Annotated in this window: 38 protein-coding genes (1 of these 38 running past the window's edge); 21 read left to right on the forward strand and 17 right to left on the reverse strand. The window is 68.3% G+C overall.

Going from position 1 to position 42,854, the window contains the following annotated elements:
• The 3 genes from ACWDNU_RS04100 to ACWDNU_RS04110 all read left to right on the forward strand — a co-directional run.
• Positions 1–259 carry the 3' portion of a bestrophin-like domain gene (locus tag ACWDNU_RS04100; RefSeq protein WP_449667681.1) on the forward strand. It extends 503 nt beyond the left edge of the window, so the window shows 259 of its 762 coding nt (coding positions 504–762); its start codon lies off the left edge, out of view; its stop codon occupies positions 257–259.
• A 3-nt stretch (positions 260–262) separates the two neighbouring features.
• Positions 263–1,540, forward strand: a complete 1,278-nt coding sequence (locus ACWDNU_RS04105; protein ID WP_449667682.1) for a DUF6923 family protein — start codon at positions 263–265, stop codon at positions 1,538–1,540.
• Positions 1,541–1,630: 90 nt separating this feature from the next.
• Positions 1,631–3,196 carry an esterase-like activity of phytase family protein gene (locus ACWDNU_RS04110; RefSeq protein WP_449667683.1) on the forward strand — a complete coding sequence of 522 codons (1,566 nt, stop codon included), beginning with the start codon at positions 1,631–1,633 and terminating at the stop codon, positions 3,194–3,196.
• Between the two features lie 6 nt (positions 3,197–3,202).
• Here the strand turns inward: ACWDNU_RS04110 and ACWDNU_RS04115 are convergent, their stop codons facing one another.
• Both ACWDNU_RS04115 and ACWDNU_RS04120 read right to left on the reverse strand, forming a co-directional pair.
• Positions 3,203–4,216: an autoinducer 2 ABC transporter substrate-binding protein gene (locus ACWDNU_RS04115; RefSeq protein WP_449667684.1), complete on the reverse strand. Its 1,014-nt coding sequence runs from the start codon at positions 4,214–4,216 to the stop codon at positions 3,203–3,205.
• 98 nt (positions 4,217–4,314) lie between these two features.
• On the reverse strand, positions 4,315–5,619 hold the full coding sequence (locus tag ACWDNU_RS04120) for an alpha/beta hydrolase (RefSeq protein WP_449667685.1): 1,305 nt from the start codon (positions 5,617–5,619) through the stop codon (positions 4,315–4,317).
• A gap of 256 nt (positions 5,620–5,875) precedes the next feature.
• Here ACWDNU_RS04120 and ACWDNU_RS04125 point away from each other — a divergent pair, with 256 nt between their 5' ends.
• Positions 5,876–6,334, forward strand: coding sequence for a DUF4396 domain-containing protein (locus ACWDNU_RS04125; protein ID WP_344269565.1), 459 nt, complete (start codon positions 5,876–5,878; stop codon positions 6,332–6,334).
• Positions 6,335–6,337: 3 nt separating this feature from the next.
• Here the strand turns inward: ACWDNU_RS04125 and ACWDNU_RS04130 are convergent, their stop codons facing one another.
• The 3 genes from ACWDNU_RS04130 to ACWDNU_RS04140 all read right to left on the reverse strand — a co-directional run bounded on the left by ACWDNU_RS04130 (position 6,338) and on the right by ACWDNU_RS04140 (position 11,583).
• Positions 6,338–7,126, reverse strand: coding sequence for a hypothetical protein (locus ACWDNU_RS04130; RefSeq protein WP_449667686.1), 789 nt, complete (start codon positions 7,124–7,126; stop codon positions 6,338–6,340).
• 52 nt (positions 7,127–7,178) lie between these two features.
• Entirely contained in the window at positions 7,179–10,055 is a 2,877-nt protein-coding gene (locus ACWDNU_RS04135; RefSeq protein WP_370939797.1) for an AfsR/SARP family transcriptional regulator, read from the reverse strand.
• Between the two features lie 610 nt (positions 10,056–10,665).
• The gene (locus tag ACWDNU_RS04140; protein WP_449667687.1) at positions 10,666–11,583 is read right to left on the reverse strand and encodes a DUF5829 family protein; all 918 of its coding nucleotides are present in this window, start codon (positions 11,581–11,583) and stop codon (positions 10,666–10,668) included.
• Positions 11,584–11,794: 211 nt separating this feature from the next.
• On the opposite strand from ACWDNU_RS04140, the gene ACWDNU_RS04145 reads away from it, so the two are divergent.
• Positions 11,795–12,634 (forward strand): GH25 family lysozyme, encoded by an 840-nt coding sequence (locus ACWDNU_RS04145; RefSeq protein WP_449667688.1) that lies wholly within the window; start codon positions 11,795–11,797, stop codon positions 12,632–12,634.
• Positions 12,635–12,677: 43 nt separating this feature from the next.
• Here ACWDNU_RS04145 and ACWDNU_RS04150 read toward each other — a convergent pair whose 3' ends face one another.
• Positions 12,678–13,544, reverse strand: coding sequence for a LysR family transcriptional regulator (locus ACWDNU_RS04150; RefSeq protein WP_449667689.1), 867 nt, complete (start codon positions 13,542–13,544; stop codon positions 12,678–12,680).
• 98 nt (positions 13,545–13,642) lie between these two features.
• Between ACWDNU_RS04150 and ACWDNU_RS04155 the strand changes: the two genes are divergently transcribed.
• Positions 13,643–14,002, forward strand: coding sequence for a DUF488 domain-containing protein (locus ACWDNU_RS04155; RefSeq protein ID WP_449667690.1), 360 nt, complete (start codon positions 13,643–13,645; stop codon positions 14,000–14,002).
• Here ACWDNU_RS04155 and ACWDNU_RS04160 read toward each other — a convergent pair.
• Complete coding sequence (locus ACWDNU_RS04160) at positions 13,999–14,334, reverse strand: winged helix-turn-helix transcriptional regulator (RefSeq protein ID WP_449667691.1); 336 nt, start codon at positions 14,332–14,334, stop codon at positions 13,999–14,001. The two genes, ACWDNU_RS04155 and ACWDNU_RS04160, sit on opposite strands and share 4 nt — an antisense overlap.
• 80 nt (positions 14,335–14,414) lie before the next feature.
• Here ACWDNU_RS04160 and ACWDNU_RS04165 point away from each other — a divergent pair, with 80 nt between their 5' ends.
• The gene (locus ACWDNU_RS04165) at positions 14,415–15,179 is read left to right on the forward strand and encodes a globin domain-containing protein (RefSeq protein ID WP_449667692.1); all 765 of its coding nucleotides are present in this window, start codon (positions 14,415–14,417) and stop codon (positions 15,177–15,179) included.
• 7 nt (positions 15,180–15,186) lie between these two features.
• Here ACWDNU_RS04165 and ACWDNU_RS04170 read toward each other — a convergent pair whose 3' ends face one another.
• Genes ACWDNU_RS04170 through pstC form a run of 4 tightly spaced genes read right to left on the reverse strand, consistent with a single transcriptional unit; the run spans position 15,187 to position 19,669 of the window.
• The gene (locus ACWDNU_RS04170; protein WP_449667693.1) at positions 15,187–16,746 is read right to left on the reverse strand and encodes a substrate-binding domain-containing protein; all 1,560 of its coding nucleotides are present in this window, start codon (positions 16,744–16,746) and stop codon (positions 15,187–15,189) included.
• A gap of 15 nt (positions 16,747–16,761) precedes the next feature.
• Entirely contained in the window at positions 16,762–17,553 is a 792-nt protein-coding gene (locus ACWDNU_RS04175) for a phosphate ABC transporter ATP-binding protein (protein ID WP_449667717.1), read from the reverse strand.
• 32 nt (positions 17,554–17,585) lie between these two features.
• Positions 17,586–18,692 carry a phosphate ABC transporter permease PstA gene (pstA, locus tag ACWDNU_RS04180; RefSeq protein ID WP_449667694.1) on the reverse strand — a complete coding sequence of 369 codons (1,107 nt, stop codon included), beginning with the start codon at positions 18,690–18,692 and terminating at the stop codon, positions 17,586–17,588.
• The gene (pstC, locus tag ACWDNU_RS04185; RefSeq protein WP_449667695.1) at positions 18,689–19,669 is read right to left on the reverse strand and encodes a phosphate ABC transporter permease subunit PstC; all 981 of its coding nucleotides are present in this window, start codon (positions 19,667–19,669) and stop codon (positions 18,689–18,691) included. The genes pstA and pstC overlap by 4 nt, the downstream gene beginning before the upstream one ends.
• Positions 19,670–19,803: 134 nt before the next feature.
• Between pstC and ACWDNU_RS04190 the strand changes: the two genes are divergently transcribed.
• Positions 19,804–22,092, forward strand: coding sequence for a hypothetical protein (locus tag ACWDNU_RS04190; RefSeq protein ID WP_449667696.1), 2,289 nt, complete (start codon positions 19,804–19,806; stop codon positions 22,090–22,092).
• On the forward strand, positions 22,089–22,967 hold the full coding sequence (locus tag ACWDNU_RS04195) for a sortase (protein ID WP_370936022.1): 879 nt from the start codon (positions 22,089–22,091) through the stop codon (positions 22,965–22,967). The genes ACWDNU_RS04190 and ACWDNU_RS04195 overlap by 4 nt, the downstream gene beginning before the upstream one ends.
• Positions 22,968–23,739: 772 nt before the next feature.
• On the opposite strand, the gene ACWDNU_RS04200 is transcribed toward ACWDNU_RS04195, so the two are convergent.
• Both ACWDNU_RS04200 and ACWDNU_RS04205 read right to left on the reverse strand, forming a co-directional pair.
• On the reverse strand, positions 23,740–24,822 hold the full coding sequence (locus tag ACWDNU_RS04200) for a substrate-binding domain-containing protein (RefSeq protein WP_370936023.1): 1,083 nt from the start codon (positions 24,820–24,822) through the stop codon (positions 23,740–23,742).
• 136 nt (positions 24,823–24,958) lie between these two features.
• Positions 24,959–25,357, reverse strand: a complete 399-nt coding sequence (locus tag ACWDNU_RS04205) for a YegP family protein (protein ID WP_344285132.1) — start codon at positions 25,355–25,357, stop codon at positions 24,959–24,961.
• A gap of 463 nt (positions 25,358–25,820) precedes the next feature.
• On the opposite strand from ACWDNU_RS04205, the gene ACWDNU_RS04210 reads away from it, so the two are divergent.
• Positions 25,821–26,732: a LysR family transcriptional regulator gene (locus ACWDNU_RS04210; RefSeq protein WP_449667697.1), complete on the forward strand. Its 912-nt coding sequence runs from the start codon at positions 25,821–25,823 to the stop codon at positions 26,730–26,732.
• Here the strand turns inward: ACWDNU_RS04210 and ACWDNU_RS04215 are convergent.
• Complete coding sequence (locus ACWDNU_RS04215; protein WP_370936025.1) at positions 26,705–27,235, reverse strand: flavin reductase family protein; 531 nt, start codon at positions 27,233–27,235, stop codon at positions 26,705–26,707. The genes ACWDNU_RS04210 and ACWDNU_RS04215 overlap by 28 nt on opposite strands.
• A 130-nt stretch (positions 27,236–27,365) precedes the next feature.
• On the opposite strand from ACWDNU_RS04215, the gene ACWDNU_RS04220 reads away from it, so the two are divergent.
• The 6 genes from ACWDNU_RS04220 to ACWDNU_RS04245 all read left to right on the forward strand — a co-directional run bounded on the left by ACWDNU_RS04220 (position 27,366) and on the right by ACWDNU_RS04245 (position 34,112).
• The gene (locus ACWDNU_RS04220; RefSeq protein WP_449667698.1) at positions 27,366–28,220 is read left to right on the forward strand and encodes an alpha/beta fold hydrolase; all 855 of its coding nucleotides are present in this window, start codon (positions 27,366–27,368) and stop codon (positions 28,218–28,220) included.
• Entirely contained in the window at positions 28,217–29,863 is a 1,647-nt protein-coding gene (locus ACWDNU_RS04225; RefSeq protein ID WP_449667699.1) for an FAD-binding protein, read from the forward strand. Before ACWDNU_RS04220 ends, ACWDNU_RS04225 begins: the two co-directional genes overlap by 4 nt.
• On the forward strand, positions 29,860–30,861 hold the full coding sequence (locus tag ACWDNU_RS04230) for a 2Fe-2S iron-sulfur cluster-binding protein (protein WP_449667700.1): 1,002 nt from the start codon (positions 29,860–29,862) through the stop codon (positions 30,859–30,861). Before ACWDNU_RS04225 ends, ACWDNU_RS04230 begins: the two co-directional genes overlap by 4 nt.
• 62 nt (positions 30,862–30,923) lie before the next feature.
• A complete protein-coding gene (locus tag ACWDNU_RS04235) occupies positions 30,924–31,646 on the forward strand; it encodes an SDR family NAD(P)-dependent oxidoreductase (protein ID WP_449667701.1) in 723 nt (240 codons plus the stop codon).
• 136 nt (positions 31,647–31,782) lie between these two features.
• Positions 31,783–33,267 carry an MFS transporter gene (locus ACWDNU_RS04240; RefSeq protein ID WP_449667702.1) on the forward strand — a complete coding sequence of 495 codons (1,485 nt, stop codon included), beginning with the start codon at positions 31,783–31,785 and terminating at the stop codon, positions 33,265–33,267.
• A gap of 20 nt (positions 33,268–33,287) precedes the next feature.
• Positions 33,288–34,112 carry an alpha/beta fold hydrolase gene (locus tag ACWDNU_RS04245; RefSeq protein ID WP_449667703.1) on the forward strand — a complete coding sequence of 275 codons (825 nt, stop codon included), beginning with the start codon at positions 33,288–33,290 and terminating at the stop codon, positions 34,110–34,112.
• Positions 34,113–34,197: 85 nt separating this feature from the next.
• Here ACWDNU_RS04245 and ACWDNU_RS04250 read toward each other — a convergent pair whose 3' ends face one another.
• The 3 genes from ACWDNU_RS04250 to ACWDNU_RS04260 form a co-directional block, all read right to left on the reverse strand.
• A complete protein-coding gene (locus ACWDNU_RS04250) occupies positions 34,198–34,989 on the reverse strand; it encodes an SDR family NAD(P)-dependent oxidoreductase (RefSeq protein WP_449667704.1) in 792 nt (263 codons plus the stop codon).
• A 247-nt stretch (positions 34,990–35,236) separates the two neighbouring features.
• The gene (locus tag ACWDNU_RS04255) at positions 35,237–36,385 is read right to left on the reverse strand and encodes a Rieske 2Fe-2S domain-containing protein (protein ID WP_449667705.1); all 1,149 of its coding nucleotides are present in this window, start codon (positions 36,383–36,385) and stop codon (positions 35,237–35,239) included.
• A 105-nt stretch (positions 36,386–36,490) separates the two neighbouring features.
• The gene (locus ACWDNU_RS04260; RefSeq protein WP_449667706.1) at positions 36,491–37,315 is read right to left on the reverse strand and encodes an IclR family transcriptional regulator; all 825 of its coding nucleotides are present in this window, start codon (positions 37,313–37,315) and stop codon (positions 36,491–36,493) included.
• Between the two features lie 159 nt (positions 37,316–37,474).
• On the opposite strand from ACWDNU_RS04260, the gene ACWDNU_RS04265 reads away from it, so the two are divergent.
• The 5 genes from ACWDNU_RS04265 (at position 37,475) to ACWDNU_RS04285 (ending at position 42,749) form a co-directional block, all read left to right on the forward strand.
• Positions 37,475–38,323 (forward strand): LLM class F420-dependent oxidoreductase, encoded by an 849-nt coding sequence (locus tag ACWDNU_RS04265; protein WP_449667707.1) that lies wholly within the window; start codon positions 37,475–37,477, stop codon positions 38,321–38,323.
• A gap of 1 nt (position 38,324) precedes the next feature.
• Positions 38,325–38,810, forward strand: a complete 486-nt coding sequence (locus ACWDNU_RS04270; protein ID WP_449667708.1) for a nuclear transport factor 2 family protein — start codon at positions 38,325–38,327, stop codon at positions 38,808–38,810.
• Between the two features lie 91 nt (positions 38,811–38,901).
• Positions 38,902–40,512 carry a class I adenylate-forming enzyme family protein gene (locus tag ACWDNU_RS04275; RefSeq protein ID WP_449667709.1) on the forward strand — a complete coding sequence of 537 codons (1,611 nt, stop codon included), beginning with the start codon at positions 38,902–38,904 and terminating at the stop codon, positions 40,510–40,512.
• A gap of 100 nt (positions 40,513–40,612) precedes the next feature.
• Positions 40,613–41,797 (forward strand): acyl-CoA dehydrogenase family protein, encoded by a 1,185-nt coding sequence (locus ACWDNU_RS04280; protein ID WP_449667710.1) that lies wholly within the window; start codon positions 40,613–40,615, stop codon positions 41,795–41,797.
• 28 nt (positions 41,798–41,825) lie between these two features.
• Positions 41,826–42,749: a VOC family protein gene (locus ACWDNU_RS04285; protein ID WP_449667711.1), complete on the forward strand. Its 924-nt coding sequence runs from the start codon at positions 41,826–41,828 to the stop codon at positions 42,747–42,749.
• The last annotated feature ends 105 nt before the right edge of the window (positions 42,750–42,854 follow it).

Here is a 42,854-nt window from a genome sequence, read left to right on the forward strand (position 1 = left end):
GACTCGCATCACCGGCGCGGAAACCGACGGCGTCGGCTCGGTGATGTGGTTCGCGCTCATCCTCGGCAGCGTGATCTCGATCCTGCTGCCGAACCTCTTCGGCGGCACCCGGATGGCCGCGCACCTGGTGATCGTGTCGACGCTGGCCGGCACGATCGTCCTGCTGCTCTATGCGATCTACCAGCTGCAGAACCCTTACGCCGGCGGCGCGAACGTGCATCCGGACGCGTTCACCACGGCGATCTCGCGGCTCGGCTGACCGGTGCGAGGTTCCCGGTACCTGACTGTGGTGGCCGCCGCGGCCGCGGTCGCCGGGCTGCTCGTCGCGTCCGGTTGGCTGGCTCCCGCGCGGCAGCGCGCGGCCGCGACGTCCTGCCGAGTACTGCAGGTCGAAAGCCGCGACGGGTGGTCGTCCGACATCGTGCGGTTGACGTTGCCCTCCGGCGCGCGGCATCTGTTGCACCACAGTCCTTTCGCGCTGAACGCCATCGCTTACTCGGCGGCGCAGGACGTGACGTACGGCGTCGCCGACGGACGCTTCCACGACGGCTCGCACGCGGTGCGGATCGACTCCGACGGCGAGCTGACCGACCTCGGTCCGGTCGGCCGCGACACGCACCACGGCGTCTGGAGCTGGGTGACCGGCGCGACGGCCGGGGCGATGTCCGGCAATTCCTGGTACGTGAAGCGGGCAACCAGTCTGTACACAGTGGACGTTGACCCGCACAGCTCCGGTTATCTCACCGCGACCGGGCCGGTGCTGCTGCATCCGTGGTGGCTCGCCTCGGGGGTCGACGATTTCGCGTACAACCCGGAGGACGGTCTGCTGTACGGGGTTTCCTCCGCCGCGGAGGGCGCGGTGGTCACGGTGAATCCAGTGAGCGGAAAGGTCGCGAAGGTGCCGGGGGAGCGGTTCCCGGACGCGACTTACGGTTCGGTCGTGTTCGGGCCGGACCACAAGCTTTACGCTACGGCGAACTGGATCGACGGGCGGAGCGTCACGTACCGGATGGACGGCGGTTCCGCGGTCGAGGTGAGCACTGGGCCGCCGTTGGTGCTTTCCGACGGGGCCGGGTGTTTGGCCGAGCCACCCCCGCCGCCTCCGCCACCACCGCCTCCGCCGACGACGTCATCCTCGGCACCGCCGCCGTCCTCGCCTTCTCCCACACCGTCCCCGACGCCGTCGTCCTCGCCTTCCCCGACACCGTCGACCTCGGCGAGCCCCACGCCGTCTTCAATTCCGCCGACGCCACCGTCAACCCCGCCCTCCCCGGAACCGACTCAGCCGATTCCGATCGCACCAACCCCGGCCCCGACGCACCCCCCGCAACCGCCGGACGCGATCATCCAGCCCATCCCGATGCCGCAACCCCCGGCACCCTCGCGCGCCGCTCCGGTGAAGGCCATCCAAAAACCGCCCGAGAAACGCGCGGCGAAAGCGCGCGCCAACGTCAAGAAACAGCGTCGCTGGGGTGTCACGGCGGTCCTGCTGATCGTCGGAGGAGGTGCAGTAGCGGCTCGAGCACGGCGCGCTCGTTAACGCGGCGGTCGTCTCGATGACGGACGTTGTCCAACTCGGCCGTCAAGACTTCCCCGGGCGTCGAAATGACGCCAGAGGAGGAGAAAGCCGATGAAACGCGTGAAGATCGGGCTGGTCGCCGGGGCGCTGGTGCTGCCGCTGGCCGCCGCGGGCCCGGCCGAGGCCAAAGGCCGCCCGGACGACCATTACCGGGTGCGGGCCGGGCACACGCTGCAGGTGCGCGGCGACGCCCAGCGCGACGGTGCGGTCGTGCGGCACACCGACCCCGGGCACGGCGCACTGGTCATCGGCCCGGACGGAGCGTTCCGCTACACGCCCGCCGCCGGGTTCACCGGGCGCGACACGTTCACCTACACCGTCAGCGACGCGGTCCGGCTGTACCCGACGGATTTGCCGCCGCTCGGCACGATCGGCGGCGTCAAGATCACCGGCGGCGGTTACGGTTCCGCGCTCACGCCGGTGCCGGGTTCGCGCGACGAGTTCTACGGGCTGACCGACCGCGGCCCGAACGTCGACGCGCCGGACGGGTCCAAAGTGGAGCCGATCCCGTCGTTCGCGCCCGCCATCGGCAAGTTCCGGCTCAAGGGCGGGAAAGCCGTGCTGGAGCGGAACATTCCGCTGCGCGCGGCCGACGGTTCGCCGTACAACGGCCAGGTCAACACCCTCGCGAACACCGGCGAGACCATCGTCGACCTCAATGGCGCGAAACTGCCCGCGTCGCCGAACGGCTACGACTCCGAAGGCCTGGTCGCGCAGCGCGACGGGACGTTCTGGGTGTCCGACGAGTACGGCCCGTTCGTCACGCACTTCCGCGCCGACGGCCGCGCGATCGAGCGGCTCTCGCCGTTCGACGGTTCGCTGCCGAAGGAACTGAAGAACCGCGTGCCGAACAAGGGCATGGAAGGGCTCGCGCTCACCCCGGACGGGCGGACGCTCGTCGGCGTCATGCAGTCCGCGCTGCAGCAGCCGGATCTCACGAAGAAGCCCAGCAAGGTTCCCGCGCTGCGGATCGTGACGGTCGATCTGAAGACCCGCGAGACGCACGAGTACGCGTACCTGCTCGACAACCCGGATGAGACCGGCACCGCGGTCTCCGAGATCACCGCGCTGTCGGCGACCCGGTTCCTCGTGGACGAGCGCGACGGCAAGGCCGAGCCCGGCGCGTACAAGAAGCTGTTCGAGATCGACCTGAGCAAAGCGACTGACCTCGGCCCCGCGGCGAAGGTGCCGGGCGCGACCTACGACGCGGCCAAGGGCGGACTGCTCGTGGACGGCGGCAAGAGCATCGAGGCGTACGTCGGCAAGGCGACCACTGCCGAGGCTGCTGACGCTCTCAAGAAGGTCGGTGTGACGCCGGTGGCGAAGAAGCTGTTTCTCGACGTCGGCGGTCTGGTGACTGGGCTTGATCCGAGCGGTGGGTTCTTCGGCCACGACAAGGTGGAAGGCGTCGCGACGACCGATGGCGGCCGCACCGTGGTGATCAGCAATGACAGCGACTTTGGCATCGATGGCGTGGCGAATTCGGCCGCTCCGTACACGCTGCACGCCAAGACGCAGCCGAACGGTCGGCAGGACGACGGCGAGTATCTGCAGGTGGACATGATGAAGCTGCCTGCGCGGACGCGCACGCTGACGGTGACCGTCGACGTGCGCTGATGGGCGTCAGTACTTGAACTGATCCACGTTGTTCTGCGTGATCAGCAGGGGATCGCCGAGCAGGACCGTCCGGGTGGCCGCGTCGTAGCGCACCGCGGGAAGCTCTGGGCTCACGTTGTTGCGGGGCCGGAGCGGGGTGCCGGTCGCGAGTTGCTCGGCGGTCCAGGCGGTGAGGTAGCCGAGGGATTCGACGTTCCACAGCACCGTCATGGAGCAGGAACCGTCGACGAGGTACGGCTTCATCGTCTGCGGCGTGCCGGTGCCGACGGTGAACACCTGGCCGATCTTCTGCTGATCACGCACCGCTCGCGCGATGCCCGGCGTCGCCGTCGTGCACTGGCCGATCATGCCGGTGAGCTTCGGATGCCGGTTGAGGATGTCCTTCGCCAGCTTCGTGGCGGTGGTGGTGTCCTCGTCGGCGTACACCGTCTCGACCAGCTTCGCTCGCGGATAGTGTTGTGCCGCATAGGCTTTCTCGGCTTCGATCCACGAGTTGAGGTTCGCCGCGGCCCGCCCGCACGAGACGATCGCGTACTCGCCGGTGCCGCCGGTTTTCTTCATCAGCGAGTCGACCAGCGCCGAGCCGATGCCCTCGGCCGTCGTCTGGTTCACGAAAACCTCGCGCTGCGAATCGGCGGCGTCGGTGTCCGTGGTGAGCACGTGGATGCCCTTCGCCCGCGCCTCGGCGATGGTCGGGGCCAGCTCCGCCGGATCGTTCGGGGCCACCGCGATGACGTCGACGCGTTCGGCGATGAGCTGCCGCAGGATCGCCGTCTGCGCCTCCGGGTCGACCGTCGCCGGTGCGCGGGTGAACCACTTCGCGCCGAGCCGTTCGGAGGCCAGCATGCCGCCGGCGTTCATCGCGTCGAAGTACGGGATCCCGCCGATTTTCGGCACGAAGGCGATTTTCGCCGGCTCCGGAGCCGAGTCCGACAGCACCGGCGTGCAACTGGCCGCCACCACCGCCGCGGTCGCCACCAGCGCCGCACCCAGCACGAGCGTTTTGGTCCGCCCTCGCATCCCCCACCGTTCCCCGGCAACTCGACCTGGGAGCCGAAGGTAGGGCCAGTGGCCACAGGGGGTCAACCGAACGCGGTCAAACGGTTACGCAAACGAGTTCAACCGCCGGATGGCGCAGCCTCCTCTCCGCCCGCCGGACACGTCCCGTCCGCGGGCAGTTCACCGGTCAGCAGATAGCGCGCGGCCTTGTCGTCGACGCACGGGTTGCGCTCGTTGAGGTAGGCGGCGTGGTTGCCGCCGCCGTCGACGAGCAGGCTCGAACCGCGCAGCACCCGGTGCATCCGCTGCGCGCCGACCAACGGTGTCGCGGCGTCGTCTTTCCCTTGCAGCAGCAGGATCGGCGGCATCGGAGCGGAGCCGATCCGGACCTCCGGCGACGGCGGGACCCGCCAGAACGCGCACGGGGCGCTGTACCAGCTGTTGAGCCAGGCGAACAGCGGCGCGGCGGTGGCCGACTTCGCGGTGTCCGCGTGCCAGGTCGCCCAGTTGCGCGGCCAGCCCGCGTCGGCGCAGTTGTAGGCGAGCTGGCCAGGGTCGACCGCGTACTGGGCCTGTCCGGCAGCGACGTTCAGCCCGGTCGAATCCCCGCCGCGATGGCTCGCGACCGCCTGCATCAGCGACGGCCAGGCCCAGTCGCCGTACATCGCGGACGACAGCAGATCGTCCAATTCGGACACTCCGGTTTTGTCATTAGCCGGTTGTGCCGCGAGTTTCTCGCGCAGTTCGTTCCACGAGGCCTTCACGGCGGACAGGCTGGTGCCAAGGTGATACGTGCTATCGCGCTCCGCGGTCCACGCGAACAGTTGCTCGGCCCGCGCTTGCAACGCCGTGTTCTGCTGGAATTGCGTTTGATACGTGGTGACCGTCGGGTCGACGACGCTGTCCAGGATCATCCGGCCGGTGTGCGCCGGAAACAGCGTCGCGTACGTGGCGCCGAGCTTGGTGCCGTAGGAATAACCGAGATAGTCGATCTTGTCCTTGCCGAGCGCCACGCGGATCCGGTCCAGGTCGCGCGCCGCGTTCTCGGTGGTGAGGTGCGGCAGCAGGTCTTTCCCGTTCTCCGCGCACTGCGCCGCGATCTGCTTGGCCAGGTCTTCGCGCCCGCGCTCTTGCGGAAGGCCGGCCGGTTGGTAGGGCGACGCTGGATGCGGCGCGAGTTTCGAGGTGTCGCCACAGGAAACTGGTGTGCTCGCACCGATTCCGCGCGGATCGAAGCTGAACACCGCGTACTGCTGAGCGACGTCCTGCGGCAGCTGGCTGAACACGAGCTTCTCGGTGCCGAGTCCGGACGCGCCCGGGCCGCCGGGGTTCACCAGGAGGAAGTGCGGCGAGCTGAGACTGCCCATGCCCGAGACGGTGAGGGTGATCTGCTTCCCGTCCGGGTTCGCGTAGTCGAGCGGCACCTGAAGGCTCGCGCACGACACCTGCCGGGGCGTCCCGGCTGGGCATTCGCCCCACTTGAGCGCGGACGACCGCGCGCTGGCTGGAGCGCTGAGGAAGCTTCCGAGGAGAAAAACGAGGACAAGGGCTGCGGCGCACCGGCGCGCCGAGTTGATCACCACACTTCCGGTTATACCGATTCGCCGGACGCGCCGGGCGACAGTCATCACATCGGGCGACCTTGCGCCGTTGATACCCCGCAGGGGTATAGTCGGCCGCATGAACGAGCACCAGCACGGAGCGTCTTGGTCCACCGCCGCCCAGGCGACGCTGCACTGCCTCACCGGGTGTGCCATCGGCGAAGTGCTCGGCATGGTCCTCGGCACCGCGTTCGGCCTGCACAACGCGGCCACCGTGGTGCTGTCCATCGTGCTGGCGTTCGTCTTCGGCTACGCCCTCACCATGCGCGGCGTGCTCAAGTCGGGGCTCGCGCTCGGGGCCGCCTTCAAGGTCGCGCTCGCCGCCGACACGGTGTCGATCGCGGTCATGGAGGTCATCGACAACACGGTCGTCGTGGCGATCCCGGGCGCGATGGACGCGGGGCTGTCGAGCGGATTGTTCTGGCTGTCGCTGGCCTTGTCGCTCGCGATCGCTTTCGTGGTCACGGTTCCGGTCAACAAGTGGATGATCGGCCGCGGTCGTGGGCATGCCGTCGTGCATGCCCACCACCAGCACTGAGGTTCAGCAGGACGGCACCGGCGAATCGGCTCGGAGATAGGCCTCGGACACATAATGTCCGGGGCCTATCCGGTTCCAGCGGGTAGTTCCGTCCACCGCTTCGCCGCGCACGGAACACTCGATCGGCACCTGTGCGGAATCGGCGGCCAATCCGGCCGGCGGCGCATCGTTGTCCGCCGACGTGCGCACGACCAGCGGAGCTCCGCCGGTCACCACGCCGGTGGCGGGAGCACTGCCCGTCCAAAGGAAAGTGACGTCCACGTAGCTGCTGCCCTTGAGTCCGAGGCCGTCCCAGAACGTGCCGTCGGCCAGGTCGAGACCGGCTGGGTTGCGGACGGTGCGGCCGTGTTCGTCCTTGCCTCCGTTGAAACCGTCTTGGTACGCCGCTTGAGCTTCCGGTACGCCTTGGGGGAGCGAATCGAACTGCGCGCGATGCTCGGCGGTGTTCCAGTAGTCGTCGTGCTCGTTCCACGGCCCGACATCCCACACCGGCGCGTACTCGCAGCGCGCGCCGTCGGTGCGGCACACCTTGACGGTGAAGGTCCCTCTTCCCTTGGAGGACACCGTTTTCGTCGACGGGAGCGCCACGAAGTGGTCCCGTTCGGTGATCCGGTGCCCGCTCGAGGTGGTGCCGCCGACGAGCCCTTCGCGGGTCGCGTAGAGGCGGTAGGTCAGCGGTCTTTCCAGGACTCTCCTGCCGTGCTTGGGTTTGGCCGAGACGGGCGCCGGAGTCGACAAAGCGATAACTGCCACCGCGAGAAGGACGTGACCAGCCGCTTTCCTGGTTTTCATCAGCGCATCGTGGCCCGGCGCGCGGGATTGGCCGCGCAACCGGGCCCGCGCGTCAGGCGGACACGATCCGGTGTGGCCCGGTCTTGCGCGGCTGGTCGTCGACCGGGACGTCGGCGGACAGCTCCCGGCGGATGGCCCGGGCGCGCTCGGCGTAGCTGCGGGACCGTTCGGGCTGGCTGAGCGCGGAGTGGAGTTCGCCGAGAAGCTGGGACACGTGGGCTTCGGAACGGCGGTCTCCGTTGCGGCGGTGCACGCTCAGCGAGTTCACCAGCAGCAGTTGTGCGTGCGCGAGATCGCCGCTGTACAGGCAGAGTTCGCCCAGGTTCTGGTTCGCGTAGCCGACGCAGTGGTCGTCGCCGAGATCGGTGAACACGGCGATGGCGCGCGTGACGTGTTCGCGGGCTTCGGCGAGGTTGCCCTCGCGCTGGTGCAGGAGCCCGAGTCGTTGCAACGCATGGGCTTCGCGGTGCCTATCGCCGATTACGCAGGACAGCTCCAGCGCGTCGGTGTACCAGCGGCGGGCCGTCGCGTAGCACTTGCGCGCGACCCAGATCGAGCCGATCGCGATCCGGATCACCGCTTCGCCGTGCGGATCGCCCGCCTCGCCGAACAGCCGCAGCGCTTCGTGACAGGGTTCGAGCGCACGGTCGGTTTGGCCCTGCATCCGCAACACGGTGCCGAGGCCGGCGTGCGCCTCGCCGAGGCCTTGCTGGTCGCCGATGCGCTGGTACAGCTCGCGTGCGGCTTCGAAGGCGACCATCGCGTCCGCGTCGTTGTCTTGGTACAGCAGGACTTGGCCGAGGTTGCGCTGGACGACTGCCTCGCCGCGGAGCGCGCCTGCCCGGCGTGCCGCTTCCAGTGCGATCAGATGGGTGGCGTGCCAGTCGTCTTGGTGGCCGCGGAGGTCGAAATACGGGGTGAGGGCGACGGTGAGCCGCCAGGTCAGGTCGTCAAAACCGCGTTCGGCGGCCAGCCCGACGGCGGCGACGCAGGTGGCGCGTTCGGCGGCGAACCAGGCGGCGGGATCGGTCAACAGGCGGTCTGCTTCCGGGGGCAGGGCAGGGTCGGTTTCGTCGTGGTACTGGCCGAAGAAGTGGATCGGCATTCGTTCGGCGGCTTCTACTGCGAGCGCTAGGTATCCCTCGAGGACGCGGCCGACCGCGGCTCGGGTTTCGTCGGGTTCGGCCAGCTCGGCGGCGTACACGCGCAGGAGGTCGTGCAGGCGGTAGCGCGGTTGGCCCGCGATGTCGGTGGCGACGAGTTCGACCAGGTGGGCGTCGACGAGCACGTCGAGGACGTCGTCGGCGGACGGGCGGCCCAGGACTGCGGCGACTGCCCAGGCTGGGAATTGCACCGGACCCAGCGCGCCTAACCGGCGGAAGGCCGCGGCGGCGGACATGGGCAGGAGGTCGTAGCTCAGGGTCACGCTCGCGCGGACGGCCAGGTCGCCGACGCGCAGCTCGTCCAGGCGGCGGTGTTCGTCGTGGAGGCGGTCGGCGAGGATGCGCAGGGACCAGGTCGGGCGGTGGGTGAGCTTGGCTCCGGCCACGCGGATCGCCAGCGGCAGATGTCCGCATTGGCGCAGGATCGCTGCGGCGTCTTCGGGTTCGGCGGCTACTCGTTCGTGGCCGACGATGCCTTCCAGCAGACGGGCGGCTTCCGGTTCGGGCAGCAGGTCGACGTCCACGGGGACCGCGCCGGGCAGATCTGGCAGGCGGATTCGGCTGGTGACCAGTACGGCGCACGCGCCCGCGCCGGGGAGCAGCGGGCGCACTTGGGCGGCGCTGCCCGCGTCGTCGAGGACGATGCACATCCGGCGGCCGGCAAGCTGGGAACGCAGGAGTGCGGCGCGTTCCGCCAGATCTCGGGGGAGACCGGAGTCTGGGATGCCCAGGGCGCGCAGGAGTTCGGCTAGGACGCTCATGGGCGAGCGCGGGGAGGACGAGGTTCCAGCCAGGTCCACATGCAATTGTCCGTCGGGGAAAACGGTGCGGACTGCGTGCGCTACCCGTATAGCGATTGAGGATTTGCCGATTCCTGGTGCGCCGGACAGGACGACGATCGTGGGGCGTTCCGCTTCGGCGTGTTGGCGGAGTTTGGCGACCAGGTGCTGGGTTACTTCGCGGCGGCCGGTGAAATCGGGCAGGTCCAGCGGTAATTGGCAGATCGGCGGGACTTTGGCGCACGGGACTTCGAGGGTGGTGCGGAGTTCGCGGAGTGCTGCGCCGGGGCTCGCGGACAGTTCGTCGGCGAGGGTTTGTTCGACTAACTCGTACGCTTCCGCGGCTTCGGTGGAGCGGCCTGCGTCTCGGAGTGCGGTGATCAGGTGGTGCCAGAGTTCTTCGCGCAATGGGTGTTCGGTGACTAAGGCGCGGAGTTCGGCGATGACTTCGTTGTGGCGGCCCAGGGCTAGGCGGGCGCGCAGACGTTGTTCTTGTACTGCCAGGCGTAGTTCGTCCAGGCGGGCGACTGTCGGGCCCCAGGTTGGGTCGTGGGGGAGGCCTTCCAGTACTTCGCCGCGCCATAGGGCGTGGGCTTCGTCTAGGAGGGTTAGGGCGGTTTCTGGGTTGTCTTGGGTTTCCCAGGCTTGCGTGGCTAGGCGGGTGAAGACGAGGTGGTCCAGTTCGTCTTCCTGGACGGTCAGGAGATAGCCGGAGGCTCGGCTCGTGATGCGGTCGGCCAGGTCCGGGGAGGTTTCGGCCAGGCGTCTGCGGAGGGAGTGGACGTAGGTGCGGATGTTGGCGGCTGCGGAGCGCGGGGCGGTGGTCGGCCACAGGACTTCGACCAGGGCTTCTGTGGATACGACGATGTTCGGCTGGAGGGCCAGTGCGGCCAGCAGCAAGCGGGGCTTCGGGCCGCCCAGAGGTACGGCCCTGCCCTCGGCGATGACCTCCAGCGGCCCCAGGATCCGGAAGGTCAGCGAAATCAATTTACCCGCCTTGGCGGCAAGGTCCCCATGGTCGGCATGCTAGGAGCGTTTGGGCCGGTTAGCTAGATCCACTTGGGGAGGAATACCCCATAAGGGGTGATATCGAGGGGGGATGTCACCTGGTGTTTCCTCTGGGGTGAATTGTTTTCATGTGTTGGGGGTTGGGGGCGGCTCGTCGCCTGGCGGCGACATTGCGCCCTGGCGTGCGTGGGGCACCCCGAAGCTTGAGTGTGCTGACGGTCTGGGGGTGCTTGTCAAGGCGGGAAAGATGCCTTGACAAGCACCCCCAGACCGCAGGGACGCTTTATATCGGGGTGCGGGGGAGGGGCTGGGTGCCTCGACCGTTGGGTGCGGCGGCTGCGGTTGGGTGGTGGGGCGCGTGGCTGGGTGCCTCGATCGTTGGGTGCTTCGGCTGCGGTTCGCGAGTGGGCCGGGGCTAGCGCCCCAATGTGGCGTTGGGTGCGTCAGATGCACCGAACGCCGCATTGGGTGCGCGGGATGCACCGAATGTGGCGTTGGGGCGCGTCCTGGCGGGGGCGGGCGGTCTGTGAAGGGCTCCTTGAGGGAATTAGATCCCCGCAAGGAGCCCTTCACGACACTGGCGTGGGGGTCAGTTGCGGATGTTGAAGGTCCAGCGAGCATGTGCGCCGGGGCCGACCACGAGCGTGGAATGGCCCAGTTGCTCAACGTGCCTTGTTCCGGTGGGGCAGTTCAGAGCCAGGTCGATTTGCCGCAGGCCGACCTGGTCCGCGGTTACCGTTTCGAAGTGGATGGTGGTCATGCCATCCGTGGCGAGGGCGCCGGTGGGGAGCGAGCGGACCGTCATTCCTCCGGCGCGCAGCAGCGGCAGGGTGTTGCTGAGGTCGCGGGCCGTGATGCCTAGGCGGATGTCGGTGACGTCGCGCATCTGGTGGTTGCGGTAGTCGTCAGGCAGGTAGCGGTTGCGGCTGATGTCGCCGGGGTATTGCGCTGGGCCGGTGTTGCTGCGCGGGTCGGTGAAGTACTCCGCGCGGTATTCCATGCCCCACGCGCCGAAGGTGTCGTACTGGTCGGTGGTGAAGACTCCGTTGAACCACGGGACTGGCTTGCCGTCGCCGAAGTCGCGGGTTTGCAGGAATTCCAACGGGTTCGCGATGCCTGCGTCGTGGAGACGCTGGACCACTGTGGACAGCTGGCCGGTGTGTTCGACCGAGACTCCCAGGCCCGCCGAACCGAGGTCGCCGTCCTTGCCGGGGACGTCGCCGACACCGAACAGTTCCAAGTAGGTTTCGCGGCCCATCAGGTAGCGGCCGGTCCATTTTTCGCCGCCCGCGCCGGTGGTGGTGCGGACCTGGAAGTTCGCGAAATCCTTCAGATACGTCGAATGCTCGATGGCGTCGGCTGTTTCTCGGTCCAGGACGCCGTAGGAGTGGTTGAAGTGCAGAAGCGGCTGTTCGGCTGCCTGAGCGGTGCCGGTGCCGGTCGCGGCCAAAGCCAAGAGCACGGCCAGGAGCTGGAGGATCGTCCGGGTTCTTCGCGTTGTCGACATGGCGGAGCAGAGTAAGCGGGGCAGGGTCGGTTGGTGGGGTTTTCGGCCAACTTGACCGCAACGGCCTACTGAGAATGTCTTTCTCGTTGTCCGGTCAAGTGGAAATTAGTTCACTTGGAGCAGTGACAGCGCATCACATTGAGTAACAGAATCAGGTCCTCGTGCCACCTGATCGGGTGGCACGTCGCGAGGGCATCCGAAAGGACCTGTCATGACCACTCACCACTGGGGACCCGCCGGGAGGGCGCGCCGTCGCCTGACCGGGGCGGTGTTCGCCGCGGCTGCCGCCCTGCTCGTGGCGACCGCGTCGAACGCCTCGGCCGCACCTGCCGCGGCCGCGAGCACTTCGATCGAGACTCCGGACAACCATCAGATGGGCGCTTCGATCCGGGCGCACGAACCGGGCGGCGGGGCGGTCGCGCCGGCGTCGGTCGAGACCACTACGTCCGGCATCGATGTGAGCAGTTACCAGGGTGCGGTCGATTGGCAGTCTTACTGGAACCAGGGCAAGCGCTTCGCCTACGTCAAGGCGACCGAGGGCACGGGGTATCAGAATCCGGACTTCACCCAGCAGTACAACGGTTCGTACAACGTCGGCATGATCCGCGGCGCATACCACTACGGGCGTCCTGATCTCTCGGGCGGCGCGGCGCAGGCCGACTACTTCGTCTCACACGGCGGCGGCTGGTCGGGGGACGGCAAGACCCTGCCCGGCACGCTCGACATCGAGTGGGGGCCCAGTTCGGCCTGCTACGGGCTGAGCCAGTCCGCGATGGTGTCCTGGATCAAGGCGTTCAGCGACGAGTACCACGCGAAGACGTCGCGCTGGCCGGTCATCTACACGGCCAACAGCTGGTGGACCCAGTGCACCGGCAACAAGGGCGACTTCAGCTCGACCAACCCGCTGTGGGTGGCGGCGTACTCGTCGTCGCCGGGCACGCTGCCTTACGCGTGGGGGTTCTACACCTTCTGGCAGTACACCTCGACGCCGCTCGACCAGGACTACTTCAGCGCCGGCCTTGACCGGCTGAAGGTGCTGGCGACCGGCTGAATCCCGCCCGTCCGGGAGCCGCACGCGCTCCCGGACGGGTCCGCTAAGAGCTGGCCAGCACTTCCATGACCGCGCCGACGATCCGCCGGGTCTGCGGCTGGCATGCCGCCCAGGTCGTCAGCGGGACGCTCGGTTCGACCAGCTCGCTCCAAGCCCAGCCGGGCAGCATGCGGTTCGCGCTGGGCCTGCTCAGCAGCACCGCGTCCGCCTCGACGGCCTCCGCGCAGGCCAGCGCGTTCTCGTTGAATCGCGCGAGCCGCCAATTCGGCGACACCCCGAGCCCGTGCGCGGCCGCGCGCATCTGGTCGTGCCCGGCCGGGACCTGCGCCCGCGAGTGCGCGAGCACCCGGACGTCGTCGAGATCCCGCAACCGGCACTGCGCGCGGCCGAAAAGCGCGTGACCAGGCCGGATCGCGACCCCGAACGGATGCTCGAACAACAACCGCCCGTGCAAGGTGGACGGCGGGTTCTGGTGGATCAGCCCGATGTCGATCCGGCCCTCGCTGAGCATCCGGAGCTGCTCGGTGCTGCTGGCGTCCAAAAACGACAACGCCGCGTCCGGCACCTGGCGGCGGATCTCCGCCAGCGCGATGAGCACCCAGTCCTGCGGAATCCCCGGCGGCAACGCGATCTCGACCTGCTCCTTGACCGGCGCCGCGGACCGCGTGACCTCCCGCGTCGCGTCGGCGAGCCGCAGCAGCTGCCGCGCGTGCTCGTGCAGCGCTCGGCCGGCCACTGTCGCCTGAACGCCCGTCGGAACCCGTTCGAACAACGGCGTCCCGAGCTCGCGTTCGAGGACGCGGATCTGCCGGGTCAGCGCGGGCTGCGAGATCAGCAGCGACCCGGCCGCCCGGCTGATCGACCCCTCGGTGAAGACGGCGACGAAGTACCGCAGCTGACGCAGTTCCATACCCTGGGGTTATACCCCCTTCGTTTGCACCGCCGTGCCCACCGGCGGACGCTGGGCGGCGACGGGAGCCCCAGACGCCGGAAGGAGCCGCTGCCCCGATGAGCAAACGCCAAGTCCAGGTTCGCCGGGTTTACGACGAGCCGGAGTCCACCGACGGCTCGCGGGTCCTGGTCGATCGGCTGTGGCCGCGCGGGCTGAGCAAGGACCGTGCGCACCTGGACGACTGGTTGAAGCAGATCTCCCCGTCGACGGAACTGCGCAAGTGGTACGCGCACGATCCGGACCGGTATGACGAATTCGCGAAGCGGTACCGCGCGGAATTGGAAGAACCGGAGCGTGCGGAAGCGCTGGATCAGTTGCGGGCATTGGCGAAAAAGGGCTCGCTGACGCTGCTGACTGCGACGAAGCGCAGTGACATCAGCGAAGCTGCCGTGCTGGCGGACCTGCTCAGCTCCTAGGAATCGCCGACCGGGATGCTGTTGCGCTCGGCGTACCGGCTGCCCCATTCGTACAACGCGGTCAGCGCCGGGCGCAGTTCGTCGCCTTCCGGGGTGAGCCGGTACTCGACCGTCGGCACCCGGCCGGCCACCTCGGTCCGGTCGACCAGCCCGGCCGCGGCCAGCTCGCGCAGTTGCGCGGTCAGCACCTTCTCGGTGATCGACGGAATGGCCCGGCGCAGCTGGCCGTACCGGTGCGGGCCTTCCTTGAGCCGCGCCAGGATCACCGGCTTCCATTTCCCGCCCATGACGTCGACGGCCAGCTCGACCGCACACGAATAGCGCGCTTTCATCCCACCATCATCGCCTGCCGCGGGTACGCACCGGCAAGTGCGTACTAGGCGACCGGTCCGGCGCGTGCTTGGCTGGCACGGTGATCATCGAGTCCATCCGGTACCGCGTTCCGGACGGCGGGCACGCGGACTTCGAGGCCGCCTACCGGCGCGCGGCCAAGTCGCTCGCCGCTGCGGAACAGTGTCATGACTACGAACTCGCGCACGCTGTCGACGAGCCGGGCAGCTATGTCCTGCGCATTGTCTGGACTTCGGCCGACGCGCACCTCCAGGGTTTCCGGGGCGGGCCCCATTTCGCCGCGTTCTTCGCCGAGATCCGCCCGTATGTCGAGAACATCGAGGAGATGCGGCATTACGAACGCACTGAGGTGGCCGGTCCGGGCGGCGCGGTGCCGACGCTCTACGAATGGGCGGGCGGAGCAGCCGCGCTGGCCAGGCTGATGGAGGCGTTCTACGCGAAGGTGCCCGAGGACGACCTGCTCGCCGAGGTGTTCGCCGGGATGAGCCCGGAACATCCCGCGCACGTGGCGGTCTGGCTCGGCGAGGTGTTCGGCGGTCCGACCGCGTACACCGACCACCACGGCGGGCATACGCACATGATCTCCAGGCACACTGGCCGGGCGATCACCGAGCCGCAGCGGCGTCGGTGGGTTTCGCTGCTGCTGGCCACCGCGGACGAGGTCGGGCTGCCTGCTGACCCGGAGTTCCGCGCGGCGCTCGCGGGGTATTTGGAATGGGGCAGCAGGCTCGCGGTGGTGTTTTCCGCGCCGGACGCCGGGCCCGCGGGCGACCAGCCGGTGCCCCGCTGGGGCTGGGGCTCGGCTCCGCCGTGGTTGGGAAACTGAATCCGCGTTAGTTCGTCCGCCGCAAGCGTCGAATGATTCCGCGCACCACCAATGGCACGCAAATCGCGGCGAACAACACCAGCGCCGCCCAGGCGCCGAATCCGCCGAATCCGCCGCCCTGATATGCGGCGGGTTCGGCATTGCGCCAATCCTTCGACCCGCCGTTGGCTTCCGAAGCATCCGGCCCGGAAGCCGAGGACGCCCCCGGTCCAGCCGAGGCTTGGGCGCTGGCAGACGACTTCGGTCCTTCCTTCGCCCCAGCCTTGGGTCCGTTGCCATTGCTGCCGTGCGTCAACGCGTCCACGCCGCCCATTCCGGCAAACGGATCTTGCGGTGCGGTAGCCCCCGCCCCAAGGCTGCCTTGGAACGTCGGGTTGGCGCAGTTCCCGGCATTGAGCTGTTTGGGCGGACGTCCGGTCAGCCGGGCGTTGGCGTTCATCATCTCCTGCGACAGGTTGGGCGGCAGCGGTGAATATCCGATGCGCGCCATGTTGATCTGCCCGTCGCAGGCGACGTGCTCGATGAACGCGGTCATCGTGTCCGCCTTGGCGCCGTCCGGGTATCCGCCCTTGCAGGTGTCCCGGCCTGACCCGCACGGCGTCATCAAATAGGAATACGCCGAAATGGGATAGGTAGACGGATCCGGATTGGCGTAGACGCCGGACAGTTCCTGGCTGAGGTCCGGGCGTAGATTCGCCTTGGTCAATGCCGCCGCGATATTGGCCGCGTACGGCAGTGTGTATTTACCGGCCTGGTTCTCCACCCACGCGGTCGGTGCGTTGTACTTCTTCGCGTAACCGAATTCGTCGTACCCGATGGAAAACGGGACGCTGCCGTTGGCCAGCGTCTGGGCGATCTGGTCGGAGTCGGCGAACAGCCGGTAGAAGTCCGCGTCCGGCCCCCGTGTCGGCAGCTGGATCGGCCGCACTCCGGACGGCAGCGGCCCGATCCCCTTGTCGACATTCCGGCCGACGAAGTCCCCGTACGGCCCCGGCGCGACGTGCGCCACGAAGTCGTAGAACAGCGCCGTCGTACCGGATTGCCCACTGCGGCCGACCAACGTGATCGGCTGATCCGGCAGGGCAAACCCGCCATTGGTGGCGCTGATTGCCGGATCGCTCCAGCGAGTGATCTGCCGCGCGAAGATCCGTGCGACCACATCCCGGGTCAAATGCAGGGTGTCGACGCGGCGTCCACCGGCATCGGTGACGTTGTACATCACCGCGACCGCGCCAGCGACGTCGGGAACATACTGGTATCCGCGCTGTTTCGCCGTGGCTCCTCCGCCACCTGCCGCCTCGAGCGAACTGACCTCCGCCTCCGTGCCCGCGAAGTCGACGGTGTGATCGCCATACTGATTAACCCCGGCCGGAGAACCGAGTGCGCTGTAATTGACCGGAATACCGCGCGAATTGGCGCCATTCTGCCAGTCGCTCATCGCGAGCCCGACGTACGTCGATCCCGACCCGTTGACCTGGCTGAACGCCTCCGCGGCCGGAGCGAGCAAAACCTGTCCGGCCAGCAACGCCCCCGCGCAGCCAAGCCCGGCCCATCTTTTGCGATGCATCACAAACTCCCCAGTTCAGCCGAAACGGCCGTGGACATAGTCGTGCGTACGGCTGTCTTCCGGGCTCTCGAAGATCTGCTCAGTAGACCCGTGCTCGACCACTCGGCCAGGCTCGTTCTCCCCGGCGAGGAAAAACGCACAATGATGCGAAACCCGTTGCGCCTGCTGCATATTGTGCGTCACGATCACGACGGTCACCTCGTCGGAGATCGCCACGATCGTCTGCTCGATCCGCCGCGTGGACGTCGGGTCGAGCGCCGAGCAGGGCTCGTCCATCAGCAGCACATTCGGCTGCACCGCGAGCGACCGCGCGATGCACAGCCGCTGTTGCTGCCCGCCGGACAGCGCGCCGCCGGGGGAGTTCAGCCGGTCGCGGACCTCCCGCCACAGCCCGGCCCGCTCCAGGCTCTGCTCGACCAGCCCGTCCTTGTCCGCGCATTTGACGCCGGCGAGCTTGAGCCCGGCGAGCACGTTGTCCCGAATGGACATTGCCGGGAACGGGTTGGGCTTCTGGAACACCATGCCGATCCGCAGCCGGGCGTGCTGCGCGCGAGTGCCCTCGGCGTAGATGTCGTCGCCGTCCAGCAGGACTTCCCCGGCCAGGCTCGCGGTGCCGACGAGTTCGTGCATCCGGTTGAGAATGCGCAGGAACGTCGATTTCCCGCAGCCGGACGGGCCGATCAGCGCGGTCACCTCGTTGGCGGGCATCGCGAGAGTGACGTCCTCCAGCACGAGCCGGTCGCCGAACCAGGCGTGCACGCCGCGCGCCTCCAGTGTCGCCGCGCCCGGCGGCGGCCCGCCGAGCACCCGGACGGGTTCGCGGACTTCGAGGGTTTCGGTCACCGGGCACTCCTGGTTTTCGTGCGGCGCGCCGACCAGCGTTTGCGGCCGATCAGCCGGGTCAGGGCGAACAGCGCGAAGATCAGCAGGATCAGCACCAGCGCGCCGATGTACCCGCGTTCCTGCGCCGAGGCGAGCGGTTCTTTGATGTAGCGGTAAACGAAGCGGGGCAAGCTTTCCTGCGGTTCGCTGAACGGATTGAAATTCATGGAAAGCGTGCCGAAGGAAGTGAACAGCAACGGCGCGGTTTCGCCGACCACTCGGGCAATGCCGAGAATGATCGCGGTGCTCACGCCGGTGCGCGCGGTCGGCAGCACGACTGACCAGACCGTGCGCGCGCGGCTCGCGCCGAGGGCGAGTGATGCCTCGCGCAGGCCGTCCGGCACTAGGCGAAGCACGACATCGACGGTGCGGGTGACGGTCGGCAGCATGATCATTGTCAACGCGAGCGTCGCCATGAACCCGGAGAAGCCGAGTTGCGCGGGCGGCAGGATCAGTGCCGCGTAAACAAAAAGACCGGCGACCACTGATGGCAGACCGCTCATGGCGTCCACGAAAATCCGCACCGGGCGGCGGAAACGGGACCGGGTTTCGTTGAGGAATATCGCGGTGAGCACGCCGAGCGGAACGACGAACACGAGCGCGAGCGCCGTTTGTTCGAGGGTGCCGACGATCGCGTGCAGACCACCGGTCGCCGTCGCCGGATCAGTCGGCGCGACGGCTGACATGTCGTGCCCGAAGAACGCCGGCCGCAAGCTCGGCACGCCCTTGAGGACGATGTAACCGAGCAGGAACAGCAACGGAATCAGCAGGCCGACCGCGCCGCTCACCACCACCGCGGACACCAGCTTGTCGACCGCCGCGAGCCGCCCGAGCCGGTCGCGAGTGACGAGGTAGAGCATCCCCAGGTACAGCAGATACGCCACGACCAGATCGGCGAGCCAGCCCGGCGACACCAGCAGCTGGTGCATCACGAACCAGGTCAGCAGAGTCGCGGACACGGCGCAGCCGAGCGCCACGAGCCGGTCCTGCGGCGTGGTCGCAGACGTCCGACGGCGCACCGGAATCGGACGCACTTGTTCGGGACGGATTTCGGTGGCGGTCACGCGTCGACCCCCGCTCCGGAACGGCTGCGGGAAATGATCACCGACGCGGTGAAGTTCGTCGCCAGCGTAAAGGCGAACAACACCAGCCCGGCCGCCATCAACCCGCTCAACGCAGGCCCGGATTGTCCCGCGTTGTTAGCGACGAAGCCCGAAATAGTCGCGCCGCCGAACTCGAGCAGATGCGTCGTCAATTCCGGAACCTGAGGCAGCAGAAGGGAAACCGCGATCGTCTCGCCGAGCGCACGGCCGAGCCCGAGCATCGAGCCGCCGACGATCCCGCCGCGGCCGAACGGCAGCACAACCGTGCGCACCATGCCCCAACGAGTGCTGCCCAGAGCGAGCGCCGCTTCCTTTTCCCCGGGCGGAGTCTGAGTGAAAACCTCGCGGATGACCGACGTCGTGATCGGAATGACCATCAGCGAAACCACGAGCCCCGCGACGAACATCGAATTGAACAGCACCGCGCCCGGTTTCGTCTCGAACAGCGGGAACCAGCCGAGATTGTCGGTCATCCATTGCGACAACGGAGTGATGTACGGACGGAGGAAGCTGAATCCCCAGAGGCCGTAGAGCAAACTGGGGATCGCGGCGAGCAGGTCGACGAGCCCGGTGAGGAACCCGCGCATCCGCGGACTGGCGTAATCGCTGATGAACAGCGCGGCCAGCACCGAAAACGGCACCGCGACGGCGACCGCGATCAGCGCGACCACCACCGTGCCGTACAGCAGGCCGAGAACGCCGAAATGCCCGGAAGCCGGGTCGAACTGGATCGTGGTGAAGAAGCCGAAACCGCTGGCCTCGAACGTGGGCGCGGACCGGTAGACGAGGAAGAACCCGATCACGATCAAGAGCGCGAGCACCGAAAGCCCGGCCCCGCTCGTGACGCGGCGAAAGAGCCGATCGGCCCGAGACGGCAGATCGGCGAGGACGAGACGCTCCGGCGGCGCGGGGCCGGACGAGGAGGACGAGACGGTCACGGCAGCGAGTATTACGAGCCGGAAGCGGAGAAAGTTGGCTGGACAGCGAAGGCCCGACGGCGCGTACGTGAACCGGTGCCCGCGTTCCGTTCCTGTTTGTTGACGCCGCGCGCGACGCTGGAGAAGTTGAACCCATGAACCGCTTCAGACGCGTGGCGCACGTACTACCCGCCGGAGTGCTCGCGGTGCTGGGCGTCGCCGTCGTGCCGGCCGCGTCCGCGCAGACGCAGCCGAGTCCGTTGAATTACCAAGTGCAGGTCACCGGTGCTGACCCGATGAACGCGCAGGACGGGGATTCGTTGCGGATCACGATCTCGGGCTTGCCCACACGAGCTGTCGCGAACTATTACGTGTGCCCGGAGCAACTGCCTGACTCGCTGGTGATCAACAAGCTTGACCCGGTGACGCATACCCGGTCCTGGGTCCACGACGACTCGATGGTGAACCGAGTCGCGGCTTATTGCGGCCAGTTCAACGACGAGCTGTCGAGCTCGAGCTTCAGCGGCCCGCCGAAGGACCGGGGGCGGAGCGCTGCCACTAAGAACATCGTGTTCGACACCTATGTGCCTCGCGGAGCGGCTACGCCGCACGCCGTGCCCTACGATCCCGGCCTCACCGACATCGTCAAGAGCCCGCAATTCCCGTGGCCGGCCAATCCTGGCAACAAGAAGTTTTCCTTCGCCTGCGACGAGAACCACCCGTGCACGCTGACGCTGAGGATCACGATCCCGTGGACGCCCACCAGCCCTGCGCAGAAGGTGATCGACAGTTCGATCCGCTTTCGCGCCAGCGCGCCCGGGATCAAGATCCAAGGATGCGGCGGCATCGGGCCGAGCACCCTGACCGGGAGCATGCCGGAGCGCTTCGGACGCACGGCGGTCGACTGGAACCAGATGCTGTGTGCACCGACGAAGGCGGCCCAGCCGGTCAACATCGTGAACGAAACCGAGGACGTCGGGCTGACGTCGTTCGACAAGGGCGATACCGACGTGGTCGTCACCGGGTCCGGCGGTGCGCTCGCCGCACAGCAGGTCCGGGCCCGCAGCTATGTTCCCGTGGGGCTCAACGCCACCGTGCTCGCCGCGATCGGCTGGACGCCGGACGACCGCGACGACCTCGGCACCCGGCTGAAGTCGCGGCTGTCGGACCATCTCGCGTTCAGCTGGGACGACCTGGCCAACCTGCTGAGCAAGGGCGGCGAGCAGCCGGGCAGCACCGGCCGGGGCGGCATCTTCGTCGACGGATCCGCGCTGGTGAACCGCAACCGCGCGCTCGCCGCGATCGGCCCGAGCGAGGTGGGCGGGGCCGCCGACGCGCGGGCCGGGCGTTCCGACCTCACGTTCTTCGGGGTGGCCGGGGAAGCCGGGCCGGGCACGGTGCCCCTGGTGCTCAGCAGCCGGTTGAACGGATCCCCGGCCTGGAAATACGCGCGCTTCGTGAATCACCAAGGCGAACCGCTGAAGGGGAGCGACGGACCGGTCGGCGTGGTCACCGATCTCAACGGGCTGAACCTCGGCGACGACACCGCGCACAATGTCGACGCGAAGACCGGCCGGATCAACGTGCGCAAGCAGGTGAGCAACGCCACCCTGGGGAACGGCGGGGATTGCGTGAACGGCTGCGTGAACTGGGTGGTCACCGATCTGGCGACGGCGACGGAGAACGGCTGGACTCCGGTCGCCCTGCCCAACGGCCACGGCGGCTATGTCGCGCCGACCCCGAAGTCGCTGGAAGCGGCGGCCGCGCACGCGGAAGCGACGAAGGACGGTTCGATCCGGCTCGTCGCCAACGGCGATCCGGAGGCGTATCCGCTCGCCTACGTCGAGTCCGTCGCCGCTCCGGTCAACCCGCTGGTCGATGCTTCGTGCGCGCCGGAAGCCGCGAAACAGGCGCAGCTCGCCGCCTTCCTGAAGGCCTCGATCAACGAGGGCCAAAGCGGCATGGGGCCCGGAATGGTCCCGCTGCCGCCGGATTTGCTGTCCGCGGCGCAGGCGGCATCGGCGAAGGTGGGCTCCGGCACGGCGACGGCTTCCTGCCATGAGCAGAAGGAAGCCCGGAATCCTGGCGCGGCGGACGGCGGCCCCGGGGCCGGTCAGCCCGCCGGCGCCACACCGCTCGGCGGGGGCTTCGGCGGTCCGCTTCCTCGCTCTGGCTCGAATGGCCCCGGTGCGGCGGAAGCCGCGGCGCTGGCGATGAAAGCGCCGACCCAAGCGAGCATGCAGGAAGGGCGCAGCGTCGCCGCGGCGGTGCAGATCCCCTTGTTCCCGGGGGCAGGCGTGCTGGGGGCGCTGATTCCGTTGCTCGCTTTGGTCGCGCTGGTGTTCCTGCCGCCGACGACCGGCTACCTGACCGCGGGCAAGCCGTTGCCGCCGTGGCTGAACCAGCTCGCCGGCAGGGTGATCGCATTGCGACGCCGCGCATGACCGCGACGCTGCGTGCCCCGGTGCACTTGAATCCAAAGTGGACAGTTATCGCGGTCGTCGGCTGGTTGGTCACCACTGTGCTGTGCTTCGGCATCGTCGCCTACGCACTCGGGCCGATGCTGGCGAACAACGATCAGCGAGCGGCGCTCTCGGCCCTGCAGAGCCGGATGGCCCAGGCGCAGGGCGCGGCACGTACTTTGCTCGGCGCCGCGCCGGTGACGAAACCGCCGGAGTCCGGTGCGCCGGTGGCGGTGCTGGAGATCCCGAAACTGCAGGTGCAGCAGGTGGTGCTCGAAGGCGTGGAACCGGGCGACACGATGTCCGGGCCGGGGCATGTCCCGGGAACCTCGGGCCCCGGCCAGCCGGGCAACTCCGCGGTGGTCGGCCGGTACTCCGGATACGGGGCGCCGTTCTCCCGGCTCAGCGAACTGTCGCGGGGGGACCGGCTGGTGGTCGCGACCACCCAGGGGAAATCGGTCTACACCGTGACCGACACGGCGGCCCGAGACCTGGACGAGGACCGCGACTACGGCCGCACCGAGAACGACCGGCTGACGCTCGTCACCTCGGACTCGTGGTGGCCGGGTTCCGCGTCGAGCGCGACGGTGGTGACGGCCGTCCTCGACGGCAAGCCGTTCCGCCCGACGCCGCAGAACGGCCGGGCGGACGCCCAAGACGGGCGCACCGGAGACACCGGGGGCTGGGCCCGGCTGGTGCTCGCGTTCGGCGGCTTCGCGGTGGTGGCGGTGGGGGCGACGGTGCTGTACCGCCGCTGGCGTTCGGTGTCCACCTATGTGCTGACGACACCGGCGTTGCTGGCGCTGGCGGTGTTGGCGGCGTCGGCGGTGTGGAGGTTGTTGCCTGGTTGGGCTTGATCTGCCGAACCGGATGCCGGAAATACGGAGAGATCCCGTATTTCCGGCATCCGTCCCGATGGATCAGGCGTGAGAGCAGGTGACGCGGTCGCGTTCGGGCGGCAGCGGTTCGAAACCGTCGTCGAAGCCGATCGCGTTGAGGGCGGCGCAGGACGGTGCTCGAGTGTCGGCCACGTGGTACGCGGAGTGGCTGCCGAGGAAACGCCGGTCAGAGTTCCTTCGAAGACCACCTCGTCGCCCTGTTCGACCCGCTGCGCCGCGGAGCAAGGCGCGATCGCGTTCGGCCGGTCGGCGGGGAAATGGTTGTGCGTCGTTCTCCTGGAACAGCCGGAGGGCGACAGGCTTGGTGTCTGGGTCGAAGCCGAATCACGGAGACGGTGATAGGGGCGTTGGCACCGCCGACCTGGCTGCAAGCGGTGACGGTGCCCTTGCGGACGTCGCGCAGTTGGCCGATGGCCAGAGTGACTCTGGTGCCGCTCGACGACACGGACCAGGAGACGGCGTCTCTGGCGGGGCCCCTGGAGCTTGCGACGTCGACGGATCGGAAGACAGCGGCGGCGCGTCGGAAGAGACGAGTTCGATCGAGCCGCTGCCGAGTAGCCCGTGACGGCGCCGTCGGGAGCCGGGTTGGCAGCAGCCCGGCAGGTGTGTGGCGCCGGGATCGTAGAGACCGCCGGGCACCGGAAAGGACCGCTCCGCGCGGATCCGGCCGGAAAAGCGGGATCGGCCCGGCCGGGGAGAAAGCTTCCCGGCCGGGCCGATGCTCAGTGCGTCAGGAGAGGGTGCAGGTGACGCCGGTGGCGTCGGCCTGCAGCGGCTTGAAGCCGTACTGCGACAGCGTGGCGGCGAGGCTGCCGGCGCAGAGCGGGCTCGGGCCGTCCGAATCGAAGCCGACCGCGTTGAGCGCCGCGCCGTAGGACTTCGAGCGGGTGTCGAGCACGTAGTACACGGTGCGGGCGCCGGTGAAGCCGTCGGCGAACGCCGGGGCGAAGTTCGGAGCGGTGCCCGAAACCGGGGCGCCGTCCGAACCGGCACCGGTCAGAGTGCCTTCGAAGAAGCCGGCGCGCTTGTCGCTGACGACGCCGTTGCCCTGCGCGACCCACTGGGCCACGGAATAGGGCGCGATAGCCGTCGACTGCTTGCCGGCGTCGATGGTGTTGGCTTCGTTTTCCTGGAACCGGTTGACGACGACCGGCTTGGTGGTCGGGTCGAAGCCGAGCACAGTGGTGGTGAAGAAGGACAGCGTGCCCGAGCCGGTCTGGGGGAGATAGACGTCGATCGGGGCGTTGGCGCCGCCGACCTGGTTCCAGTTGGTGATGGCGCCGCTGTAGATGTCGCGGAGCTGTGCGAGCGTCAGGGTGACGCCGGCGCCCGCTCCGGTCGAGGAGGCAGCCCAGGACACGCCGTCCTTGGCGAAGCCGTAGTACTGGAACGTCGCCGGGTCGGAAGCCGAGCGCGGCGAGGACGAGCGAGCCAGGTCGACCGAGGCGCTGCCCGCCGCGGCGGCGTTGGCCAGCGCGGTCTTGCCCGCGGAGGAACCGTTGGGCGGCGGGTTGGAACCGTTGTAGGTGGTGCCGCCGTCGAAGGCGTCGCCGGGGACGGTGAACGAGGTGCCGGGGGCGAGAACCGGCGGCACGTTCACGTAGTTGTCGGGGTCGGTGTTCGCCGTCGAGCTGTTCGCGGCGGCGAACACCGCGGACGTGACGTCCGCGATGGTGTCGGAGCCGACGGCCGCGACGACCTCCTTGGTTCCGTTGGGACCGGGGATTGCGCTGGCGGTACCCGGGAAAATCAGGGCCGCACCCGCGGCGACCGCGGCGGAGACGCCCACGAACCGGGCAGTACGAGCACGCATCAGTTTGTACTCTTTCTGTCTGGTCTCGACCACGGGATTCCGTGGCCGGGATCAAACCTCGCGGGGTTCGGCAAACAGTGCCCGGTTGGTCGCGTTCCCACCCGACGGCGCGGGAGTTAATGCCCGACGAACGCGATCAGCCCGGCAGCCGGTACTTCGTGCGCCAGTCGGTGATCCGGCCCTCCGCCGCGAATTCCGCCGCTTCCCCGATCGCGGCGACAAAGCGCTCGTATCCGTGCTGTGCCTCGATCCGGCGGCCGTAGGCGTGGCTCGCCGACGCGATCGTGCCGTTGCCCGCGCGCAGCAGCCACCGCCAGTCGATTCCGTGGTCGTGGGTCAGTTCCATGCGCGTGCGCGGGATGTTCGCGCACAGCCACTGGATCGCCGCGACGCATTCCTCTCCGTTGCGGTAGTCGACGGTGCCCAGCCCCAGCGACGCGTTGTTCGTGCCGAGGAGCCGCCATCTCGTCGCATTTCCCGGGCCGCCGATCAGCTGGAACCGGGGAGTCCGACGTGGACTTCGAGCGCTTTTCATGTGTCGCAACCTCAGTCCGGCTCGGACGGCCGTCCGGTGACAAGCCGTCGCAGTCAGAATGGACATCGCGGGCGCGCCGCCGGAAAGTTACCGTCAGCGGTTAAGCGGCGACGGCCACCCGGTGAACAGCGGGTGCGTGCGGGCATTCCACAGTAGACCGTCGGCCGACGGTCACGCTCGAGATTCTTTTCGCCACTCCTGGCAAGGACATCGCCCGGCGCCGTGCCGGTGTTTCGCGCGCTGAGCGGTTCGCGGCGAGTTCGACTGTTCGCCGCAACCGCGATTCGGGCGTTCGGCGGCACCTGCGGCGAGGTAATTGGGGCACGCTCGGTGTCCTTCGGGGCGCGAAAACCTCGGCCCGCGCGGATCGGGCCGGTATTTTGCGTCGTGGCCAAGGGGAGGGGACCGCGGTGGCGTCTACTGTGGACGTCCGGGAAAGCGCGTTTCGGATATGGTTGGCGGAATGGCTGATCTGACGCTCACCGGCCTCCGGGTCGTGGTGGAGGTGGCCCGCACCGGGTCGTTCAGTGCTGCCGCGCATCGGCTCGGCTACACGCAATCGGCGGTGTCGCGGCAGATCGCGGCGAGCGAACGCGCTACTGGAACCGCGTTGTTCGAGCGGCACGCCCGCGGAATCCGTCCTACGACAGCAGGGGAAGTGCTGATCCGGCACGCCGGGCGGGTTTTGGAAAGCGTGAGCGCGGCCGGGAAAGAACTGGCCGGGCTCCGGGACCGGCTCGCCGGACGGATCACCGTCGGCGCCTTTCCCGCCGCGTCGGCGGTTTTGCTGCCGAGGGCGGTTTCCCGGCTGATGCGCGCGCATCCGGGCGTGGAGGTGCAGCTCGCCGAGTCCGCGACCCCGGCGCAGCTGCAGTCGCTGCGGCGCGGGCGGCTTGAGGTCGCGGTGGTCGTGACCGGCGACGATCTGCCGGAATACGACTTCGACAGCTTGCGCCGCACCGAATTGCGCGGCGGAATCGGGTACGGGGTCGCGGTCGCGGAAGCGCATCCGTTCGCCGGGCGCAGCTGGGTCGAACCGGACGAATTGGCCGAGCAGCACTGGATCGTCGGCGCGGGCAGTTCGCCGGAATTCGGGACGTGGCCGGGAATCGCCGGGCCGATGATCGCGTTCTCGGTGCGCGCGTGGCCGACGCGGTTAGGCCTGGTCGCGGCGGGACTGGGAATTTCGCTGGTGCCCGGTTTCGCGGCGGACGCGCTGCCCGCCGACGTCCGGTGGGTCCCCGTGCGCGACGAGTGCGGCGGCCTGCGGCGCAGCTTGTGGGCGGTGACCGGGGAGCAGCCTGGTCCGGCGGCGGTGGCGATGGTGCGGGCACTGGAGGAAGAGGCTCAGCGGTCGCTCCAGCCCCAGAGGTAGCCCGGGACCTCGTCCGGACGGCCTTCGACGCCGAAATCGCCGCGGTAGAAAATCATCGGCCGCTCGTCGGCGCCGGGGTCGAGCGCGAGCACCCGGCCGAGGACCACGTCGTGGTCGCCCGCGTGGTGCACCGTTTCGATGTCAGCGTGCACGCGCAGCAGCACATCGGGCAATTCCGGTGTGTCCCACCGGGAAAGCTCCCAATCCAGTCCTGCGAAGCGAAGTCCGTGACGGGATCCGAAGCGAGCGCAGAGATCGGCTTGCGGTTCGGCCAGCACGTTGACGCAGAACCGCCCGGCGGCGCGGATGCGCGGCCACGCCCGGCCGCCGCGGTCGGCGCAGAACAGCACCAGCGGCGGTTCCAGCGACACCGACGCGAAGGACTGGCAGGTGAATCCCACCGCCTCGCCGCCGTCGACGCCGGTCACCACGGTGACGCCGCTGGCGAACCGGCTCAGCGCGCGGCGCATTTCCAGCGGGGTCGGTGCTTCGGTGGCTTGCATGGCTTCGACGGTAAAAGCTGCCGGCAGTGCCCGGGACGAGCTCTCTCGGTGACCGGGACTGAAGGCCCGCGCGCGTGCGGCGGCTGGCTAGCTTCGGCGGCATCCCGCACCCACGAGCAAGAGGTCAGCCATGCCGGAACTGAGCCACGACGCGACGCTGCGCGAACTCCGCACCGACCGGGGCGTGCTGCGCTACCACGAAGCAGGCGACGGCCCGCCGGTCGTGCTGCTGCACGGATCCGGCCCCGGCGTCACCGGATGGCAGAACTTCCGGGCGAATCTGCCGTCGTTCGCCGCGCATTTCCGGTGCCTGATCCTGGAATTCCCCGGATTCGGCGTGAGCGACCCGGTCGCGGACCCGCCGATGCCCGCCGCCGAACGCGCGGTGCTCGACCTGCTCGACGGGCTCGGCATCGCCGCCGCCGACCTCGTCGGCAACTCGATGGGCGGGTTCGTCGCGACCCGCACCGCGATCGCGCAGCCGGATCGCGTCCGCAGGCTGGTGACCGTCGGCGGGATGGGCACGAACATCTTCAGCCCGGCTCCGGGCGAGGGCATCAACCTGCTGACCGAATTCGTCGAGGACCCGACGCGCGAGCGGCTCTTGCAGTGGCTGAATTCGATGGTTTTCGACCGCGGCCTGATCACCGAAGAACTGATCGAGGAACGCTGGCGGCTCGCGACCGCGGCGGATTCCTTGGCCAGTGCCAAGAAAATGTACGGCAAAGGGGTGCTTCAGGCGCAAGCGGCCCTCGATGTCACCCCGCTGTGGGCGACGCTGCGCAAGATCCGCGCCCGCACGCTCATCACCTGGGGCCGGGACGACCGGGTCAGCCCGCTCGACATGGCGTTGATTCCGATGCGCACGATTCCCCACGCGGAACTCCATATTCTTCCGAATTGCGGTCATTGGACGATGATCGAGCAGAAAGAAGCGTGGGAAAGCGCCGTTCTCGCGTTCCTGCTCCGGAAGGACGGCGAATGATGGCCTGGGACGCGGAGTACGACTTCGTCGTCGTGGGGTCGGGCGGCGGCGGAATGACCGCGGCACTGACCGCCGCGGCGGCCGGGCTGGACGTGCTGGTCGTCGAGAAAGGCGCGATGTACGGCGGCTCCACCGGGATTTCCGGCGGCGGCATCTGGATCCCGAACAATCCGACGCTGCGCGCGGCCGGGCACGACGACAGCCGGGCGTCGATCCGGCGTTACCTCGATCTGCTCACCGAAGGGCGGGTGCCGGCGAAGCGGCTCGACGCGTATGTCGACCACGGTCCGGCGGCGATGGAACTGCTGGAGCGCAGCAAATGGCTGCGGTTCTTCTGGGTCAAGGGTTACGCCGATTACCACCCGGAACTGGAAGGTGGCCGTCCGCTAGGCCGGTCGGTCGAGGCGAAGCCGTTCGACACCCGGAACCTCGGCGAGGACGAGCGGCACCAGCGGCCGAACACGATGAAGGGGCCGCTCGGCCTGTGGGTCACCGCGAAGGATTACCACGATCTGGCGATGGTCAAGCGCACCTGGCGCGGCCGGTGGGCGTCGGTGATCGCGGCATGGCGGGTGTCGTCCAATGTGGTCCGGCGCCGGCACATGGCGACCGGCGGCCGTGCGCTGGTCGCACGGTTGCGGATGGCGTTGAAGGACGCCGGGGTCCCGTTGTGGCTGCGATCGCCGATGACCGAGCTGGTGGTCGAGGACGGCCGGGTGACCGGGATTGTCGCCGAGCACGACGGTGCGCAGCAGCGGCTCCGCGCCCGCCGCGGCGTGCTGCTGGCGACCGGCGGCTTCGAGCACAGCGCTGACCTGCGGAAACGCTATCTGCCGGAAGCCGCCTGGGATGACTGCAGCGGCGGCGCGCGGGAGAACGTCGGCGACGGCATCGAGGCGGGATTGGGCGTTGGTGCGGCTACGGACCTGATGGACGACGCGTGGTGGATGCCGTCGGTGCGGCACCCGTCCGGCGCGGTCGTGCCGCTGGTGTCCGAACGGTCGATCCCGCGTTCGGTCATCGTGTCGGCCGAGGGCAGGCGGTTCACCAACGAATCCGCGCCGTATGTCACCTTCGTGCACGCCCAGCTCCAGGGCGGACACGTACCCGCATGGTTCGTCATGGACGCGAAGGCTCGCGCGCGGTATCCGTTCGCGCAGATCCTGCCGGGTGCGCCGATTCCGGAGCCGTACTACGCGGCGGGAATCGCGCATCGTTCGGAGACCTTGGCTGGTCTTGCCGAGAAGATCGGTGTTCCGGCTGACGCGCTGGCGGCAACCGTGAAGCGGTTCAACGGTTTTGCCCGTGCCGGAGTGGACAGCGATTTCGGTCGCGGCGAGTCCGCCTACGACCGGTACTACGGCGACCCGACGTTGCCGAATCCCTGTCTCGACGTGATCGAGAAGGGGCCGTATTACGCGTTCCGGATCGAGGTCGGCGACCTCGGCACCAAGGGCGGCCTGGTGTGCGACGAGAACAGCCGGGTGCTGCGCGGCGACGGCTCGGCGATCGACGGCCTGTACGCCACCGGCAACACGACCGCCGCGGTGATGGGCAACGAATACGCTGGTCCGGGCGCGACGATCGGGCCGTCGATCGTCTTCGGCTATCTCGCGGCGCAGCACGCCGCGCGCTCGGCATGAGCACGATGCGCGTGCGGGTGACCGAGGTGGTCCGCGAGACCGCCGACGCGCATTCGCTGGTACTGGAACCGATCGACGGCAGTTTCGACTACCTGCCGGGGCAATTCCTCACCGTGCGGATTCCGTCTACTGAGGACAGTGTCGCGCGTTGTTATTCGCTGTGCAGTTCCCCGCATTGCGAGGAGCCGCCGAGAATCACGGTGAAGCGCACTGCGGGCGGGTACGGATCGAATTGGTTGGTGGACAATGCGGTCGAGGGGACTGTGCTGGACGTGCTGCGGCCGTCCGGCACGTTCACCCCGCGTTCCCTCGACGCCGACGTGCTCCTTCTCGCCGCGGGCAGCGGGATCACGCCGGTGATGTCGATCCTGAAGTCCTGTCTCCGCGCCGGTTCCGGGCGGGTGACCCTGGTCTACGCGAACCGCGACGAGCAGTCGGTGATTTTCCGGGACGAGCTGCTGCGGCTGACGAAGGAACATCCGGACCGGCTGACCGTGTTGCACTGGCTGGAATCGGTGCAGGGGTTGCCGACCGAGGCCGGGCTTCGGGCGTTGGCCGCGCCGTATCGGGAGCGAGCGGCGTTCCTCTGTGGACCTGGCCCGTTCATGGATCTGGCTTCCATCGTCCTTAATGGACTCAGGGTGGAAAGCGTTACCGTGGAACGGTTCACCTCGCTTACTGGTGATCCTTTTGCCGCGGTCGAGGTGAACGAGTCCGGCCCGGCGAGCACGGTGGAAGTCGAACTCGACGGCGAGACGCGGACGTTGCGCTGGCCACGAGAGAACGCATTGCTTGACGTCCTCCTGGCGGCAGGTTTGGACGCGCCGTTCTCGTGCCGGGAGGGCGCGTGCAGTGCTTGCGCCTGTGTGCTGGTGAGCGGTGAAGTGGACCTGGCGCACAACGAAGTCCTCGACGCGCAGGATCTTGCGGACGGGTTGATTCTGGCCTGTCAGGCCAGGCCGCGGACGGACGAGGTCAAGGTGACTTACGAGGCTTGATCGAGTCCGGTGAGCGGGATCGCCACCGCGTAGGGAGCGGCGCCGGTGGCAGCGTGCGACGGGTGCACCGCTTCGAGAACGCGAAAGTCCTGCTCACCGGTGGTGGCTCGGGGATCGGCCGAGCTACCGCGCTCCGTCTCGCGGCCGAAGGGGCGGCAGTCTTCTCCGTCGACGTCGACCATTCCGGGCTGCCGGAAGCCGAACGGATCCTCCCGTATCAGGCCGATGTTTCCGACGAGACCGCGGTTTCCGCCGCGGTCCGGGCCGCCGCGGCTGAACTCGACGGTATCGACGTGGTCGTCAATGTCGCCGGAATCCACCGCACCACCCCGATCGCGGAGCTGACTGTCGCGGATCTCCGACGGCTCTATGACGTAAATCTGATCGGCACCGCGCTGTGCTGCCGGGAAGCCTTGCCGCACCTGCCCAACGGACGCGGCGTGATCGTGAACGTGGCCTCCAGTTCCGCCACGCACGGAAATCCTTACATGACAGCTTATTCAGCGAGCAAAGCCGCGGTGCTGGGATTCTCGTTGAGCCTGGCGGCGGAGGTGATCGGCCGCGGCGTCCGGGTGGTTGTCGTGTCGCCGGGCACAGTCGCGACGCCGTTGGTCGGCGCGGATGTCCTGGCCGGTCTCGACGTCTCTTACTACAGCCGGATCCGCTCGCCGCTGGGCGCGGCGGAACCGGACCAGATCGCCGCGACCATCGCCTTCGCCGCGTCCGCCGACGCCGGATACCTGACCGGCGCGGAGATCCGCGTGGACGGAGGTTCGCACATCTGAGAAGACTCCCGGTGAGCGGGATCGCGCCGGGACCGCCCGGAGGCCGTGATTACGCTCACGGCGATTCCGGCCTCATCAGCGCGGGACCTCGTATTCCGGCGGGGATTCCCCTGATCACTTCTGGAAAGGGACCGGCATGGCACTCGACCTGAATCCGGCGAACGGACCTGTTTCCCGCGGGCGGATCATCGCGGTCTGCGCGCTGATCATTCTGCTCTCCGAAATAGCCACGTTCGAAATCCTCATGGTGTATCCGGCGCTGCCCGGGATGGCCGCGCATTTCCGGACCCTCGACGTGGCGCAGGCGGCCTCGGTGGTGACGCTCGCCGGCGCGGTCGTGCTCCCGCTCGCGGGCAAGGCCGCCGACCGCTACGGCAAGAAGCGGATCATCCTGGTGATGGGCGCGATCTTCCTGCTCGGCAGCGTGGTGTGCGCGACGACCGACGTGTTCGCGCTGCTCCTGATCGGCCGCCTGCTGCAGGGCAGCCTGGTCGGCATCGTGAACATTTCCTACGCCCTCGTCCGCGACGTCATCCCGCGCTCGTACGTGCCGGTCGCACTCGGTTCGGTAGTCACCGGAATCGGTATGGGCGCGGTTGCCGGGCCGTTTCTCGCTGGCTGGCTGATCGACAATTTCGGCTTCCGTAGCGTGTTCTGGTTCATGGTCATTTACGTCGGAGTCCTGCTCCCGCTGCACGCGTGGCTGGTGCCGGAAAGCAAGGTCCGGGTCAAATCGTCGTTCGACATTCTCGGCGCCATTCTGCTCGGTGCCGGCCTCGGCGTTCTGCTCATCGCGGTCGGCAAGGGCGGCAAGTGGGGCTGGGGTTCGACGACCACGGTCGGCGCGTTCGGCATCGGGGTGCTGCTGCTGGCCGCGTTCGTGCTGCGCGAACTGAAGGCCAAGGAACCGCTGATCGACCTGCGGGTGCTCGTCGGCCGCAAATTCCTGCCGACGGTGGTCGCCGTCGGACTGGTGTCGTACATGATGAACGCGCACGGCATCCTCAGCCCGACCATGTTCGAAACGCCGCACATTCCCGGAAACACCTACGGCGTGGGCCTTTCCGCGTTGCAACTGGCACTGTGGACATTCCCGCTCGGGGTGGTGGGCATGGTCGTCGGCCCGCTCGGCGGCTACCTGTCGAAGCGGATCGGCGCGCGGCAGGTGCTGCTCGCGTCCAGCCTGTGCTTCCTGGTCGTGATGTTCCTCGGCTCGCGGATGTTCACCGTGCAGTGGCAGGTCGCGATCACCAGCTTCGTCGCCGGGTTCGCGGTCGGGTTCCTGCATTCCTCCAACGCGAACCTGCTGCAGGACGCCCTGCCCGAGCGGCTCGGCGGCGCGGGCAACTGCATCGCCGGCGTGATCGCGATGCTGGCGTCGTCGGCCGCGGTGACGGTGACCGGCGCGATCATGGCCGAGCATGTCCGGATGACGCTGCCCCAGTCACACGCGGTGATCTACGGCGACGCCGCGTTCACTCAGTCCTACCTGTGGGCGGGCGTGGTCGGCGTCTTCGGGGTGGCGATCATCCTGCTGATGAAGCACGGCCGCAAACCCGCGCAGGGCGGGATGGTCGAGGAGAACGACCCGACCGCTCGGGTGAGCGTCGCGCAAGCCTGAGCACGGCCATACTGCGTCGCGTGGATCATGCGGTGCGTACGGAAGACGGTCTCCGGCTTTGGGCGACGCGGACGGGTGACGGCGAACCAGTCGTCTTCTGCCACGGCGGCCCGGGGTTGTGGGACATGATGGCGGACGTGGCGGCTTCCCTCTCGGGAGCCGCTACGTTCTGTCGCTGGGACCAGCGCGGATGCGGCCGGTCGCAGCGTCGGGGACCGTACTCGGTCTCCCGGACAATGGCTGATCTCGACGCGGTCCTGGCCCATTTCGGCTGGGACCGCGTCACGTTGCTGGGGCATTCTTGGGGCGCGCAGCTGGCGTTGCGCTACACGCTGGCGCATCCGGAACGCGTGACGAAGCTGGTCTATGTCTCCGGCACCGGGATTGACGACGACTCGACCTGGCACGCGGACTACCAGCGCAACCTCCGCGACGCACTCGGCAATCACCGGGCACGCTGGGAGTCGCTGCGGGATCGGGACCGTACCGCGGAGGAGGACCGGGAGTACTGCGTCCTGCAGTGGTCCGCGGACTTCGTCGATCGGGAGCGCGCGCTGCGGCACCCCGAAGCCATGGCCGACCCGTGGTTCGGCGTGAATTTCGAGTGCAATACCGCCCTGAACCGCGAGCATTCGCCAGATGTGCGTGGCCAGTGCGAAACGCTGAAGGTGCCGACCCTGATCGTCGACGGAACCGCGGACATCCGGCCTCGCTGGGCGGTGGACTCGCTGGAGCAGGCGCTGCCGATGGCGTGGCGCGTGCAACTGCCAGCCGGTCATCTGCCGTGGGTGGAGGACCCGACCGGCTTCCACGCTGCGGTGAGCGGATTCTTGGCCAGTACGTGAGGGGAACCCTGAGGGAATCAGATTCCCTGAGGGTTCCCCTCACGTACGTTGGCTATCGCAGAAGGTGACAGGGTGCGAACGTTGGCTATCGCGTCGGGAGCAGCTTCCGCGTCGCCTCGTGTGCGGCCAGCGCCAGTTCCGCGCGCGGGAAACCGCTCCGCTTCTCCGCCGCGGCGAGGTTCCCGCCAGCCACCCACACCGGTCCGTCGGCGAGGTGTGCCAGCCCTTCGCGTGCGACGTCGTCCGGCTCGGCCACGTTCAGCCCGGGCAGGTCGAACGCTAGCCCGGCCCGTTCCATCGCCGGAGTCCGGGTCACGCCCAGCACGAGCTCCAGCACGTCCACGCCGCGCTCGCGCATCTCCAGCCACAGCCCCTCGGCGAACACCCGGCTGAACGCCTTCACCGCGGAATACACGCTGATCTCCGCCTGCCCGAGATATCCGGCCAGCGAACCCACCAGCATGATCCCACCGCGTCCGCGTGCTGCCATCAACGCGCCGAAGTGATGTGTCAACGCGAGCTGCGCGGTGATGTTCAGGTCAATCACTCCGTGCACGCGGGACAGGTCCCCGGTCACGAACTCGTGGCCGTAACTGTTCGCGCCAGCATTGAAGATCAGCAAGCCGACCTCGAGCCCGTCAGTCATTTCCCGGATTTCCGAGAGCGCCTCCGGATCGAGCAGATCCACCTGCACAGTACGCACTCCCACACCGTGCGCTCGCACCGCCGCCGCGGTTTCCGCCAACGGTTCAGGCTTGCGTGCGATCAGCACCAGATTGATCCCGGCCTCGGCGAGCTGATGTGCGAACGACGCACCGACGCCTTCCGAGCCGCCCGCGATCACGGCCCACGGCCCGTACTTCTCGACCATGCTCATTCTCCAGCCACCGGAATTCCCCCGTCCGTGACCGCCCGGTCAATCGAATCCCGCAGCGCACCACAGCCGCGGAACAAGTCCTCCGTACAAGCCGACCGTTCGACGCACCGCGAGGAAGCGTTGGTATCCCACTGAATGCTCGTCTGATGCCAACTGCTCTTACGCACCTTCAGCCACGCCTCGCACGTTCCACATTGGACCGGCCGCATCGGCTCGTCCAGCAGCCGGTTGTCGGCCCGGATCGCCATCAGACGCGCTCGCTCGTCCGGCGGCTGAGGTTCTCCTCGACCTCCTTGCGCCACGCGGCGTTCGGCTTCGCGGTGTCCAATTCGAACTCGAACCGCTCGGTCATCTCCGGCGTGACGTCCGCGACGTCCACATAGAACTGTTCGTACCAGCGCCGCAGCTGGTAAACCGGACCGTCCTCCTCGCACAGCAGCGGGTTCTCGATCCGGGTTTTGTTCTTCCAGATCTGCACGTCCTGCTCGAAGCCGATCCGGATGAAGTCGCCCATCTTGCGCGCGGTCGCCTCGGCCTCCGCGCCGGAAAGCTTGTCCGTGCGCTTGACGATGATCCCGTACTGCAGCTTGAACGAGTTCGCGGTGACGGGGTAGTGGCAGTTGATGAGCACGGCGTCGATGTCCATGCCCTCGTAGTGATAGGTCAGCTCGTCGATCATGAAAGACGGCCCGTAGTACGCGGCCACGGAGGTATTGCCGAGCGACTTCAGCTGGCCCTCCTTGGCGGGCGGACGCACGTCCTCCCGCGAAGAACCGCGCTGCAGCTGCGTGGCGACGTGCCCCTCGAAGATGTTCTTGAAGTACGTAGGGAAAGCGAAGTGGACGTAGAAGAAATGCGCCATGTCCACGACGTTGTCGACGACCTCGCGGCAGTTCGTGTCGACGTGCGTTTCGTACCAGGTCCAATCGGTCCAGTCGTCGCGCGTGGCGCCCTCGATGCGCGGAATGACGACGTCAGGCGGCGGCGGATTGCCCTCCGGGTCGTTCCAGACGAACAACATCTTGTCCTGCACCAGCGTCGTCCACGCCGCGGTGCGCGCCCGCAGTGGAACCCGGCGGCTGTAGGGAATCTGCTTGCATCGGCCGTCGCCGCCCCAGCGCCAGTCGTGGAACGGGCAGGCGACCTCGTTGCCCTTGACCGTGCCCTGCGACAGATCGCCGCCCATGTGCCTGCAGTACGCGTCGAGCACGTTGAGCTTGCCGTCCTCGCCGGCGAACACCACGAGCTTCTGCCCGAACGCGGTGATCGGATGCGGCTTGCCGTCGGCGAAACTCTCGGCCAGTCCGAGACAGTGCCATCCGCGGGCGAACCGCGTGGGTGCCGCGCCGGCCTCGATCACGCGGACCTCGTCCGGTGCCGGCTCCACTGTGGTCATCGTCGGATCTCCTTCCAGTGCCCCGCTTCTGCGAGGCTGAACGTAGAACGGCGGGCGGTGCGCGAGCTGGTGTTATCTCAGTGACCGAGAGTCCTTTGTGGACGATTAGTTCCAGGCGGGTTCGGCCGCGCGCAGCCGGACCATCGGGTAGAGCTCCTGCGTGACCTGTCGCGCGGCGACCACGACCAGCGGCGCGACTCGCTCCAATGCGGTCTGCGCGTCGCCGACCAGAGAAATCGCGGCTTCCGGCCCTTCCGGGCCTCGGATGGCAGCGGCGACACAGGAGATATCAGAGAAGCACTCGCCGCGTTCGAAAGCGAGACCGTTGCGGTCGCGGATCCGGCCGAGTTCGCGGTGCAGCGTCACCATGTCACAGATCGTCCGGCTGGTCTGGCGGCCGAGCGTCGGCATGACGCGGTCCTCGACCTGTTCGGCGGGCAGCCACGCGAGCATCGCCTTGCCGAGCGCGGTGCACTGCGCGGGAGCGCGGCCGCCGACGCGCGACGGGACGACCGCGGCGAACCGGCCGCCGACCTTGTCGAGGTACCGGACGTCAGCGCCGTCGAGGATCGCCAGGTGCGCGACCATGCCGGTGCGCAACTGCAGTTCGTGCAGCACGGCCGCGGTCGCCTCGCGCAGTTCGAGGTGGTTGCCGCCGGTGCCGCCGAGGTTCAGCGCCCGCGCGCCGAGCGCGTACCCGAACGACGAATGCGACAGCCACTGCAGCCGCACGAGCTGGTCGAGGATGCGGTGCGCGGTCGAACGGGGGAGATGGGTCGTGCGCGCGACCTGTTCGAGGGTGAGCCGGGTGCTCGGCGCGTCGAAGGCGTCGAGGATCAGCGTCATCCGCTCGACCATCGAAGGCGGCAAGGCGCGGTTCTGCGCGACATCCGTGCCGAGGGAGTCCGTTTCGATCGCGACAACCGTCATGCTGTGCTCCTCGCGGACGAATTGAAATCATTTCTAGTTTTGAAGGTAACACGGCGGCCTCCCGGGGCGTCAACACGCGGCGGGTCGCGACTGCGGCACGGCTCCCGATCAGCGGGAGAAGCCGCTCGCGCCGGCCCGGCGGCCGGTAGGCATGGCGGCATGGACATCGGCCTCGTGAGCCCCGTGGTGACCCGGCTGCCGGGGGACCCGAACGCCTGGGAGGACACCGCCGGCATCGAAGACCTGGCGCGGATCGCGGCGACCGCGGACCGGCTCGGCTTCGATCACCTGACCTGCAGCGAGCACGTCGCGGTGCCGGTGGCGGTCGCGGAGCAGCGCGGATCGACGTACTGGGATCCGCTCGCGACCTTCGGCTACCTGGCTGCTCATACCAACCGGATCCGGTTGGTCACGCAGGTGCTCGTGTTGGGATATCACCATCCGCTGGAGATCGCGAAGCGCTACGGAACGCTCGACACGGTCAGCGCCGGGCGGCTCGTGCTCGGCCTGGGTGTCGGGTCGCTGCGGGAGGAGTTCGACCTGCTGGGCGCGCCCTTCGAGCAACGCGGCGAGCGGGCCGACGACGCGCTGCGGGCGCTGCGGGCCGCGTTGTCGCAGCGGCTGCCGTCGTATCACGGACCGCACTACGACTTCGCCGGGATGATCGTCGAACCGCATGCCGTGCAGGCGAAAGTCCCGCTGTGGATCGGCGGCCGAACCAAGCGCTCGCTCCGGCGGGCGGTCGAACTGGCCGACGGCTGGGTCCCGTTCGGGCTGTCGCTGGAGGAACTGCGTCGGATGCTCGACACGGTTGAGCTGCCGGACGGCTTCCAGGTCGTGCTGTCGCCTGGCAGGCCGCTGGACCCGGGCGCGGCGTCCTGCCGGGAGCGGCTGGCCCGGGTCGTCGAGGCCGGGGCGACGACGGTCAGTGCGCGGATCGCCGCGAAGTCCGCTGAGCACTATTGCGAGCAGCTCGAAGCGCTCGCCGAGCTAGGAAGCGAGGTCTGAAGTGGACCGGATCGCCCAGTTGGAGGAACGGCTCGCACGGCTGGAGGACGAACGCGAGATCAGCAGGCTGATCGCCGCGTACGGACCGCTGGTCGACGCCGGCGCGGCCGAGGACGTCGCCGCGCTGTGGACCGAGGACGGGGTGTACGACGTCGACGAGATCTACCTCGAAGGCCGAGAACAACTGGCCCGAATGGTGCGGTCCAGCGCCCATCAAGGCTGGATTTCCGGCGGTTGCGCGCATTTCGTCGGCCCGCCGCACGTGACCGTGGACGGCGATACGGCGATCGCGGTATGTCACTCGCTGATGGTGGTATATCAGGACGACCGCTTTGTTGTCCGGCGGGCGACGGCGAACCATTGGGCGCTCGCGCGCACCGAGGAGGGTTGGCAGGTCACCCGGCGCACCAACCGGGTCCTCGACGGCCGGGCCGAGTCGCCCGGACTGCTGCGGCAGGGCGCGTACGGCGAGCCAGCGTTCCTCTGAGCCGGTCCCGGTCACTGGAATCGGCGCGGCGCTTACGGCGGTGAGCAGGCACAATCACGCCCGCACCGGTGCGCGAGGAGGGAGACCTTTGATGAGCCTCTCCGCTGATCCTCGGCAGGCGCTGACCGCGCCCGGTGGGCCTTGTGAACTGCGCACGGAGACTGTGCTGGGCGTGCCGATGACGGTCTTCGCTCATCGCGCGCGGTCGCTGGGGGAGGTGCTCGCCGCCTCAGCGCGGCACGGCGAACGCGAGTACCTGGTGACGGCCGACCGCCGGATCACCTTCGCCGCGCATGCCCGCCAGGTGGCGTCGGTGGCTTGCGCGCTCCGCGAGGACTACGGAATCGGCAAGGGCGACCGGGTCGCGATCGCGGCGGCGAACAGTCCGGAATGGGTGGTCGCGTTCTGGGCGACGGTGTCGCTGGGCGCGATCGCGGTCGGCTACAACGCGTGGTGGTCGCGGCGGGAGTTGGAGTACGCGCTCGGCCACACGCGGCCGTCGCTGGTGGTCGCCGATGCGAAGCGGGCTGCGCTGTTGGACGGCGTTCCGGTGCTGACCGTCGAGGAGGACATCCCTCGGTTAGCGCGCCGTTCGGATGCACCGCTGCCTTCCTGTGCGGTCGAGGAGGACGATCCGGCGGTCATTCTCTATACCAGCGGCACCACCGGACGCCCGAAAGGCGCGGTGCACACGCACCGGAACCTGACGTCGGTGATCGAGTTTCACCGGCTGAACAGCGAAGTCGCGCGAGCGCTCGGCGACCTGGTGGATCCGTCCGCGCGGCGGTACCTGCTCGGGGTCCCGTTGTTCCACATCGCCGGACTGCACAACCTGGTCGTGCCGCGGCTGGCTGACGGCAGCGCGGTGGTGCTGCACCAGGGCGGGTTCGACGCGGAGCGCGTGTTGCGGCTGGTCGAGGCCGAGCGGGTGACGAACTGGGGCGTCGTGCCGACCATGGCGCACCGACTGCTGGAGCACGGCAATCTTGACCGGTACGACCTTTCCTCGCTGACTGCTTTTACTCTCGGCGCTGCGCCTTCTTCCCCGGCCTTTCAACAACGGTTGCGCGCGGAGCTTCCGGTGGCGGAACAGGGATTAGTCGACAGCTATGGCCTGACGGAATCGTCCACGGCGATTTCCGTTGCCACATCGGCTGATCTCGCCGCATCACCGGGCACTGTCGGACATCCGATCGCGACGGTGGAGCTGGAGATCCGGGACGCTTTCGGCGAGTTGGTGCCCGACGGCGGCGCGGGGGAGATCTGCGTCCGCAGCCCGTTCACGATGCTCGGCTATTGGGAAGATCCCGAAGCTACGGCCGCCGCTATTGACGACCAGCGATGGTTGCACACCGGGGACATCGGCGTTCTTTCCGGCGGACAGTTGCGGCTCACCGCGCGCCGGTCGGATTTGATCCTGCACGGCGGGGAGAACGTTTATCCGGCCGAGGTCGAGAACGTGCTGGCCGAACATCCGGCGGTGCGGGAATGCATTGTGCTGGGCGTGCCGCATGTCGACCTGGGCCAGGAAGTGGCTGCGGTCGTGGTGGTGTCCGCGTCGGTCGGCGAGGAGGAGTTGCGGGCGTTCGCGGCTGAGCGGCTAGCGTATTTCAAGGTCCCGTCGCGGTGGCGGATCGGGACGGAACCGTTGCCGCGCAACGTGACCGGCAAGGTCGTGCGGAACCAGGTGCCGCGGCCCTGATCCCGTTGACCGGGAGCGCGTCCGCGCGGCCGGGTGCTCCGCTGGGAGGCTCGGGGCAGCCGGGACCGCACCGTATCCGGACCGGAGAAAGGGAAGCGCCATGACCCATCCCGCTCTTGCCGCAATCGAGGAGCGCTCCGAGGAGATTTCGGCGTTCGGGCCGGAAAACGAGCGGCTCGGCCGGCTCGCCGACGAAGCGGCCAAGGTGCTCCGGGAAACCGGCGCGATCAAGATGCTCCAGCCCGCCGAGTACGGCGGCGCGGAAGCCCATCCGCGCGAATTCGCGGAAACGGTCATGCGGCTGGCGTCGCTCGACGGGTCGACCGGCTGGGTCGCCGGGATCGTCGGCGTGCACCCGTGGGAAATGGCGCTCTGCGACCGTCGTGTGCAAGACGAAATCTGGGGCGCTGACAACGACACCTGGATCGCTTCGCCGTACGCGCCGATGGGTGTGCTGAAACCGGTCGACGGCGGGTATGTCTTCAATGGACGGTGGCAGTTCTCGTCCGGAACCGATCACTGCGACTGGATTTTCCTCGGCGGTTTTCTCGGCGACACGGACGGCAATGTCGTGCAGCCGCCCCGGAATTACCACGTGATCCTGCCTCGCGCGGACTACGAAATCGTCGAGGACACCTGGGACGTCGTCGGCCTGCGCGGCACCGGCAGCAAGGACATCGTCGTCAAGGACGCGTTCGTCCCGGAGTACCGCGCGGTCCCGTTCAGCCGGATGACCGACGGCAGCGCGCTGCGCGAATCCGGCCGCACCAACCCGACGTACGGCGTCCCGTTCACCACGATCTTCCCGCTCGGCATCACCTCCGCAGTGATCGGCATCGCCGAGGGCGCGCTGGCGGCGCATCTGGCATATCAACGCACGCGCGTGCAAATCACCGGCACCCGGGTGAAAGACGATCCATACGTGCTGTTCGCGATCAGCGCCGCCGCCGAGGAGATCAAAGCTTCGCGAATTGCCATGCTGGACAACGTTTCCCGGTTCTACGACAAGGCTGCGGCCGGTGAGCCGGTGACGCTTGCCGACCGTGCCGCGTCGCGCCGCACCCAGGTCGCGGCGGCGTGGCGAGCGGTGCGCGCGATGGATGAGGTGGTCGCCCGCAGCGGTGGCAATGGCCTGCGGATGGACAACCCGATCCAGCGCTTCTGGCGCGACGGCCACATGGGCCTCGCGCACGCGATCCACGTGCCCGGTTCGGTGTTCCACGCGTCCGCGCTGACCGACCTCGACGTCGAGCCGCCGCCCGGTCCGATGCTCTCCATGATCTGAACTCTCTTATCCCGCAAGGAGTTTCGCTATGACCGACATCCGAGGCCTCGGATACCTCCGGGTCCAGAGCCGGGACCTGCCGCGCTGGCGGGAACTGACCGTGGAGGCGCTCGGCTTCGCCGAAACGTCCGGCCCGGTCGCCGACGGCCTGTACCTCCGGATGGACGAACGCGAGGCGCGGCTGATCGTGCTGCCCGGCGAGGACGACCGGGTGCTCGCGGTCGGATGGGAGGTGCGCGACCAGTTCGCGCTGGCCGCGGTCGGGCGCGCGGTGGAGGCCTCCGGGACCGCGGTGAAAGTGTTGTCGGAGCAGCAATGCCGGGAACGCCGCGTCGATTCGGCGATCACTTTCGACGACCCGTCCGGCACCCCGGTGGAGGTCTTCTTCGGCCCGGTCCTGGACCACGACCCGGTGCGGACGAAGTGGACCCAGCAGTTCGTGACCGGCGCGCAGGGCATGGGCCACGTGGTGCTGCCGACGACGAACTTCGCCGAGGTCGAGACGTTCTACACCGAGGTGCTGGGCTTCCTCCCGCGCGGCGCGGTCTCGATGGCAGGCGCGGCCCCCGACCAGAAACCGCGCCGGGTGCGGTTCATGGGCGTCAACCAGCGCCACCACAGCCTGGCGATCTGCCCGGCCCCGCACGGCGAACCGCCGGGCTTGGTGCACCTGATGGTCGAGGTCGACTCCCTGGACGCCGTCGGCCGCGCCCTGGACGAGGTCAGCAAGCGCGGCTTCTCGGTTTCCTCGACGTTGGGGAGGCATACCAACGACAAGATGGTGTCGTTCTACGTCCGGGCGCCTGGTGGGTGGGACCTGGAGTACGGGACCGAGGGAATGCTGGTGGACGAACGGTTCTACACCGCGGAGGAGATCACGCGGGACAGTTACTGGGGGCACGACTGGTCCGGGTCGGAGCAGTTGGCGGCGTTCAGTCCAGTCAAGGGGTAGCTCGTGAGTGGCTACGCCGGTTCGGTCCGGGTCGGTCCACTGCAGCACCCGGGTGCCGACCGCGAAGCTGCCGGAGGGCGTAGGGAAGACGGGGACGGGAAAGGC

It is taken from the genome of Amycolatopsis sp. NPDC003676 (genome assembly GCF_053587275.1).

Bases quoted from the DNA above. Each gene is read 5' to 3' on its own strand.
- ACWDNU_RS04275 (WP_449667709.1), top strand. From the start codon at position 38,902: ATGAGCCTCTCCGCTGATCCTCGGCAGGCGCTGACCGCGCCCGGTGGG.
- ACWDNU_RS04265 (WP_449667707.1), top strand. From the start codon at position 37,475: ATGGACATCGGCCTCGTGAGCCCCGTGGTGACCCGGCTGCCGGGGGAC.
- ACWDNU_RS04115 (WP_449667684.1), bottom strand. From the start codon at position 4,216: ATGCGAGGGCGGACCAAAACGCTCGTGCTGGGTGCGGCGCTGGTGGCG.
- ACWDNU_RS04225 (WP_449667699.1), top strand. From the start codon at position 28,217: ATGATGGCCTGGGACGCGGAGTACGACTTCGTCGTCGTGGGGTCGGGC.
- ACWDNU_RS04200 (WP_370936023.1), bottom strand. From the start codon at position 24,822: ATGCGTGCTCGTACTGCCCGGTTCGTGGGCGTCTCCGCCGCGGTCGCC.
- ACWDNU_RS04240 (WP_449667702.1), top strand. From the start codon at position 31,783: ATGGCACTCGACCTGAATCCGGCGAACGGACCTGTTTCCCGCGGGCGG.
- ACWDNU_RS04220 (WP_449667698.1), top strand. From the start codon at position 27,366: ATGCCGGAACTGAGCCACGACGCGACGCTGCGCGAACTCCGCACCGAC.
- ACWDNU_RS04130 (WP_449667686.1), bottom strand. From the start codon at position 7,126: ATGAAAACCAGGAAAGCGGCTGGTCACGTCCTTCTCGCGGTGGCAGTT.
- ACWDNU_RS04210 (WP_449667697.1), top strand. From the start codon at position 25,821: ATGGCTGATCTGACGCTCACCGGCCTCCGGGTCGTGGTGGAGGTGGCC.
- ACWDNU_RS04155 (WP_449667690.1), top strand. From the start codon at position 13,643: ATGAGCAAACGCCAAGTCCAGGTTCGCCGGGTTTACGACGAGCCGGAG.
- ACWDNU_RS04280 (WP_449667710.1), top strand. From the start codon at position 40,613: ATGACCCATCCCGCTCTTGCCGCAATCGAGGAGCGCTCCGAGGAGATT.
- ACWDNU_RS04285 (WP_449667711.1), top strand. From the start codon at position 41,826: ATGACCGACATCCGAGGCCTCGGATACCTCCGGGTCCAGAGCCGGGAC.
- ACWDNU_RS04215 (WP_370936025.1), bottom strand. From the start codon at position 27,235: ATGCAAGCCACCGAAGCACCGACCCCGCTGGAAATGCGCCGCGCGCTG.
- ACWDNU_RS04160 (WP_449667691.1), bottom strand. From the start codon at position 14,334: ATGAAAGCGCGCTATTCGTGTGCGGTCGAGCTGGCCGTCGACGTCATG.
- ACWDNU_RS04140 (WP_449667687.1), bottom strand. From the start codon at position 11,583: ATGTCGACAACGCGAAGAACCCGGACGATCCTCCAGCTCCTGGCCGTG.
- ACWDNU_RS04190 (WP_449667696.1), top strand. From the start codon at position 19,804: ATGAACCGCTTCAGACGCGTGGCGCACGTACTACCCGCCGGAGTGCTC.
- ACWDNU_RS04230 (WP_449667700.1), top strand. From the start codon at position 29,860: ATGAGCACGATGCGCGTGCGGGTGACCGAGGTGGTCCGCGAGACCGCC.
- ACWDNU_RS04255 (WP_449667705.1), bottom strand. From the start codon at position 36,385: ATGACCACAGTGGAGCCGGCACCGGACGAGGTCCGCGTGATCGAGGCC.
- ACWDNU_RS04170 (WP_449667693.1), bottom strand. From the start codon at position 16,746: ATGCATCGCAAAAGATGGGCCGGGCTTGGCTGCGCGGGGGCGTTGCTG.
- ACWDNU_RS04205 (WP_344285132.1), bottom strand. From the start codon at position 25,357: ATGAAAAGCGCTCGAAGTCCACGTCGGACTCCCCGGTTCCAGCTGATC.
- ACWDNU_RS04195 (WP_370936022.1), top strand. From the start codon at position 22,089: ATGACCGCGACGCTGCGTGCCCCGGTGCACTTGAATCCAAAGTGGACA.
- ACWDNU_RS04150 (WP_449667689.1), bottom strand. From the start codon at position 13,544: ATGGAACTGCGTCAGCTGCGGTACTTCGTCGCCGTCTTCACCGAGGGG.
- ACWDNU_RS04260 (WP_449667706.1), bottom strand. From the start codon at position 37,315: ATGACGGTTGTCGCGATCGAAACGGACTCCCTCGGCACGGATGTCGCG.
- ACWDNU_RS04145 (WP_449667688.1), top strand. From the start codon at position 11,795: ATGACCACTCACCACTGGGGACCCGCCGGGAGGGCGCGCCGTCGCCTG.
- ACWDNU_RS04125 (WP_344269565.1), top strand. From the start codon at position 5,876: ATGAACGAGCACCAGCACGGAGCGTCTTGGTCCACCGCCGCCCAGGCG.
- ACWDNU_RS04110 (WP_449667683.1), top strand. From the start codon at position 1,631: ATGAAACGCGTGAAGATCGGGCTGGTCGCCGGGGCGCTGGTGCTGCCG.
- ACWDNU_RS04250 (WP_449667704.1), bottom strand. From the start codon at position 34,989: ATGAGCATGGTCGAGAAGTACGGGCCGTGGGCCGTGATCGCGGGCGGC.